We start from the raw sequence: 57,671 nt of genomic DNA, 5'->3' as shown, positions 1-57,671 counted from the left end.
AGTAGAAAAGGCGGTTAGTGCTTTGCAGCAAGGAGCTGACCCTGAGAAAGTCGTGAGGAGTTTGTCTCGAACTCTCACCCAAAAGTTATTGCACGAACCGACCGTCTCTGTTCGTGATGATGCTGCAGCCGGGAAAGCTGAAACGGCACAGTTGTTATTGAATTTATTTAAACTTGATGAAGAGTAGCGCTGCTACACTTCTCGTACTTTATTTTTAGTGAAACATATATATGAAAGAGTCTTTGCTACTCCGTCTTGAAGAAATTACGGAGCGATATGAAGAGTTGGGCGCGTTGTTGAGCGACCCAGAAGTGATTTCTGATCAAGATAAATTCCGTGCCTACTCCAAAGAATATTCAGAAATCGAGCCTGTCGTGCAGTGTTTTGCTCGCTTTAACCAAGCGAAAGATGACATTGAAGAGGCGAAATTGTTGATGGAAGACGGTGATGCCGAGATGCGAGAAATGGCGCAAGAAGAGTTAGGCGAAGCTGAGAAAAATATGGAGGTCTTATCGGATGAGTTACAAATGCTCTTGTTGCCGAAAGACCCGAATGATGGCAATAACGTGTTTTTGGAAATTCGTGCCGGTACAGGCGGTGACGAAGCTGCGATTTTCTCAGGTGACTTGTTTCGCATGTACTCTCGTTATGCGGAGCAAAAGCGTTGGAAGATTGAAGTTGTAAGTGAAAGCCTTGGTGAACATGGTGGTTACAAAGAAATCATTACGCGTGTGATTGGTGATGGTGTCTATGGCGCGTTGAAGTTTGAATCCGGTGCGCACCGTGTGCAGCGCGTTCCTGAAACTGAATCGCAAGGTCGTATTCATACGTCAGCATGTACGGTTGCGGTTATGCCTGAAATCGAATCTGTTGATGATGTTGAGATTAATAAGGCTGATCTTCGAATTGATACTTTCCGTGCATCGGGTGCGGGTGGTCAGCACGTCAACAAAACTGACTCTGCAATTCGTATTACTCACTTGCCAACAGGCGTAGTTGTTGAGTGTCAGGACGAACGTTCCCAGCACAAAAACAAAGCTAAGGCGATGACCTTGCTTGCGTCTAAGTTATTGAGTGCAGAACAAGAGGCGGCTGCAGCTGAGCAATCGTCTCAGCGCAAGAGTTTGGTAGGCAGTGGAGATCGTTCAGAGCGAATCCGAACATATAACTATCCGCAAGGGCGTGTCACGGATCATCGCATCAATCTTACCTTGTATAAGCTTGCTGAGGTGATGGAAGGTGATCTCGGGACTGTGATCGATCCTTTGTTGCATGAGCATCAAGCCGAGCTTCTTGCGAGCATGAATGACGCATAAATGAGTGCTCAGATAACAATAGAGCAGGCACTCGCAATGAGTGCCGATATTCAAAGCGAAACACCTGAACTTGATGTCCAATTGTTGTTAGCGCATGTCTTGCAGGTAGAGCCAAGTTATTTTCGTACTTGGCCCGAAAAGTCCCTCAGCGTAGAGCAATCTCAAACCTACCGTCATTTATTGCAAGAGCGTCTTAAGGGGCGGCCTGTCGCACACCTGACGGGTAGTCGAGGTTTCTGGACGCTCGATCTTATTGTTAATGAAAGTACTCTCATTCCTCGTCCTGATACCGAATGCTTGGTTGAAGCGGCGTTAGACTTATTTGCTGATGTTGAGGCAGCGAGTGTACTTGATCTAGGGACGGGTACGGGCGCCATAGCACTAGCTCTAGCAAGTGAACAGCGAAATTGGACTGTGCTAGGTTCAGATCTACAGTCGGATGCGGTTCTTTTAGCGCGCTCAAATGCAGCTAAAAACCAAATTCGAAACGTCGATTTTGTTCAAGGCTCATGGTTTGACCCGATCGATAAAGATGCTCAGTTTGATTTGATCGTGAGCAATCCACCTTATATCGACGAGAATGACGTCCATTTGTCTCAAGGTGATGTGCGATACGAACCCTTGTCAGCGCTTGTTGCGGCAGAGCATGGTTTGTCTGATATAAAGCTTATTTCGAAATTAGCAAGATCTCACCTTAAGAACGGTGCGTGGCTGATACTTGAGCATGGTTATGATCAGGGAGATGATGTTCGACGTATTTTGAGTCAGTTTGATTACGAGAGTATCGAAACTCGGCAGGATTACGGTAGCAACGACCGGTTCACGATCGGACGATTCTATGGATAAGGCTTCTATGGATAATAAAATGAATGATGAGGCTTTGTTGCGGTATAGCCGACAGTTAATGCTACCGGGATTTGATGTGGCAGGGCAGTTAGCTTTAAGCAATGCGCGTATCTTGATTATTGGGGCTGGTGGCTTGGGGTCTCCTGCGGCGTTGTACCTGGCTGCCGCTGGCGCGGGGCGACTTACCATTGTGGATGACGATATCGTTGAATTGAGTAACTTGCAGCGTCAGATTGCGCATGGTGAGTCTGCCATAGGGCAGTCAAAAGTTGTGTCTGCGAAAGATAGTCTCAAGGCATTGAATAAGCATTGCGAGGTTATTGCATTAGAACAAAGGTTTGTAGAGTCTGATTGGGCGGAAAAGCTTTCTGAGTTTGATGTGGTGTTAGATTGTAGTGATAACTTTGAGACGCGCTTTTCAGTAAACCGCCTTTGCGTGAAATCGAAGGTTCCGCTAGTTTCAGGTGCTGCAATTCGTATGGAAGGGCAGTTGGCGATATATGATTCTAGAGAGGATGATTCGCCTTGTTATCGATGCTTATATGATGAGCAAGGTAACGAAAACCTTAACTGTTCAACCAATGGTGTGATGGCGCCGCTAGTTGGGGTGATTGGCTCAATGCAGGCTTTGGAGGCTATAAAGCTGGTGTCTGGATATGGTGAGCGCAGTGCCGGGAAATTGTTGATCTATGATGCTCTGTCTTTAGACTGGCGTACCTTGAAATTGCGCAAGGATCCTGAGTGCCCCGAGTGTGCGTAGTTGCGATTGAATAACAAAAAAGCCGGAGATTAAATGCTCCGGCTTTTTTGTTATGGGGTGATGCTAGTTACTTAATCATGAAAATTATTCGCGACGTAATCTGCTAGACGAGATCGTTCAACGCTTGTGAGTGTGATGTGAGCGTAGTGCTCCCAATTTCTCATGCGGTCGATCGCGTAACTAAATCCGCTTGTATTGGCGCTGAGGTAAGGTGTGTCGATCTGCTTGAGGTTGCCGATCGCGACAACTTTAGTTCCTGGGCCTGCGCGTGAGATGAGGCCAAGCATTTGCGCCGCGGTCAGGTTTTGGGCTTCATCAATTAGGAAGAACTTTCCTGAGAAGCTTCTACCTCGCATGAAGCTTGAGCTTTTTATTTTGACGCGATTCTTAAGAAACTCGAGCCCTGATTTTCGCTCAAACTCATTGCCTTCTGGGTTCGCCGCTAAGGTTTCGAGTGCGTCCGTAATTGCACCCATCCAAGGTTCGATTTTGGCTTCTTCTTCGCCTGGTAAAAAGCCTATATCTTCTCCCATCGGAACGGTTGCGCGAGTGACAATGATCTCATCGTAGAATTTATCTTCGTACACAAGTTGTAGCGCTGCAGCGAGGGTTAACAAGGTTTTACCCGTACCTGCATCGCCAGCTATCGTTACAAAATCAATTTCGGGGTCGGTAAGAATAGAAAGCGCGTAGTTTTGCTCCTGGTTACGCGCTTGAATACCCCAGCAATGATAATGTTGCTCGAAATCAGGGAGTATTTCGATCATAGCTTCTTTGCCATTGGTGGCGCGAAGAATGCCGCGAAAGTTTTGTTGGTTATTTGAGTTTGAGTAAATGTGCGTGTTGATCGGCCAATTTCCGACCCAAGGCGCTGTTATGTAATAGATAATGATGGTGCCGACATCTTGAGAGTCCTCGCGTTCGGTTCGGATTTCAACACCTTCAGCTTCCCACATCTCTTCAGTGATTTCTATTTGGCCGGAGAATAGAGATTCATCACCAATGCTTGCTACTTGGTCGTTACGATAATCTTCTGAGATGATTCCACGGACGACAGCTTTGATGCGCATGTTGATGTCTTTCGTGACAAGAACGACGCTTGTATCGGTATTCTCAAAGTCGTCGCGTAACTGTTTAGCGACATCAATGATTTCGTTATCAGCAACCGTTTGTCTATCTTTTTCGAAGGTTTGGAATATAAGCTTCCCGCCTCCGTCTAGGGCAATCCCCTCAGGGAGCTGGTCTATATCTGCTTGTGAAAGGAGTTCGTCGAGATAGCGGTGTGCTTGTCGCGCATTTCTGGCGGTATCTCGTTGGCCACGTTTGTGGCTATCAAGTTCTTCTAAGACGCGAAGAGGGATAAAAACAGTTTGTTCTTCGAATTTAAATATTGATTCAGGCTCGTGGAGCAGAACATTGGTATCAAGTACATAAATTTTACTATCGGTTTTTTTGTTACTTATAACCATCTTGAATTCCTTCGAAGTGAATGTGCATTTAGGTTTCGCGGCCCTCCGAGTTGTTTGCGCGCATCATTAACTTAGTTGAGTTGTTCGACAATAACTTTGAGTAAATCGTAAGTCGTAATGATGCCGCTTACGTCATCACCATGTTTTACAAATACTCTATGAAGGTGTTCGTTCATCATGAGTTTTGATACTTCTGTAATGGGAGTATCTTCAGGTACGGACACTAAGATAGGGGTCATGATGTCGTTAACTTCGACAGGCATATTGGCAAGGCCTTCGAAAATCATCATTCTTAAACGGCGAGCTTCTTGCTGCTCTTCTTCGCTCATTTCAGCTTCGTAGGGAGAGCTCGAGCCATCGAAATGGAATTCTGCAATATCTTTGAGCGTTGCAATGCCGATGATTTTGCCTTCATCGTTCGCAACAGGGCTACCAATAATATCGTTATCGCTTAGGAATTTCTTGAACCGTTCCATTGTCCAAGACTGCGGTACTGACTTTACGTTGGGAGTCATGATGTCTTTTGCGGTGAGCGATTTTACTGACATTATTCTTTTCGCCTTTATACGGTATTTCTTATGACTCAGAGAAAGTGCCTTCCACTGGCACTCATTATCTTACTCTGGGAGCATGACGTTCAGTTCAAGAACCGAACAGTCATCATTTTTATCAAGTTGGACCTGTACTTGGTCTTGATTGATAGATACGTACTTGCGAATAACCTCAAGAATTTCTTTTTGAAGCATTGGCAGGTAATCGGGCTGCTCGCGCTGCCCACGTTCATGAGCAACAATTATTTGTAAGCGTTCCTTCGCGATAGATGCGGTGTTCTTCTTGGTGCTTTTAAAATAATCTAAAAAACTCATGCTGTTGCAGCCCCCTTAAACATACGCTTAAAGAAACCTTTCTTTTCATTCGTGATAAAACGCTGTGGCTTTTCGGCGCCAAGTAAGCGTTCTACAGCATCATCGTAGGCCTGTCCTGCATCAGTTGATTGATCATGGATAACAGGAACGCCTGAATTTGAAGAAGAAAGAACGGATTGTGATTCAGGAATAACGCCAAGAAGTTTGATGGCTAGAATCTCTTTAACGTCATCTACGCTCAGCATTTCACCTTTCTCAACACGGCTAGGGTTGTAGCGGGTTAGAAGAAGGTGCTCTTTTACCGACTCGCCATTTTCAGCGCGGCGAGACTTGCTTTGTAAGATACCTAAAATTCGATCTGAGTCGCGAACCGAAGATACTTCCGGGTTCGTTACGACAATGGCTTCATCTGCGAAATAGAGAGCCATTTGAGCGCCGTGCTCAATGCCTGCAGGCGAATCACAAATGATGAAATCGAAGCGCTCAGAAAGTTCATTAAGAACTTTTTCTACGCCATCTTGAGTGAGTGCATCTTTATCGCGAGTTTGAGAAGCGGGGAGAATGTAAAGATTCTCATTATGCTTATCTTTGATAAGAGCCTGGTTTAGCGTCGCTTCGCCGTTGATTACGTTTACGAAGTCATACACTACACGACGTTCACAGTTCATGATTAGATCTAGGTTACGAAGACCTACATCGAAATCGATAACGACGGTTTTGTGTCCCTTCAGGGCAAGACCTGTGGAAATGGACGCGCTGCTAGTTGTTTTACCTACGCCGCCTTTACCTGAAGTGATAACAATTATTTTTGCCAATGTTCTATTCCCATGTTGCTATGTTGTTTGAAGTTGGGCTTAAGCCTCTTTACTTCTTGCGCTCTTATTCGGCGCTTAATGGGCTCTTTAGAGCTCTAGTTTTTTAAAATTCAGAGTTTGCTCGTCCAAATATACTTGGCAGGGCTTGCCTATGGTTGAGCTTGGAATGTCTTCGCTTATTTTGTATTGCCCTGCGACGGAGACAAGTTCTGCTGCCATGCTTTGGCAGAAGATGCGTGCTTTGGTATTGCCTTTAACCCCAGCTAGCGCGCGTCCGCGCAATGTACCGTAAACATGAATGTTTCCGTCGGCTAGTATTTCTGCGCCGGCACTTACAGAGGCTAGAATGATCAAGTCACCATCTGCTGCGTAAACTTGTTGTCCTGATCGAATAGGATGATGGACAATTTTACTAATCTGTGTTTCAGTTTTGATTTCGACCTTTGCAGGCTCATCTGCTTTGGGTTCCTGCGGCGCAGGTTCGCTAGCTGCTGGAGTGTCTGTATCGATCGCTGCGTTACGTTCTTTTTGTTTGGCTAATATTCCTAAGCCATGATTGCGCGCGACGTCTTGAAGTGATGCGCTGGCGCCTCTTACAGCGATTGCCTTCACTTGGTGTGCTTGGCATATCTCGATGAGACGCTCAAAGTCGAGGCTTGGTTCTTCATACTTCTCTAGGCCAATCACGACAGGAAGGTTTTCAAAAAAACTAGGGGCTTGAGCGACTTTCGCTGCGAGTTCTTCGCTGAATTGCTTTGGTTCAAAGCTGGTGAGCTCTAAGGCAGTCATTGGAGCTAAGGATGCTTTAAGTTTGATGCTTGGCTGAACAGGCGGGTTTTCTGCTGACTTGTGTGCTTCTGGAGCGATGGTTGTGCCTGTGTCCGAACTCATGATTACCCTAATTTTCTATTTTGTTTTTTTGTTTGCAGAGCATGTACTAAATAGTTACTTATTTTGGGTCTGTTTCGCAATAGTCAACAAACAGATTCTGACAGCCCTCTAATGCTTTCGATCATACCATAGAGCCTGAAGCTCATGCTTATGTTAAAAGCTGATTTTTTAGTAATGTGTTGAATTAATTATCGAGGATTTCCACTGACCTCTCAGCTTCGATTTAATAGGTTGTGAGAGATCAGAGCGATGGTCTGGTTTTATTGCTCGGTTTCTGGTTTTGTTTTCGGTAGAACAAGGTTGAGAAGAATGCCCGAGATGGCTGCTAATCCTATCCCTTGAACGACGAAGCCTTCACCGCCAAAGTTCATTCCGCCAATTCCAAATACTAAGGGGATTGAGATAATTGCTAGGTTGCGAGGGTCGTGTAAATCAGCATTTGAACGGGCTATTGTTCCTATGCCAATTGTTGCAATGGCACCAAATAGTAGAACCATAATGCCGCCCATCACAGGGGTTGGAATCGTGGCAAGAAAGCCGCCGAGCTTGCCGCAAAAAGATAAGATAATTGCGAACACTGCGGCCCAGGTCATGTAGATTGGGTTAAATGCTTTGGTTAGTGCGACGGCGCCGCTCACTTCTGAGTACGTAGTATTTGGCGGTCCACCAACCACTGCGGCTGCGGTTGTCGCTACACCATCGCCAAGTAAGGTTTTATGAAGTCCAGGTTTTTTTAGGAAGTCTTTTTTAGTAACGCTGCTAATTGCCATCATATCTCCGATGTGTTCAACCGCAGGTGCAATGGCGACGGGCAACATAAATAGAATTGCGCTGGCATTGAATTCGGGGAGCGTAAAACTTGGAATCGTAAACCAAGCCGCGTTGCTGATTGGGTCAAAACTAACAATTCCACAGAGCAGGGCGACGACATAGCCGACAGAGACTCCAAGAAGTATAGGGATTAAGCGAATAATGCCGCTGCCTAGAAGAGATGCAATGGCAGTAACAAGCAATGCGCTCATTGAGATAAGAATGGCAGTGCTCTGGTTGACTAGCTCTGCTGAACCGTCACCCGTTTTACCTAGTGCCATATTCACAGCGACTGGCGCAAGGCTTAAGCCAATTACAACGATAACCGGGCCGACAACAATCGGCGGCAAGACGCGTTCGATGATCTCGGTTCCGCGCCAAGCAACAATGCCCGAGAGCAAAATATATACGCAACCTGCGGCCATTAGTCCGCCCATCGTTGAGGCTATGCCCCATGTCTGGATGCCATAAATAATAGGGGCGATAAAGGCAAAGCTGGAAGCGAGGAAAATCGGAATGCTGCGCTTAGTTATAAGTTGAAAGATGAGCGTGCCAACACCCGCAGTAAATAGAGCAACGTTACTATCTAACCCTGTAAGTAAGGGGACAAGAACGAGGGCGCCGAAGGCGACGAACAGCATTTGTGCGCCAATTAGCGCTGTCTTTGGGCTGAATGCATTTTCATCTGACATCGTGAATCTTCCTTTTCGCTATGTTTAGGGTGAGTTGTTGCTACTGGGTCCCGAAGATCTTGTCTCCTGCATCGCCAAGCCCGGGTAATATATATCCTTTGTCGTTTAGCTTTTCGTCGACAGCGGCGGTATAAATTTCCATGTCGGGGTGCGCAGCTAAAACTTTTTCAATGCCCTCGGGTGCGGCAACTAAAAACAAGCCAATGATTTTTTTACAGCCTGCTTTTTTAAGAAGGTCAATTGTCGCAATCAGAGTTCCGCCAGTTGCAAGCATTGGGTCTATGATCATCGCTGTTCGATCTTCAATGTCTTTGACGAGCTTTTCAAAATAAGTAACCGGCTCGAGTGTTTCCTCATTTCGATATAGCCCAACGACGCTGACCTTAGCGTTAGGCATTAATTCAAAAACACCATCAAGCATACCAATACCTGCACGTAGGATTGGAACGACAGTGACTTTCTTTCCTTCGATTTGCTCAACGGTTGTCATGCCCGACCAGCATTCAATTTGTTTCGGTTCGAGAGGGAATGATTTGGTTGCTTCGTAGGTGAGGAGGGTTGTGATTTCTTTACTGAGTGCGCGAAAGCTTTTAGTGGAGATGTCTTTTTCGCGAAGTAAGCCTAACTTGTGACGAACGAGTGGGTGTTTGATTTCGATGACGTTCATGCATCTTCCTTTGATTAATACGTAAAAAAAGGCGCTTAAAACATTAAGAAAAGGGCACATTACTGATTAGCTCTATGCAGTTGTGTGCACGCTCCATATAATGAACAACAGCTTCACAATCATAGTCAAATTTTTCCTTAAGGGAACTCTAAAAGGGAACTCTAAGTTTTATGAGTCAAGACACGCCTAGTTTCGAAGATGGTGTCGAGCAGATTTCGCTTCGAGAATATACCGAAAAAGCCTATCTCGATTATTCAATGTACGTCATTCTTGATCGTGCGTTGCCGCACGTCGGGGACGGTTTAAAGCCTGTTCAACGCAGAATTGTTTATGCCATGTCGGAACTTGGCTTAAAAGCATCGGCGAAGTATAAGAAGTCCGCGAGAACGGTGGGTGATGTTCTGGGTAAGTTTCATCCGCATGGCGATAGCGCGTGTTATGAAGCGATGGTGTTGATGGCGCAACCGTTTAGTTATCGTTATCCATTGATTGATGGGCAAGGTAACTGGGGTTCGGCTGACGATCCTAAGTCATTCGCGGCAATGCGATATACCGAATCAAGATTAGCGCCTTATGCAGATGTGCTTCTTGCCGAGTTGGGTCAAGGTACTGTTGATTGGATGCCTAACTTTGATGGCACGATTGATGAACCAAAAACCTTACCCGCTAGATTGCCGAATTTATTGCTTAACGGCACAACGGGTATTGCGGTCGGTATGGCCACTGATATTCCTCCTCATAACCTTCGAGAAGTCGCGAGTGCATGTATTCATTTGCTGGATGAACCTAAGGCTCAAACTCAAGATCTAATGACGCATGTTCGCGGGCCTGATTATCCAACGGGTGCTGAGATCGTCACTCCGCCGGCAGATATTCAGAAGATTTATGAAACAGGCCGAGGCTCGATCAAGATGCGAGCTGTCTATAACACTGAAAGTGGCGATGTCGTGATCACCGAATTGCCTCATCAGACTTCTGGAGCCAAAGTGCTTGAGCAGATTGCGTCTCAAATGCAGGCCAAGAAGCTACCGATGGTTGCGGACTTGAGAGATGAGTCCGATCACGAGAACCCAACGCGTCTTGTGATTGTTCCCCGCTCAAATCGTATTGATATCGATTCATTGATGGCGCACTTGTTTGCGACGACTGATTTAGAAAAAAGCTATCGCGTTAATCTTAATATGATTGGTATTGATGGTCGTCCTGCAGTGAAAGACTTGCGTACGATCATTAGTGAATGGTTGAGTTACCGTACTGATACCGTTACACGCAGGCTGCAATATCGCTTAGATAAAGTTGAGCGTCGCTTACACTTATTGGAAGGCTTATTGGTCGCCTTTCTTAATATTGATGAAGTCATTCATATTATTCGTACTGAAGATGAACCTAAAGCCGTCTTAATGGCGCGGTTTGGTTTAACTGAAGTGCAAGCTGATTACATTCTCGATACCAAGTTGAGACAGTTAGCACGTCTTGAAGAGATGAAAATCAAGGCGGAGCAAGAAGAGCTCGAAAAAGAGCGTGCTTACTTGCAAAAAGTACTTGGCTCAAAAGCGCAGATGAAAAAGCTCATCAAGAAAGAGCTGCTCGCTGACGCTGAAAAATATGGTGACGATAGACGCTCTCCGTTGGTTGTTCGTGGTGATGCAAAAGCCTATTCCGAAACTGATTTAGTCAGTTCTGAGCCAGTGACCGTCGTGTTATCTGAAAAAGGCTGGGTACGCGCTGCGAAAGGGCATGACATTGATCCAAAAGGCTTGAACTACAAAGCTGGCGATAGTTTTAGTTTGTCGGCAAAAGGTCGTAGTCAACAAGGTGTCATCTTCTTAGATTCTACTGGTAGGGCGTATACGGTAGCAGCACATACTCTGCCGTCTGCTCGAGGCCAAGGTGAACCCTTAACCGGTAAAATAAACCCACCATCTGGTGCAGAGTTTAGAGCGGTGCTAATGGGTAAAGAGGGGCAAAAATTGCTCATGATGAGCGATGCCGGTTATGGCTTTGTTTCAAGCATTGATCAACTTCAAAGTAAGAATAAAGCGGGCAAAGCTGCGATCACATTGCCTAAGAATGCTGAAGTGATGCATCCGATGGTCATCGATGATGTAGAGAGTCAGTTGCTTGCTGCAGTGACTAATGAAGGCCGAATGCTGGTGTTCCCTGTGAAAGACCTTCCTGAATTGGCGAAAGGTAAGGGTAATAAGATTATCAGCATTCCTTCAGCGCGAGCTCAGAGTAAAGATGAGCTGATGACCAATGTTGCGATTTTCTCAGAAGCCGATTTTGTGGTCATTCACTCTGGTAAACGCCACTTGAAGCTTAAATACAGTGATTTGCAGCACTATGTTGGTGAACGCGGACGAAGAGGGCAAAAACTGCCAAGAGGATTGCAGCGTGTAGACCGTATTGAAATTATTAAAACGGGTAAGGCTGACGCTGAGCCAGAAGCAGAGCAGCAAGCAGAATAGTCACTAGAATAAAAGCCGTTGTTACAACGGCTTTTTGTTATCCAAGAATTCATTTTAATCAGAAAGAGATTAGCTTTGAGCGAAATTATATTAATTAACGTGTCTGGTATTGATAAGCCTGGTTTGACCTCAGAAATGACCGCAATCATGGCGCAATACGATATCCGTATTTTGGATATTGGTCAGGCCGTTATTCATGAGCATTTGACCTGGGGGATTTTGGTCGAGGTTCCTGGTGATAAAGAATCAAGTAGTGTGCTGAAGGACTTGTTGTTCCGTATGCACGAACTCGAGCAAGATGTGAGTTTCAAGCCTGTTAGCAAGGAAGAATACGCCCTGTGGGTGGAAGGCAAAGGTAAGGCTAGATACATCGTTACACTCTTATCACGATCTATCTCTGCGGAACAGATTTCTCATGTGTCTGCGATCACCGCTCGTCACGGTTTGAATATCGACAACATTACGCGATTGTCTGGTCGTCCCGCCGTTGAGCAGAGCATTGAACAAACTAAGGCATGCATTGAGTTTTCAGTGCGTGGCACGCCGCCTAACTTAGATGATTTGCGACAAGACTTCCTTGCTATCGGCAACGAGTTAGGTGTGGACATTGCGTTCCAAGAAGATTCAATCTTCCGTAGAAATCGTCGTTTAGTTGTCTTCGATATGGACTCGACTTTGATTCAAGCTGAAGTAATTGATGAGCTTGCGATCGAAGCGGGTGTTGGAGATCAAGTGGCTGAAATTACAGAATTTGCGATGCAGGGTAAACTTGATTTTAAAGAGAGCTTTGCTCGTCGAGTGGGTTTGCTTGAGGGTTTGAGCGAAGAAGTTCTCGAGAAAATCGCTGCACGTTTAAAATTGACCGAAGGTGCTGAAAAGCTAATTTCAACGCTTCGCAGTCTTGGATATAAAACCGCTATTTTGTCGGGCGGATTTACTTACTTTGCTAAAGGGCTTCAAGAAAAGCTTGGAATAGATTACGTCTATGCCAACAATCTTGAGATTGAAGATGGAAAAGTAACAGGCCGTGTCACGGGCAATGTGGTTGACGGTCAACGTAAAGCCGATTTGCTGGATGAGTTAGCTGAGAAAGAGGGTATTGGTCGTGCTCAGGTTATTGCGGTGGGAGATGGCGCAAATGATCTAGCAATGTTGAGTCGAGCCGGCTTAGGTGTTGCGTTTCATGCCAAACCTTTGGTGAAAGAGAGTGCCAAACACTCCATTTCAAATTTGGGCCTAGATGCCATTCTTTATTTGATTGGCTTCCGCGATCGCGAATCAGAAGCATAAAAGGATCGGGTCAGTTCTGTAGTCGCTGACCCTTATTTACTTATCCATTCGCGGCTTTTTTTCCAGCCTGTTTTAGTAGGGTGCAGTGCTTTTTACTTAGATCTAAAAAGCGAGGCGTTGGGCCCACATCTTGATACAAAGGGTCTCCTTGCTCGTCAATAGCGGCGACTTCTGTGCCTGCAATGTAAGGCATGGCGGTCTCTAGCTCTTGCAATGCAGAGGAGATGAGTTCGCAAAGAATTTCGTTTTTATTGCGTTTAGGGTACATCTCGGCGAGCGCTTCAATTTTAGCGGCATCTTCGATTGGAATACGGAACGAATATTCGTTCTCGGTCATGATTGCTTTTGCTTGTTTTTCCCATTGCGCTGTTAGTTCTTTAATTCTCATAATTGTATACACCTAATCGTTTTTCTAAAGACCCTGTCTCCGCAAGCAAGGTCTATTTTGTTCGTCATTACAATATTGAGTTTAGAACTCTGTAAGAGATTGCATGTCGTTGCTTTGTATGAAATTGTAAATATATTGGATAAATCCGTTGTAGAAACGAAGTTTCGTTGTTCTGTTCAGGAAGGGAGAATAGCTTGTCCGAATTACATCCGTTGTTACGTGAAAATGTTCGTTTGCTTGGTACGTTGCTAGGAGAGAATGTCAAAGAGCAGCATGGAGATGACTTATTCGAATTAGTGGAGAAGGTTCGCCGAGCCGCAAAGCTAGATCGAGATGTTGCAGCGGGAGATGCAAGCCCAGAGCTCGTGAGTTTGCTCTCTAATCTTAAAGATGAAGAACTTGTTCCTTTATCGCGTGCATTCAACCAGTTTTTAAACCTTTCTAATATTGCTGAGCAATATCACGGCGTTCGACGAAGTGATGAGCAAGCAATAGATGCCTCAGTGTTATTTGAAGAGCTATTTGACCATCTCGATGCGCATAACGTGCAGAAAGAGAGACTTGCCAGCCTGCTTGAGAGCTTATCAATTGAGTTTGTTCTGACGGCACATCCTACTGAAGTAGCGCGACGAACGCTGATCATGAAGTACGATGCTATTACCTCCGTGCTTCACAGCAAAGATCGCAGTGATCTCAATGAGAGAGAGCAGCAGCAAATTGATGATCGGCTTAATACCCTTGTTTGTGAGGCGTGGCATACGAACGAAATTCGTGAACAAAGACCAAGCTCGGTTGATGAAGCCCGTTGGGGTTTTGCTGTTGTCGAAAACAGTCTTTGGCAGGCTCTTCCCGAATTTCTTCGAGACTTTGATATGGCTTTATATGAGCGTTATCAAATACGTTTGCCTCTATCATCTAGGCCTATTCGGTTTGCTTCTTGGATGGGAGGCGATCGCGATGGAAACCCCAATGTCACTTCTACTGTAACAAAAGAAGTATTGGCTCTGAGTCGTTGGATGGCAGCGGATTTATATTTGAGGGACTTGGCTTCGTTGATGACGCATTTGTCGATGTGGGAAGCGAGCGCGGAGCTTGTCGAATTAGCAGAGCAGCTAGATTCAGGTTCGGGTCGCAATCAAAGCGAGCCTTATCGGATTGTGTTGTCTTCGTTGAGAAAACGCTTATCTAACACTCGTGATTGGGCGGCAGAGGTCGCGCGTGGTGATGTTTCAAATTTCTCCCAAGATCAACTTCTCTTGTCGACAAGTGAATTACTCGAGCCTTTATTGATTTGTTATCGATCATTGCATGAAAAAGGAATAGCGCGTGTGGCAGACGGTGCCTTACTTGATGTGATTCGCCGTGTTCAATGCTTCGGTTTAGAGCTGCTGAAATTAGACGTAAGACAAGACTCTGAGCGCCATGCTGATGCGATAAACGAGATCACGGAATTTTTGGGTATCGGCACCTATAACGATTGGAAAGAGGAAGAGAGACAAGCATTCTTGTTGAAAGAGTTGCAGGGCAAACGCCCTCTGATTGCAAAGGGCATGACTTGGAGCGAAGAGACTCAAGAGGTCTTCGATACTTGTGCAGTGATTGCTGGTGAGTCAGAGGAAGCGTTTGGGTCCTATGTAATCTCTATGGCATCTAAGCCTTCTGACATATTGGCCGTTATCTTATTGTTGCGCGAGCAAGGCATGAACCGAAAGATGCGTATTGTTCCTTTGTTCGAAACCTTGGATGACTTGAATAGCGCGTCAGAAAGCATTGATAGATTGTTGAGTGTGCCTTGGTATGCAGATTACTGTGATGGCTATCAGCAGGTGATGATTGGTTACTCTGATTCGGCTAAAGATGCAGGTCAATTAGCCGCGGGTTGGGCGCAATATCGAGCGCAAGAATCCTTAGTAAAAGTGGCAGCGAAACACGGCGTGAAGTTGAGCCTGTTCCACGGTAGGGGTGGAACGGTAGGTCGCGGTGGAGGTCCTGCTAACAAGGCGATTCTGTCTCAGCCTCCGGGATCTGTTGATGGGCGATTTAGGATTACAGAGCAGGGCGAGATGATTCGATTTAAATTTGGATCGCCCTCTCTTGCAAGTAAGAGTCTAGGGATATACGCGAGCGCTGTGATTGAAGCGAGCTTGTTGCCACCTCCTGAGCCCAAGCCGCAATGGCGCGAAGCCTTAGATGCTTTGACGGCCGTGTCTGTGAATTCGTATAGAGACGTGGTGCGCAATGAGCCTAATTTTGTTGAGTACTTTAGGAGTGTGACGCCTGAACAAGAGTTAGGAAAATTAGCACTTGGCAGCCGCCCTGCGCGAAGAAAAAGTGGAGGTGGCGTTGAAACATTGCGCGCCATCCCTTGGATATTTGCTTGGATGCAAATTCGCTTAATGTTGCCGGCATGGCTTGGTAGTGATGATGCCTTTGAACAGGCGTTAAATAATGACCAAGATGCACTGATGAAAGAGATGTCTGAGCAGTGGCCATTTTTCAGGGCGCAAGTGGATATGCTAGAGATGGTCTTGATTAAGGCTGATCCGCGTATCGCGCGATACTATGAGCAAATGCTCGTGGACGAGGACTTAAAGCCATTAGGAAAACGTTTAAGAGGTCGCTTCCGTAAAATGGTGAAGTTGGTTAATCAGCTCAAGGGGCAAAAAGATCTACTTGAAGATAGTCCCGAATTTGGTGAGTCGCTGCGTGTACGTGCAACCTACACAAATCCTCTTCATTATCTTCAAGCGGAATTATTGCACCGAAGTCGCGGTCAGTCTCATGCTTCTGAAGCGGAGGCACAACGAGTTGAGTCGGCCTTAAAAGTAACGATGGCGGGTATCGCGGCGGGGATCCGAAATACTGGGTAGGACATACAACGTTACATATTGCTACCTTGTGTAACCCGCATTTGTGACGCGGTACAAGTGCTCAATATCAGCTTCGCTAAGCTTGATCTATAAGCCTCAAATTGAGGCTTCAGATTTTTAGAGTAGTTTAGTTAGAGAGAAGTACCGTGCCACTTGCCAGTCGTTTAAGTAAATACATCGATGAAAATGCGATCCAGTGTCAACTTGTTCATCATGCCCGAGCAAGGGATTTGTCCCATGCTGTTTTGTTGGCAGGAGCTGTTGCAGAATGCACGGTTAGAACTCAGTTAATACTCGATCGAGATGGGCCTGCGGTTTTAATTATTCCTTTTCAAAGCCGACCTGATGTTGATGCAGTAAATCGTTTCTCAGGTCGACAATTTCAGATTATTGATGATGAGCAGGCTGGGAAATTGTTTGCTGACTGCGATCATGGGCATTTGCCACTTCTCGCGCAGTCTTATGGTTTAACGGTCTACGTTGATCACTCAGTATTCGAACTTGATGCTATTTTTGCTTCGAGCGGTTGTGCAAACACCTTGTTAAACTTGCCTCGCTTATCGATTCGAGCGGCATTTCACCAATGCAATAAAGGCGACTTTTCTGAAAGTCTAAGCGCGCCAGAGATAGTAGTTCATATCGAGAAAGGCTACTCGCTTGATGATGTGGCTAAAAAGCTAACAACACTTTATCGTCTGCCTCCGATGCCTGAAACCGCTGTGCGCGTCATGCATATTACGTCTGATCCTAATTCTAGTGTTCAGGAATTGGCCCAGCTTGTGGAGCAAGATCCAAGTTTATCTGCGCAAATTATGCGTTATGCAAGATCGGCATTGTTCAATTACCGTGGTAATTTGACTGATGTGAAAGAGGCGATCAATGCTGTCTTAGGTTTTGAACGCGTCGCTAAACTTTCCCTTGGCATTGCATCCGCTCGTGCTTTTACCTTACCTCTTGATGGTCCATTAGGGCTCAATGCATTATGGCGTCATGCTTTGCATTCTGCTGTGTTAACTCAAGCGCTCTCTGTCATGGTCAACCCTGATTTGGGTGTAGACGAGCACGAGGCATACTTGTCTGGTTTACTCCACAATTTTGGTCTACTGCTCATCGGGCAGCTCTTCCCGCCTGAGTATCGCATGCTCAATAAGCTTCGTGTCGCTGAGCCAGAGAGAACCATGCGTGATATTGAACAGCAAGTATTTGGAATGGGCGCAGCTCAAGAGTTTATCTCATTGGGGCATGGCTCCCTTGGTGCTATTTTATTGAAGCTTTGGGGCTTGCCAGAGTCCTGTATTAAAGTTGCTGCTATGCATCAATCTCCAAGTTACGAGGGTGAGCATCAGGAACTAGTGTCGCTAGTTCAGTTATCTAATTATCTGCTTTCTCTTCATGGTGTTGGTGATGAACCATGCTCGATAGATTTTGAAGGATGTTGCAGTGCTTTGGGTATCGACCCGGAACAAGCGCTTATCTTAGCCGATACAACGGTCGCGCAATGTGAATCTCTTGATGGTTTAGTGAACGAATTAGTCGCCTAAATCAGATTATTTTCAGGGTGAATACCTTTTATTCTCAGTGGCTTGGGGCACAAGACTTTGCCCCGCAATCTGATTGCCCTATAATGGCCGCCTTTCAGTGGTATCAATCGTAAAAATATAACAGGTTGAGTGCGGTTCACTCATGATTTAGCTAGCCGTGAGCTAGTGCCTGTATCTATACCCAAACCGTTTTTTCTATATTGTTGGAGTAATCTATGAAGGTTATTTTGCTCGGCGCACCAGGTGCCGGTAAAGGAACTCAAGCTCAATTCATTACTGAGAAGTATGACGTGCCTCAGATCTCAACGGGCGATATGCTTCGTGCAGCTGTTAAAGCGGGCACTCCACTAGGCTTGAAAGTGAAAGAAGTCATGGCGTCTGGTGGTCTAGTTTCTGATGAGACAATTATTGCTTTGATTGAAGAGCGTATCAAAGAAGACGATTGTGCAAATGGTTTCTTGTTCGATGGTTTCCCACGCACAATTCCTCAAGCAGAAGCGCTTAAAAAGCAGGGTATTGATATCGATGCCGTTGTTGAAATTGATGTAGCTGATGAAGAGATTGTTAGTCGTTTGAGCGGTCGTCGCGTTCACGAGGCGAGTGGTCGTGTCTATCACGTTAAGTACAATCCGCCTGCAACTGAAGGTAAGGATGACATTACTGGTGATGCGCTTGTTCAGCGTGAAGATGACAAAGAGGAGACTGTACGTAAGCGTCTAGATGTTTATCACTCACAAACAGCTCCACTTGTTGAGTACTACTCTGCGTGGGCTGAGTCAGGTGAAGCAGCTGCGCCAAATTACGTTCGTGTAGATGGCGTTGGTGAGATGTCTAAGATCCGTGATCAGATTGTTGCTGGGTTAGACGCATAAGCGAATAATCTTTGAAAGAAAGGCAGCTCCTTGAGCTGCCTTTTTTATTGCTTGGCGTTTATCATATGTTTTTAAATTTTTGTTTGGCAGGTAAGAATGACAGCAATCCTAGCTGTAGATACATCTTCTAAATTGTGTTCAGTGACTTTGTTACTGAAAGGTGAGTGCGGTACTGAGCTTTTTTCTAAAACGCTAGAAGCCGCAAGAAGTCATGTGCAGCATGTTCTTCCTATGGTGAAGGTGCTTTTGGAGGAGGCGGGGCTTAAGTTGGAGGATGTCGATGCACTTGCGTTTGGCCAAGGCCCCGGTTCGTTTACCGGGCTTCGTATTGCTACAGGTTTTGTTCAAGGTATTGCATTCGGTAAGGATATTCCTGTTGTAGGCGTCTCTAACTTGAGGGCGCTTGCGCATCATGTTTTGCAGAATGAGTCTGAGCAGAACGAGTGCTTCGTTTTAATTGACGCCAGAATGGATGAAATTTATTGGTCTGTTTATGAGCGAGATATCGAAGGGTTCCCCAAAGAGCAGTTGCCTGAATCTGTCGACAAGCCAGAACGTGTCGCGGATGCGTTGAAAGATCATACAAACATGCCTGTTTTTGGCAGCGGTCTAGCTTATAAGGATCGAATTTCTTTGATCAGTAATTGGTCTGAATGTGAGGCTGTGCTCGAGCATCCAAGTCGTGCTATCGCAGAGTTGGCCTTGATTGATTTTGAACAAGGCAAAGCTGTGTCGGCCGAGCAAGCAGCGCCCGTTTATATCCGTGATCAAGTTGCTTGGAAGAAACTTCCTGGAAGAGAATAAATAAAAAGGACGAATAATGGGCTGGTTAGAAGCCTTTGTGCTTGCTCTGATTCAAGGGCTCACTGAATTTTTGCCGATTTCAAGCTCGGCGCATTTGATCCTCCCGTCTCAATTACTGGGTTGGGAAGACCAAGGGCTAGCATTTGATGTCGCGGTGCATGTTGGCAGCTTGCTTGCCATTGTTGGATATTTTCGTAAAGAGCTTATCGAGCTTGCTCAAGCTTGGTTATCTTCGATTTTTCGTCCCGGTTCGGAGTTTTCTGCTTTAGCTGAAACAAAGCAGCAAGCGCGCTTGGCCTGGTTGATTATTCTTGCAACGATACCTGCCGGGCTTGCGGGTGTTCTTCTCAACGACTTCGTGTCTGAGCATCTTCGTTCTACACTTGTTATTGCTAGTACCACTATATTCTTTGGCATCTTATTGTGGGTTTCTGATCATCGCGGTGCAAGACGTTTGTCTGTGACTGATGTAAACGTCAAAACGGCATTGCTTATTGGGTGTTCGCAAGCCCTTGCATTGATTCCTGGTACTTCGCGATCTGGTATTACAATGACTGCAGCGCTATTGCTAGGCTTAACGCGTGATGCTGCTGCTCGTTTTTCATTCTTGCTCTCTGTCCCATTGATTGCTGCAGCTGGATTGCTGAAGACTAAAGAGTTGTTAGAAACAGGGCATGATGCCCAATTGCAGTTGATTGCTTTTGCAACCTTTGTTTCTTTTATAAGTGCTTATCTGTGTATTCATTTCTTCTTAAAGTTGCTAGAGAAGATAGGGTTTTTGCCTTTTGTTATCTATCGTCTGGCCTTGGGATTTGTTCTTTTTGTACTAGTATTTGTCGCCTAGTGTGTTTTTGCATTACACTTCAGCAACCTCAATAAATATGTGATATTCGATGCAAGTCGGCAACCCTTCAATTAATCTTACGTCGCTGCAGCCTGGTGCCACTGAAAAGAGGCAAGACCAAAAGCAAGCCCAACAGGTGTTAGAAGCGCCTATGGCCGATGCGCGCGTCGTCGCATCCCCAGAAGTATTGCGTGAAGCCGAGTTGAGACAAGTAGAGCGTTTAGAGCAGTTGCAACGAAGCGAAAATCTCACAGGGCGTAACAAACAAGCGCTACAGGAATACTTCGCAACAGAGCAGGCCGGACAGTCATATCAGGGCGGCGAATTGCTCGGTATTGATATCTACGTTTAATTTGTATGCTGTCTACAAACTCTTCTGTGCCAGCCTTAGCGGTTGGAGTTTCTGATCACACTTCTCCGTTTGCAGACTCTGCTCAGTCTTTTTCTCAATCCCATCAATTGGAACTTTTCATAGGCCCTTTGTTAGATCAGGCAAAATACGTTCTTTATTTTGATGAGAATGGCCCGAAGCTATATCAAACGGGAAAAGGCGCTCCCGGTCCGATTTCAGCTTCTTTTTTAAGTGGTAAGAATGCGCATCGTATGCGCCACGGCGGAGGAAAGGGGCAGTTAGTGGCAAAAGCTGTTGGCCTAAACAAGGGCGTCTATCCACATGTGTTAGATGCAACAGCAGGTTTGGGGCGAGATGCGTTTGTTTTAGCTACCTTAGGGTGCAAGGTCGATATGTACGAACGAGTGCCTGTTGTTGAGTTTCTGTTGCAGCACGCTTTAGAAGAAGCGCAGTCGTTTAATGATATGGAGATTGCAAAGATTGCTCAGCGTATGACGCTTCAATACGGTGATGCGATCACTAAGCTAGAGAGCTCTTCTGAGCCAGTTGCTGACGTTATTTATCTTGATCCGATGTATCCAACCCAAGAGAAGTCGGCAGCTGTTAAAAAGGAAATGCGAGCCTTTCATGATTTAGTGGGCGAGAACTTAGATGATCATCGTTTGTTGTCCGCGGCATTAGACAATGCGCGATATCGTGTCGTTGTGAAACGCCCTAGGAAAGGTAAAGAAATTGCCGGGCAAAAACCTTCTTTGAAACTAGAAGGGAAAAGCTCTCGCTACGATATATATACGATCAAAAGCTTATCCGAGTTGTAAGGGGCAAGGGCTAAGGGCTGTTAGCCCCTAGATGCCTGAGTCTAGCGACCAGATGTAACCTGCAGAATGGCTTGTCTAAGATTGCCATTTAATACAAACGTAGAGTCTTCCGCGGCTTTGTTTATCAACTCGCTGTAATTTAGTTTGCCTGTTTCGTTCTCTTCCAGAATGCCTTTCTCTTTCAATATAGAAATGAAGTTTCTGAATAAGGTTTTATCGAAGAACTCAGGAGCGTTCAGGCCAAATAGGATAGACATTCTTTCTGCCATTAGCGTACTAAGCTTCTCGAGCTCTTCAGCGTTCATTGAGCCACTTTCTTTGCGTGTCAGAATAGCAATCACAATATAGTAGCGTTCAAGGGTCGGCATGATGAAGCTCGCTAGAGTCGTTAGTTTTACGAACTCGTTACTGCCGGTATTTGGCCTGTGAACTTCATCGTCCTTAAGTGTTAATAAACCCTTCTCTGCTAGGAGTTTCAACCAAGCTTCAAATTCTTTGTCGACTTCAGCGCTTTCCCACTGAATAAATAATTCAGCACGGATATAAGAGTAAACGGAACGGAAGATCCGATGTACTTCGGCTCTGCTCATTGCAGGGTTGTTTTGCGTAATGCAGGCGATTAACGCCGGAATAGCAAAGAGATGTAGTGTGTTATTGCGGTTATAGGTGAGCAAAACGGCGTTGCGATCATTCAATGAAATGATGTCGCCTAGTTCATTGCTTTGACGGCTTAGTAAGCCCATATCTTCTGTGTATTCGATCCATTCTTCTCCAGTACCTTCGGGGAAGGTAATATATGGAGAGTATGTTTGCTCTTTAAGTAGTGCTGCGAAAAATGAAGTTAAGTCTGCTAGTTTGTTGGCGTCCATGGCTTGTCGCTGTGTCGATAGCAATACTGTGGCTGTCAACGTGACCGGGTTAACCGCGGCTGATGCGTTGATGCGTGTTGCGATTTCTTTTGATAGGCCACCTACGACATCGTTAAACCAATCAGGTTTTTGATCGTTAATATTCTCAATGCTCTTAATATCATCTTTCCAAGATGACTGATTTTGATCTAGGTAGTTCTCTAAAATAATTGGCTCGCCAAAATTCAGAGCAACTTTACCGAATGATTTTCGTAAGTTCTTGAGAGATTTAAATAGACCGAATACAGATTCTTTTTGCTTTTCCTTGCCACGAAGTTCGCCCATATACGTACTGCCTTCGAGTACTTTCTCGTAGCCAAAATAAACGGGAATGAAAGCAATGGGTTTTTGCTGGTCTTTCAAGTAGCTAGCAACCGTCATAGCGACCATGCCAGCTTTAGGCTGCAGCGTTCGTCCAGTTCGGCTTCGACCACCTTCTACGAAATACTCTATTGAGTAGCCGCGTTTGAACATAATATGTATGTACTCGGCAAATACTGCTGCATAGAGCTTATTGCCTTTAAAGCTTCTGCGCATAAAGAACGCGCCGCCGCGACGAAGGATGCTGCCAACAACAGGAAGGTTTAGATTGATACCCGCAGCAATGTGGGGAACCATAATACCTTCTCGGAACAACAAAGAAGAAAGAAGTAGGTAGTCAATGTGGCTTCGATGGCAGGGTACATAGACAACGGCATGGTCTTTAGTGACTTCTTTTACTGCTTCGACATTTGAGGCGTAAATACCGTTATAGATTTTGTTCCATAAGCGATTAAGAACTCGTTCTAGAAAGTGGATAGTAGAAATCTGCAAGCTCGCGGCAATTTCATCACCATATTTTAAAGCTTGTTGTTTGAGTTCTTGTTTTGGTTTGCCTGATGCTTCGGACTCTTTTGCTATCGCATCGCGAACGGTCGGAGTGTCCACGATTGTTTGAACGAGCGTTTGGCGGTGACTAAGGTTAGGCCCAATAACCGTTTGACGAACGCGTCTGAAATGCACACGTAATATACGTGCGGCCATGCGCTGAGTTCGTTTTGCATCTTTCTCACTGTCGCCATTAAGCTCTTGCAATGAGATAGGTTTGCTAAATTGCACGTAAGTGCGGCGACCATGAAGAAGAATGATAAACAACTGACGAAGAGGGCTCGCAACGGACCAGTTGTCAGTCAAAAGCAATTGAAGCCACGAGCGCTCACGTGTTGGCGCACGGCCCCAGAAAATTGATACAGGTACAATTTGAACGTCGCTATCATCATCGTCTGCAACGTGCTGTGCTAATTGTTTTAGGCGGCCTGTTACGGTTGGACGTTGTTTGCGTTTGAAAAGTCGGCCCAAAGGCTCGTAAAGAAAGAAGAATGAGCGACGCACGTCTGAGTTGCCGAGTGCGAGCTTAGTTTGTGATGAGGGAAGCTTTTGTCTAATCGTTGATTCTTCGAGTACTAGGCGTCCCGAAAATGTGCGGTATTGCAGAACATAAATGACTGGCTTATCTGGGTCTAGTTCTAACTCATCGGCCTCTGCGCCTTTGATATCAACGCGTACCCACAAAAAAAGAATTTTTCTGAAAAACGTAAAGAGAAGGGTAGAAAGTTTGAAAAAACGACTCATACGGATCTTCATCCATTAAAAAAGTAGCGCATAGTGTAAGGCTTGGTTTTGTCTGGCGTAAAGCTTAAATGTTAGTGAATTACTTTGAATAAATATTACAAACATGACCATGTAGAAATGTTGGCAGTGATAGCTTGAAGTGCCCTTCGTCGACTCTATATCCTTGCGTGTGGCTCATAGAATCGTTCAGAGCCTTCTTTCATAATTAATGATCCAGTTAGAGACGAATAACAACATGATTACGGTTGATAAACTCACTAAGCAATTTGGTGATTTTTTTGCGGTAAATGGACTGACATTTACCGTTGAACCAGGTGAAATACTCGGTTTTCTTGGCCCTAATGGCGCAGGTAAATCGACAACGATGAAAATGCTGACGGGGTTTTTACAACCCAGCTCAGGCTCTGTATCGGTAATGGGGTTTGATGTGTTGAAGACGCCCGTCGAGGCCAAGCGTTTGATTGGCTATCTCCCTGAGGGTGCGCCGGCTTATGCTGATATGACTGTTCTTGATTCCTTGAGATTTGTCGGGAAAGTTAGAGGTTTTTCTGGGTCTGATCTCAATACGCGTATTCAAGAAACTGTTGATAAAGTCGCTCTGAATAGTGTGCTGAATAAACGTGTTGAAACTCTTTCCAAAGGTTTTCAACGTCGCTTAGGTTTGGCGCAAGCGATTCTTCATGATCCTCAGGTTTTGATTTTAGATGAGCCTACAGATGGTCTTGATCCGAACCAAAAGCATCAAGTGCGAGAGCTCATACAGAACTTATCTAAAGATAAAATTGTCATCGTTTCCACGCATATTCTTGAAGAGGTGAGCGCGGTTTGTACGCGTGCAATGATTCTCTCTGATGGGGCAATTAAGTTTGATGGCAGGCCTGAGGACTTGGCGGCCAAATCGGTTTATCACAATAGTATTCATGTGCACGTTGCTGAAAGACATTCGGAACTTAAAGCTAAGTTGATTCAATTGCCTCGCGTTTCAAAGGTGAACGAACTTTCTGAAGGTGCGTTACAGGTGCTGTCTGAAAATAAAGATTCAATATTGTCGGACGTGAATGCCGTCTTGCATAGCGGTTCTTACCAGATCGATGAGCTGCATGTTGAGCAAGGCAAGCTAGATGATGTGTTTCGTGCAATGACTTCAAAGGAGGTGAACTCATGAACGCCTTAAAAGTAGTGTTAGGGCGTGAATTGTCGAGTTATTTTGCAACGCCGGTAGCCTACATATTTCTCGTTATCTTTTTAATGTTGTCGGGTGTATTTACTTTTTACATTGGTCAATTCTTTGAGCGCGGCCAGGCAGACTTGGTCGCTTTCTTTAACTTTGTGCCTTGGTTGTATTTGGTTCTTATTCCCGCTGTCACCATGCGCTTATGGTCTGAAGAACGACGTAGCGGAACAATTGAATTGTTGATGACCTTGCCGCTTGCTACGTGGCAAGTTGTTCTAGGTAAATTTCTCGCAGCTTGGCTGTTTGTTGGTCTAGCACTGGTGCTAACTTTTCCTCTTTGGATTACGGTTAACTATCTTGGGAGCCCAGATAATGGTGTCATTCTTGGTGCCTATATTGGTGCTTGGCTTATGTCGGGTGGCTTTTTAGCTGTGGGCTCATGTCTTTCAGCGCTTAGCAAGAATCAAATTGTCGCCTTTATTCTCACACTTGTAGTGAGCTTTGTTCTCGTTGTGACTGGATTTCCAATCGTGCAAGACGCTTTTTCAGGTTGGGCACCGTTATGGCTAATTGATGCGGTGGCGAACTTGAGCTTTCTAACCCACTTTACCGCGATCTCTCGTGGCGTAATTGACGTCAGAGATCTTGTGTATTTTGCTGCCATGATAGGTATATGGCTATACGCAACATCACTCGTTGTTGACTTGAAGAAAGCAGATTAAGGAGGCCGCCATGAATAGTTCAATTATTTTAAAACTCGTTTCTGCGTTCGTAGCGCTCTTCTTAATCATTCTTTTGTCTTCTAATTTGCTCAGTGGTGTGCGACTTGATTTGTCAGAGGGAGGTTTGTATTCCTTATCTGACGGCACAGAGTCAATACTCGAAAACCTAGAGTCTGATGTGACGATCGATTACTACTTTTCTGAGCAAGCTACATCTCAATTACCAGCGCTAAGAACCTATGCTAAGCGTGTTGAAGAGTTGTTGACTGAATACGAGTCAAAGAGCAACGGAAAGCTAAGTATTAACAAGATTGATCTCGCGCCATTTTCCGAACAAGAGGATGAGGCGGCTTTAGCCGGTTTGCAAAGCGTTCCGGGTGGCGCACGTGGCGATGAAATTTACTTTGGCTTAGTCGCTAAAAACGCCGCGGGTCGAGAAGAAGTGGTTCCGTTTATCCAACCTGATAAAGAGGCATTCCTTGAGTACGACCTAACGCGTCTAATTTCCGCTTTATCACGCGAAACTTTACCCAAGATCGGCATTTATTCGGGGGCTGATATTCGTGGTGGGTTTGATGTAATGTCCCGTCAACAAACGCCTGAGTGGGCTGCATTGCAGTTCATCAATGATAATTTCGATCTGGAGTGGATTGAGGATGATGCCGACGCGATCGAAGGTGTTGATATGCTGCTGCTTATCGCTCCCCAAGATTTATCCCAACGCTTGCAGCTAGCGATTGATCAATATGCTTTGTCTGGTGGTAAGGTGATGGTTTTTGTTGACCCTTACATTGAAACAATGGCGATGATGAACGGAATGGCAACTGTTCAGAGCTCCAATATTTCAGCCTTGTTCGAGTCATGGGGCGTTGCATTTGATGAATCACAATTTATCACTGATTTCGAAAACTCAATGGTCGTGTCGCTAGGGCAAGGTGGCCAGCCAACTCGACATTTAGGGCTTTTGAGCCTTGGTCCTAATGCACTATCGCAAGATGATGTTGTTATGTTTGGGCTGGAAAGTATTAATCTTTCTTCAGTCGGTGCGATGAGTGCGGCGGAAGGTGCGAGTACGGTGTTTACTCCTGTTATTCAAAGTTCTGCACAAAGTGCTTTGGCAGATGTGAATGTGTTGACGACCTTGAATGATCCTTCGACCTTGATGAATGACTTTGTTCCGACTGAACAGCGCTATACCATCGCAGCAAGAGTAGGTGGTCCTGCAGAATCTGCATTTCCTGATGGGATTACTGTTTCTGAAGAGTTGGCCGATGGAGAGGGTAGCGTAGACCTTAAGTTAGAGCCATCTGTACTGAGTTCTGAAAATGTCAATATCATGATTGTCGCAGATAGTGATGTGCTCAGTGATCGCTTATGGGTGCAAGTGCAGAATTTCTTTGGACAACAAATTATTAGCCCTTGGGCTGACAATGGTAGCTTGCTGTTGAATTCAGTCGAGAACTTGTCGGGCCAGTCAGAGCTGATTTCTATTCGGGGTCAAGGTCGATATAGCCGTCCGTTTGAGCGCGTTGAGGCCTTGCAACGAGATGCTGAAGAGCGATTCTTGGCGCAACAAGAAGCCTTAGAGGCGCAATTAATTGCTACGGAAGAGCAAATGTTTGAGCTTGAGCAAATGCGTGATGGCGGTGACGTGGTGTCTCTGACAGAAGAGCAGAATAAAGCTTTACTTCGCTTCCAAGAAGAGAAGTTAAAAATTCGCAAGCAGCTGCGAGACGTTCAACATCAGCTAGATCAAGATATTGATGCGCTAGGTACAAAATTGAAGTTAATTAACATCTTCTTAGTACCTGTATTGATCTGCTTTTTTGCTTTAATGCTAGGCTTTCGTCAGCGTCGAATTGCAAATGCTTAAGGATTAATGTGGCGAATATACTAGTTCTAGATTCTGGGGTAGGAGGGCTGTCGATATGCCAAGCTCTTCTGTCTCAACTAGAGGGTGTTCAGATTAGATATGTCGCTGATGACGCCTGCTTTCCCTATGGGGTTAAAGGCGAGGCCTTTTTAATTGAGCGTTTGTCGCAGTTAATAAAGTTCAGTGAGCAACGTTTCGAATTTGATTTGATCGTTATTGCCTGTAACACCGCAAGCACGCTGGTGCTTCCAGCTTTACGGTCTTTGGTTAAAATTCCTGTGATCGGTGTCGTGCCAGCCATTAAGCCGGCGTCGGCCCTAACTCAAACAAAAAAAATTGCATTACTCGCAACGCCAGGCACTGTTTCCCGTCCTTACACTCAACAGTTAATAGATGACTTTGCGAGCGATTGTGAAGTTGTCCGTGTCGGTTCCAGAGTTCTTGTGGATCAGGCAGAGCGCTTGTTGAACGGATTGGTCTTGGATATCGATGCAATAGAACGAGAGTTAAAAGAAATCATTGCGGATGATCAGGTTGATACTGTAGTTCTGGGTTGTACGCACTTTCCTTTATTAAAGGATGTGATAGCCCGGTTTTTGCCAGGAAAGGGCTTTGTCGATTCAGCGCAAGCAATTGCGCGTAGGGCTGAGTCTTTGTTGGTTGATTTGCCACATAAGGCATCAAATGACGATAAGCACTTTGTTATGTTCACGGGTGCAGTACCAGAAAATAAGGTGTTTGAATCTTCCTTAAAGAGACTCGGAATGAGCCATGCTGTTTTGAGTAAGTTTGATATTTAGAGCGGGACATCGAAAACAAAAAGCGGCTATTGAGCCGCTTTTTTGTTTGTAAGGTGAATGCTTAAAGCTCTAGGCAATTTTCGCGTGAGGGCTCTCGAGTCGACTAAGTATCACTTCAGCAGGTTCTGCTCTTCCGAAATAGAAACCTTGAAGTTCTTGGCAACCTAAATCTTTCAAATATTGAAGTTGTACTTCGGTTTCTACGCCTTCAGCGACGATATTGAGCTTCAAGCCGTGAGCCATATTGATGATGGCGTTAACAATACAGGCATCGCCCATTGTCTCTTCAATGTCTTTTACAAAGCTTTGATCAACCTTAAGTGTGTGGATTGGCAACTTACGCAAGTAATTGAGGGATGAATATCCAGTGCCAAAGTCATCGATCGCAATGGTTACTCCGTGCTCAGATAAGCGATTGAGCTTTTTGGTCATCTGATCAAGGTCATTCATGATCGCGTTTTCGGTAATCTCAACTTCTAGGTTTGTTGCAGGGAAGTTGTTTCTTTCAAGTGTCTCGAGCAAATGATCTACAAATCGCGGGTGCTCGACCTGCAAGGGTGAGAAGTTAACCGAAAGGCGAATGTTTGGGTGTCCGTTATTGATCCAGCCTTGTACTTCTTGGCATGCAGAATTTAATACCCACTCACTAATGTCCGTGAGTAGCTTTGTTTCTTCTGCCAAAGGCAAGAACTCACCCGGGAATACCAAACCGCGAGTAGGGTGTTGCCAGCGCACTAGCGCTTCTACACCAATAACATCGTTCGTTTTTGCATTAATCTGTGGTTGGTAGAATACCTTGAATTCGTTGTTTTCTAATGCTCTGCGAATCTCTCGTTCGAGCTTAATGCGGTTTGAATCAGCTACTTCCATTGAAGGGCTAAAGAACTGGTAACCGTCTTTCCCGCGCGATTTCACGTGGTACATCGCTACATCGGCATTTTGAATCAATTGATCTACTGTGTCGCCAGCTGTCGGGAACATAGAAATGCCGATACTAACGCCAACGAATACTTCGTGTTCGCCCAGAATAAATGGTTCTTTAAGGGTGTTAATGACTTTCTTAGCGATAATGCGAGCATCTTCAGCGCTATTAATATTTGGTAGTAATAGCGTAAATTCGTCTCCGCCAAACCGTGAAAGGGTGTCGCATTTACGAATAACGTTATCCAGTCGCATTGCTACGGCTTGCAGTAGACGGTCACCCATTGCATGGCCGAGCGAGTCATTAATCACTTTGAATCGATCAAGATCGAGGAACATGACCGCTACTTGGTTGTCATTGCGTTTGGCTTGCGCCATGGCAAGGTTGAGTCGATCTTTAAATAGTGAGCGATTTGGTAAGCGTGTTAGCAGGTCATGATATGCCTGAAAGTTAATAAATTCTTCGGCTTCTTTTCTTTCTGTTATGTCGCGCGCCGTGCCATAAGTGCCGACAACCTGCAGAGACTCTTCGCCATTGATTTTCACTTTTCTCTCAATAGGGAAGAAGGTAATTTCAAAGTGACGTGAAGCGTGCTCGTTCTTTTTCACTTTCAGGCGAAGTTCAGAACTCCAAGCGCCATCTCTTTTTTTGCCGTGTTCCGTGAAGATGTAGTTGGCTCGGTCGATATCTTCGGCTTCAATAATAGTTTCGTAGCTTTTGCCCAATAAATCCTGTTTGCTGTAGCCAAGCAGTGTTTCAACTTTGCGGTTAAGGAAGGTGAAACGACCTTGGCGATCAAGCATAAATACAACGTCAGGTGAGCTATTGACGATGTAACGATGCAATTCTTCTGACTTTTGCAAGCGTGCCTGCATTTGGTGGTGAGCTTTCTCAAGCATAACTTTTTGCAGGCAATTTCGTGTTGTATTGATCAGTTCTGCAGAATCGTAAGGCTTGCGGAGGTAGTCATATGCGCCGCGGCGGAGGGCTTTACTGACGGCTGTGAATGACGATTCGCCACTAACGACGATAATGGCTGGATCCATGTTGTTTTCAGCAACAAAATCCATGACCTGATGACCGTCAATGTCGGGCATGTTTAAGTCGAGCAACACTAAGTCGAAGCTATCTTGTTTCAAGGCTTCGCATGCATTTAAGCCGCCCAAGGCTGTCGTGACATCAAAGCCTTGTGCAACGAGGAGTGCCTCCAAGCTTGTTAGCAGACGATACTCATCATCTACTACAAGTATTTTTGCCTGTTCAATATCCAGGTTTGCCACCTGTTTCGACTTTATGATTTTCATTCTAGTTGTTAACCGCTCGCACTATAGTAGTTTGTAAAGTGGAACTATCCAGTTCTACCGCTTCCTATTTAAGCGGTTTGAATTTATTTATTGCTCTGGTAGCAATATTTGAAACTGGGTGCCCTTGCCATCACTTCTACATGTGATTGTTCCTCGCGCTTCCGTTACGAGGTTTTTCGTAATGCTCAACCCTAAACCTGAGTGGCCTGCTCCTTTGGTAGTCGAAACTGGCGTAAATAAGTTCTTTTGTATTTCTTCTGGAATACCTGGACCATTGTCAGTGATTTTTATTTCACAAAAGCTATGGCCGTTGACGTTGATGCTGCTTTTTGTGGCAATACTGATTTTACCACCCTCAGGCATTGCTTCGACGGCATTCTTCATAAGGTTAGTTAATATTTGCCGCAGACTGCCAGGGCTGATGTCGACTGGGCGTAGGCTACTATCTGGCAGGTATTCGCTGTCGATACTCTTGGCCAAGAATAGTGAACTTTTGTACAGGGTTAGAAGGTTTTTGATTTCTAAGTTGATGTCAGCGTCGCCTTCATCGTGCGTAATATCTTGCTGCAGATCCCTTAATCGAAAGATTATCTGGCTTGCGCGCTCTAGCTCTTCTTTAAGAACTTGTAGTTCTTCTTGTACTTCGTCTTCTTCGCTGAGTTTCAGGGAAAGGCTGCTCAAATAGTTATTGATGATGCTAAGAGGGTTGTTCGCCTCATGTGCAATCTCGCGAACCTTTGCGTTTAATGAGTTGATTTCAGAATCAGTGTTTTCTGCGCAGTGGGCTTGTTCTATATCTATGCATTGGCGCTTAAATTGGCTGATCAGAATGCTTAAGAAATTAGGATGAAGTCTTTCCTTATTTGAATGCAATGTTGTAGCGATGACTGCGATGATGCGCTCCCCATCGAGTAGAGGAAGACAGAGCATGTGCTGTGCATCGAGCAACCGGAGAATTTGTTGGTTAGCAACAAAGGCAGAGTCATCATCGATTGAGCTGAGCACTTCATTTCTCAGTGCAGATTTCGCCGCAAGACTACTGCCCTCATTTAGAGGGAAACAAAGTGGTGCTTCGTAGCTGTCTTCGATAAGAACAAGTTCGTTGTCTTCGTTCCAAAATAGTGCCGTTTGGCGAGTGCCAAGCAGTAGTGACAGAGAGTGCTGAATTTGGGTTGCGAGTTCTATTTTTGTCTTGGCTTTTGAAACAAGATCCCGAGAAATGTTTTGAAGATTTTGGTCTCTAATGGCTCGTGCTAGAGATATATGTGCTTCTTGATCATCTTGTTTGTCGAGTTGCACGCCCATGCTCTCAGCTACTTGGATAACTTCTTCATCTATTTTTCGACAGATTTCAGAGATGAGGGATGGGTTGAGTTCAAATAAGCTGTTCGTCGTTTCAACACTCTGCTGCATGCTCTGTTGCGCATCATTGCTAAGAGCGCTTGCAGCATACAATATTTTGACCAAATGCTGAGCGCCCAGAATGTCGACTGTGTTTGCGTGATGATAACGAATCGCATCGATTGCATAAGGGCTTAGCCCCCATTCGTTTGCGAGTTGTGCACCAAGTTCTGCGTGATCAATACCGAATGTACCCAACTCATGCTTTAAGCGTTTATCTTCGTCGGGCTGCTCTTCTCTCAGAGTTAAATATTCTTTGTTGAAGTTTCTTGAGAGTACGAGTTCTCCAATGTTGTGTAATAAGCCGGTCAAGTAGGCTTCTTCTGGTTTAGGGTAGCTTGTGAGTATGGCGAGAGATTTGGCGAGTAATGCGCAGCTCAAAGACCGTCGCCAGAACTCTTTTAAAAACTCATGATTTCCGTGGCTTAAACCTGAAAAAAACTGGTGGATAGACGCCGTGATTACAATCGTTCGAATGGTGTCGATGCCAAGTACTAGCAAAGCACGATCTAAAGAACGAATAGGGGTGCCGCGGTTATACAAAGTTGAATTGGCCATTGCCACAACGCGTGCAGAGATGCTCGCATCACGTGCGATGATTTCTGCAAGCGACTGAAAACTTGAATCATGGTTTTGGCAGCTATCCAATACGTCAGCCAAGATGCTAGGCAGAGTAGGTAGTTTGCTGACTTCAAGTTCTTTTAAAATGTTTTGTGAATTGACTGGCATGTTCGCAAAAAAATAGGATTTATAGCTTTTTTTTAAGCTTAGACAATATTCTTTAAAAATTAAAAGTTTGCGCGTTCTTTTTTATGTGATGCTTGAATTTTCTGGTCGTATTGTGAGCAAAGCTCGCGCGTTTTGTGGCTTGTCAATCCTTTTTATGATTCCGCAAACCCTTTAGAATTACTGAAATACAACGATAAAAGCACAACCGATAGGCCATATTGCCTAGTTCGCGTTTGAGCTTGAAACAACGAAAAGCGAGCCCGATGAACGTCATTAACTTGAATAAGTCAAAGTCTCAAAAACCAATGCCTCGTGTTCTCGCGATTACCGGCGGTAAAGGAGGTGTTGGTAAAACAAGCGTTTCTGTAAATTTAGCCATCGCGCTCGCGAAGAATGGCTCGAAAGTATGCTTGTTTGACGCAGACACTGGGCTAGCCAATATCAACGTGATGTTGGGTCTCCATCCTGCTTATACGCTTGAGCATTTGTTTACCGGCGAAAAAGAGATTCAAGATATTGTTCTTGAAGGTCCCGAGGGTATTCATATCATTCCTGGTGCCTCAGGCTTCGCTCAATGTGTTGAGCTAGATCTGCAACAGCAATCTCGTCTTGTTGATTCAATTAGCACCCTAGAACCTAATTACGATTATCTGCTGGTTGATACGGCAGCGGGTATTTCTCCCACAGTGCTGCATTTTGTTGCAGCATCGCAGGTTGCAGCAGTCGTTATTACTCCAGAGCCTACTTCGTTAACGGACGCGTTCTCTTTGCTCAAAGTGTTGCGTCGTCGTGGATACCGTCGCAAAGTCGAAGTCATCGTAAATATGGCAACGAATGCGCGACAAGCTGAAAAAGTGTATCGACGTTTCGAGGCTGCGGTTAAGAAGTATTTGGGTTTACGTACAGAGCAGCTAGGGGCTTTGTGGATGGACGAAAGCATGCGTAGTGCGGTCGCGTTGCAGCGTCCTGTCGCGCTCTTCCAGAAAGAAGACCCATCAGCACGCGGTTTTTATCGCTTGGCGGAACGCGTTGATGACTTATTTAACGCCCCCAAAGTACCGAAACTCGCATTTAGTAGTTATTGGAAAAAGCTTGTAGATCGTTCTCAAGAGCTTGCTAGAAAGAAAGTCGAAGAAGCTGCACAAACCAATACGTATACTGCGCATCCAGAGCCTCCTGTTTCTAGTCCTGACGTTTCTCGTCCTGATGGTATGCGTGTCCGAGAAGACAAGCCTGCCATGGTTGTGGATTTGAATTCTGGCTCCTACAAAGAGTCATTGAGCCAAGTTCAAGAACAGATCAAAAAACAAAAACAGACAATCGCTGCAGAAGCCGCTGAGCCTGACAGTCAGGAATTACTCTCTGATCAGTCTGAAAATGCGTGGGTTGATCTGCGTATTCGCATGAACCGTTTCTTTACCGATCCAAATACAACGCCTGAGCAAGTCACGACACTTATTTCTAGTTGTATTTATGCCTACGGAGATCGGTTAGGTGATTCTGCAATCGATCTATTGCATGGCTTGTTAAGCACGTTAACGCCTAGCTCTATCAATGAAGAGCATCGTCTTTTGTTGCTCGCAGAATATGAGCGTCTTGAATTGGCGAAGCCAACCGGCATGCCAGCGCCATCAGCCAGTTCAGTAGAGGCTTTGGATCGTGAGGAAATTCGTGTTGATGAACCTTCCGAGCAGAGTGTTTACGATGAGAAAGGTTTTGGTTCTCAGAGTAAGTTGGCTGAGCAAATTCGTAGCTCATCTAATACCGTCCCTCTTGAAACGTTACTCGAGTCTATAAAATACGCCTCATTGGTTGACTCGCCTCAGGACTGAGCGTAGCTTTTTGATGCTGAAATTATCTAGGCATCATTTGTAGCAAAAGCTGCGACTTAGTCCGTGCTAAGTTCTTATAAATGTTGCCCAGCTGCCTAACAAAAATAAGAGGAAGCGCCATGACAGAGCAACATATTTATCCTGTTTCTCCTGAACTTGAAGAATTTTCAACGCTTAACAAAGACCAATATTTAGAGCTATATAAGGCATCTATTGATGACCCAGAGAGTTTCTGGGCAGAGCAAGCCAAAAGAATCGATTGGTTTAAGCCGTTTACCAAAGTCAAAGACGTATCTTATGCATCGAAAGATTTGCATATTCGTTGGTTTGAAGACGGTATCTTGAACGCGTCCTACAATTGTTTAGACCGTCACTTGGCTGATAAGGGCGATCAAACTGCGATTATCTATGAAGGTGATGATCCTTCCCAATCTGAACATATCTCATACAAACAGCTGCATGAGAGAGTATGTCGTCTTGCGAACGGCCTGAAAGAATTAGGTGTAGAGAAAGGGGATATCGTCACCTTATATATGCCGATGGTTCCAGAAACAGGCATCGCTATGCTGGCCTGTGCGCGCATCGGTGCCGTGCATTCCGTTGTTTTTGGGGGGTTTTCCCCGGAAGCTCTCGCAGCCAGAATTGAAGATGGTCAGTCTAAATGGTTGATTACGGCTGATGAGGGTATTCGTGGCGGGAAGTCTATTCCATTAAAGAATAACGTGGATGAGGCTTTTGAAGTAGGGAATATCGGGCATGTGAAGAATGTCGTTATGCTTCAGCGTACCGGTGGCGATGTGTCATTTGTTGAAGGTCGTGATGTATGGATGCATGAGTTGATGGAGCGTCAGGGTGCTTATTGTGACGCTGAACCGATGAGCGCTGAAGATCCCTTGTTTATGCTGTATACCTCTGGTTCAACTGGCAAGCCTAAGGGCGTTTTGCATACTACTGGTGGTTATCTTACTTACGCATCCTTTACGCATGAGAAAGTATTTGATTATCGCGAGGGCGAAGTTTTCTGGTGTACCGCGGATTTCGGATGGATTACTGGGCATAGCTATATTTTGTACGGTCCATTGTGTAATGGTGCGACAACAGTGTTGTTTGAAGGCGTGCCAAATTATCCTGATGCTTCTAGGTTCTGGCAGGTTGTTGAAAAACATCAGGTGAACGTATTTTATACCGCGCCGACCGCAATTCGTGCGTTGATGGCTGCTGGTGATGATAAAGTTCAATCCTACAACCGAGATAGCATTCGTCTTTTAGGCTCGGTGGGCGAGCCAATTAATCCAGAAGCTTGGGAATGGTACTACGAAGTAGTCGGAGAAAAACGTTGTCCTATTGTTGATACGTGGTGGCAAACGGAAACCGGCGGCGTATTGATCTCCGCTATTCCGGGAGCGACGACTTTGAAGCCAGGCTCAGCAACGCGTCCATTGTTTGGTGTGAAACCTGCGATTGTCGATAACGAAGGCAATATTCTAGAAGGCGAATGTGAAGGGAATTTAGTCTTAATGGATAGTTGGCCTGGTCAAATGCGCACCGTCTACGGTGATCATGAGCGCTTTATTCAAACCTATTTTTCGACGTATGAAGGAATGTATTTTACGGGTGATGGAGCTAGACGTGATGCAGATGGGTACTACTGGATTACTGGTCGAGTCGATGATGTATTGAATGTCTCTGGACACCGCATGGGAACAGCCGAGATAGAGAGCGCGCTTGTTGCTCATAGCGCTGTTGCTGAAGCGGCGGTTGTTGGTTTTCCGCATGACATCAAGGGGCAGGGCATCTACGTCTATGTTTCGATGATGGCAGATGCTGATTTGTCTGATCGTACTGCACTTGTGAGTGAGCTCAAAGATTGGGTGCGTAAAGAGATCGGCCCTGTCGCAACACCAGATTTGATCCAGATCTCAGGAGGTCTTCCTAAAACGCGTTCAGGTAAAATTATGCGTCGTATTCTGAGAAAAATTGCAGCGAATGAGTATGACAGTCTTGGTGATACGTCTACGTTGGCAGACCCAAGCGTTGTCGATGTCTTGATCGACGAACGCCTGAATCGTTAGACCATACTACTTATCGAAGTTTGAAAGAGAGAGCCATGCGCTCTCTTTTTTATTTAGTAATTTCTGAAATTGGGTGATGGCATCATCTTGTGACGTTTGATGCTTGCTTACCATAATCAAGTTTGAACCTTTTTTCTTTACACGCTCTGTGTAGAAAGATCTAAAGTTGGCGATAGTGATTGCTTCGATCGCATTGATCATTTGTTCTTTGCTATCAAACTTGGCAACTTTCTTGTCTATCTCGCTCCAGTATCGATTGCTTCGCTGTCCAATATTGGTCTCTTTTTCTTCTAAGCGGGAGATCACTGCTTTTTTATAACGAGCGAATTCTTCTTCTGAAAGCGAATTAATACGGTCAACTTGAGCGTCCAGAAATGTTCGTGTTTCATTAAATAACTGGTCTGTACTGGCACTTGGCGATTGAACAATGAACGCTATTCCCGGAACTTCGAGCAATGGGTAGGGTGTTGCGAACACGATATAGCCAAGCTGTTTCTCGGTTCTAAGCTGAGCATAATAGTCATTGCCGATTGCCTGGCTCATTAGTGAATACAATGCGCGTTCAGAATAACTTTTAGTTTCGCCTTGCATGTAAAACACCATGCTCGAATCTGGGTGGTCAATATCTAGCGCTTTAGCCCAGTCTTCTTCACCTTCTAAATTAAGAACACTTGCGCGCTCCACACTCTGAATCTTAGCGGGCTCGAGAATATGTTTTTCAACAAGTTTTGCCATCTTTTCGGTTTTATCTTGTTCGACATTGCCGTTGCTAAGTACTGCGGTATCTACGGTCGAGAAAAACAGATTTTTAAATTCTCGCAGCTGCTCGATAGAGATCTTTTCAAGTGCCACAAGCTTTTCTTCTGAGTTCCAAGACGGGCTAAGTATGTCATCTTGAATCGCTGTGATGGCTTGCTGGAATGGCTTTCTTTCTTTTTCGTTTTCAAGAGATCTTTTCAGTCGCTCTTTGATGTTTTCAAAGCGCTCATCTCTTAGTTCGCTGTGTTTGATTTTCTTCAAGATCGTTTCAAGAAGTACATCTTGCTTATCGTTGTATCCCGCTATTTTGAGCGTAACACCTCTAAGGTGCTTGTATAGGTCGTAGCTCAAGCCAGCAAGATAAGCGGGGTAAGAAAATTCAACGAGGTTATCGGTTAGCATCGAAACGAGTAACTGCGTCATAACCAAGTGTTCGACAGTATCGACGGCATGAGGAGAGCGAATGCTGACAAAGAATGTTGATTTTGGTGTTCCGAATTCTGTGTCAGTCGCGTGCCATAATTCCATACCTTTAGGCGCCGAGAGCAACACAGGAATAGGGTTGTTTTCTGCTTTGCTGAGCTCGGTGTTGCTCGGAATGAAGTTGTTTGGCTCAGGCAAGGCTAAGTCTTTGCTAGCTTCCGCCTTTTTAAGTTGATTTACCAAGCTCACAGATAGGCTTTTAACCGAGTAGGGAGCCTTAAACCATTGTGTTTCTTGATCGGTTTCTAGATCTTTTGCTTTTACGCTAACTAAAAGATTGTCGGGTGTAAGCAGGTGTAGGTAATCGCTAATTAATTCCTTATCAAACTTGTTTAGCTTGTAGGGCGCGCTGAGAATATCCTGTGCCGAGAACTCATGCAGTGCTGAGGACAAGCTTCTGACGTAGGACAGCGCTGGGACTTTTTCTTGGAACTTGAATGCAATTTCTGATAGTTGTTTTTGTTCAGTGAAATACATTTCATTGAGGTCGTTTTGTTTTAGCAGGTTGATGTAGGCAAATACGGCATTGATGACTTCATCTTGTTGCTTTAGGCCTGTCTCGGTAAGGCTCATAGAGATGATAAACATCCCTTGATTATCTGTGTCGAACTGAGGGCCAGCAGATAGCGTATCAACAAGCTGCTTCTTTTTAAGAGAGGAAAGCAGGCTGCCTTTTCCTTCATGCCCTATAAGGTTGGCAATATATCCAAGAGGTTGCGTATTGATGTAAGGACGAGACGTCGGAACAGGGAAGCTTAATGAAATACTTCGTGTGTCTTTGATACTTTTGACTTGAATTTTTGCTGGTAAAAAACCACCGCTAAAAAATGGTGTCGTGGTTTTATGTTCAGGTAAATTTTTGTTCGCGATGCTTGAGAATTTCTCTTCCACCCAGCTGGATAGTGTTTCAAGGTCTTCTTTGCCAAGTACAGTGAGCTTCATTCGATTTGCTGTGTACTGCATGTCGTAAAACTCTAAGAGCGCTTCACGCAGAGTAATGTCAGGCTGATCAACTAAGGTTTCTAAGTTACCAACTGCAAATTTTTTGTAGGGATGATCGGGATTTAATATGGCTTTGAAACTTTCTAAGTAGCGACGACCGTCATCTTGGATTTTTGAACTGTATTCTGAGTGCACTGCATTGACTTCTCGTTGCACATAATCTGCGTTAAACAATGGTGCAGTGAATTGTTGAGAGAAACGATCGAGTGCTGGCTCTAGGTATTCGGCGGACACATCAAAGAAGTAATTAGTGTGTTCAAGTGATGTGTAGGCATTATGACCGCCCCCATGCTCGCTAATAAACTTTTGATATGCGTCAGGCTCTGGATATTTATGGGTCCCGAGAAAGAGCATGTGCTCAAGAAAATGCGCCAATCCTGGAAATTCGATTGGGTCGTGTGAACTTCCCACTTTAATATCGAGAGAAGCAGCGCCTTTGTCCGCTTCTTTGTCAGAAATGATTAGAACGTCGAGTTTGTTCTCGAGAGTGAACGATGCATATTCACGTTTGTCGTTAGGACTCTTTTCAATATCGAAGTTAAGTTCAATTGCTGATGAAGTTGCGCTGAGCGCGAGTAAAAATAGTGTGCCAAAGGCGAGAAGCGTACGGTATATCACCGAGTGGGTCTCCTTGAAACTGGAATAAAGCCGAGCGTAGCTTAGCAACTGCTTGTTATCGGAAAAGTGATCCGGTTGTGATTACTATAGTTTGATCGTGCGTTTAACAAAATTTGAATTATAAAAAATTGGAGTTGTTGCTCTATGAGGACGTGACTTATATTGATTGCATTAGGAATCATTGAGCGCATTTTTGTTCCTCAAATTTTAATAAATCTAAGAATTAGCTCAGCATACGTGTTGAGATCACTGCCTAAGGATAAAACGATGAGTTATTTCATTACCGGTGGAACCGGCTTTATTGGACGCTTTCTTGTAGAAAAGTTATTAGCACGTGGCGAGACCATATACCTCTTAATGCAAGAGTCGAGCATGCATAAATACGATGCATTGCTTGAGCGTATTGGTGCAACATCAAAGCAGGTTGTTGCTGTGAAAGGCACACTGACCAAGAAAAATCTTGGTATTGCCAAAGCAGATATGGATGAGCTTAAAGGTAAGGTTGACCATTTCTATCATCTTGCAGCGATCTATGATTTATATGCTTCTGAAGAAGTGCAGCAAACAGTGAATATTGATGGCACGCGTAACGCGATTGCTGCTGCAAAAGCAATGAAAGCAGGGTGCTTCCATCACGTAAGCTCTATCGCGGCAGCCGGTTTGTATCGCGGTGTGTTCCGTGAAGATATGTTTAAAGAAGCGCAAAAGCTTAATAACCCTTACTTGCGCACTAAACATGATTCAGAAGCAATTGTGCGTGAAGAGTGCAAAGTGCCATGGCGTGTATACCGCCCAGGTATGGTTGTTGGTCATTCTAAGACGGGTGAGATTGATAAGATCGACGGCCCTTACTACTTCTTTAAAATGCTTCAAAAAGTTCGTCGTGCAATACCTCAGTGGATGCCAACGATTGGTGTTGAAGGCGGCAGAATGAATATCGTGCCGGTTGATTTTGTCGTTGATGCTTTAGAGTACATTTCGCATGTTGAAGGTGAAGATGGCGGGTGTTTCCATCTAACAGATCCTGATCCATATAAGTTGGGTGAAGTTTTGAACATCTTTGCGAAGGCAGGTCATGCGCCAACGATGGCGATGCGTATTGATGCGCAAATGTTCAACTTTATCCCTTCAATGCTTCGTAACGGCGTTAAGAACTTGCCGCCAGTTAAACGTTTAACCTCGGCGTTCTTAAACGACTTTGGTGTTCCAGAGTCAGCGATGGAGTTCATCAACTATCCAACCAAATTTGATTCGCGTGAAACAGAGCGAGTGCTCCGTGACTCTGGTATCGAATGTCCAGATCTTAAGTCTTATTCCGCACCGATTTGGGATTTCTGGGAGCGTAATCTTGATCCTGACTTATATAAAGATCGCACTTTACGTGGCACGGTTGAGGGTAAGGTATGTGTCATTACCGGTGCGACTTCAGGCATTGGTTTAGCAACGGCAAAAGTCTTAGCGGAAGCAGGTGCGATTACCTGTATCGCAGCGCGTACACTCGACAAGCTTGAAGAAGTTAAATACGAGCTTGAGCAAAACGGCGGTACTGTTTACGCGTACCAATGTGATTTTTCGAATATGGAAGACTGTGATCGTTTTGTTGCTGAAGTTGAGAAGGATCACGGCGCGGTTGATTTCTTAATCAATAATGCCGGTCGCTCGATTCGTCGTTCTATAAACCTTTCGTTTGATCGTTTCCACGATTTCGAGAGAACGATGCAGCTTAATTACTTCGGCTCGCTTCGCTTGATACTTGGTTTCGCTCCGAAGATGCTTGAGCAGGGACGAGGTCATATTGTAAATATCTCATCTATCGGTGTTTTGACAAATGCTCCGCGTTTCTCTTCGTATGTAGCCTCGAAGGCAGCATTGGATGCGTTCTCGCGATGTGCTGCGGCAGAATTCTCAGATAGTAATGTGAGTTTTACGACCATCAACATGCCGTTGGTAAAAACGCCAATGATCGGTCCAACTAAGATCTACGACTCGGTGCCAACGCTAACGCCAGAAGATGCAGCAGATTTAATTGCGAAAGCAATCGTTCATCGTCCGAAGCGTATCGCGACGCGACTAGGTATTTTTGCACAAGTCTTACATGCTCTCGTACCAAAAGCGGGTGAGATTATTATGAATACGGGTTACAAAATGTTCCCAGATTCTGCAGCGGCGCAAGGTAAAGACCAGAAAGCTGATAAGCCAAAAGTCTCGACGGAGCAAATGGCCTTTGCTGCGATCATGCGAGGAATTCATTGGTAGCATCCAGCGTATAAGAAAAAAGCCCCTGCCTTGGTAGGGGCTTTTTCGTTTCTGAAAAATAAGCGCTATCTCTTATTGGACAACCAGCCTAGTCGTTGTACCATAAGTTGACTTTGTACATCGCTTGAGGCGTAAAGCGTCTCTGACAAATATCAAAAACGCAATCAACATTTGGAGATAATAAATGAGCGTATTAGTAGGCAAGCAAGCCCCTGACTTTACTGTTCCAGCAGTTCTTGGCGACGGTTCTATCGTAGACGAGTTCACCCTATCTGAAGCTATCAAAGGCAAGTACGGTCTTGTTTTCTTCTACCCGCTAGACTTCACGTTTGTTTGTCCATCAGAGTTGATCGCTCTTGATCACCGTATGGCTGACTTCAAAGAGCGTGGCGTTGAAGTGATCGGTGTTTCTATCGACTCTCACTTTACGCACAACGCATGGCGTAATACTCCAGTTAATGATGGTGGTATCGGCCAAGTAGGTTACACATTAGCTGCAGATATGGCGCACGACATCTGTAAAGCATACGACGTTGAGTCAGAAGGCGGCGTTGCTTTCCGTGGTGCTTTCTTGATTGACAAAGAAGGTTTGGTTCGCTCGCAGATCGTTAACGATCTACCACTAGGTCGTAACATGGACGAGCTAATCCGTTTGGTTGACGCTCTTCAGTTCCACGAAGAGCACGGTGAAGTTTGCCCAGCTGGTTGGAACAAAGGTGACAAAGGTATGGATGCTTCTCCTGATGGCGTTGCAGCTTACCTTTCTGAGAACTCAGACACTTTGTAATTCCTGTTTAAATATGGGAATAAAAAAGCCGAGCATTGCTCGGCTTTTTTGTGCGTCGAAGACTCTTAAATACCGATCTTTTGATCAAGTGGCCAACCGCCAAGTTTTGACCATTTATTGATGATGGTACAAAACAGCTCAGCTGTTTTCTCTGTGTCGTATTTTGCAGAGTGTGCTTCGTGTCCATCAAACGCGATTCCGGCGGCAGAGCATGCTTTAGCTAGAACTGTTTGCCCAAAGGCCAAGGCCGAAAGAGTGTTGGTATCGAAGCTTGAGAAAGGGTGGAACGGGTTGCGTTTGATACCTGTGCGTTCTGCAGCAGCAAATACAAAATTGTGATCAAACGACGAATTATGGCCAACTAAAATAGCACGCGTACACCCGGTATTTTTTACAGCACGACGTATTGGTGTAAAAATTTTGTCGAGTGCGAGCTTTTCAGGTTGTGCGTTTCTGTATGGTGAGTAGGGATCAATGCCTGTGAATTCGAGCGCAGACTTTTCAAGGTTGGCGCCTTTAAAAGGCTCAACATTACAATGAACGGTCTCCTTGCAGTACAGTTGTCCGTCACTGTTCATGTCTAGTATCACAGCGGCTATTTCAAGTAGAGCATCAGTTTGAGAGTTAAAGCCGGCTGTTTCGACGTCGACAACAACTGGTAAGAACCCGCGGAATCTCGCTGAAATGGAATGAGAATTGCTATCTTGATCGTTATTATGTTCTTGCATTGTGGAATTAGATCCTGACACGCTTTGCCCTTACTACTGTCACTCGCGCAAACGAGTATAACAGAGCTTATTTGAGATTTGGGATCTCCACGGCAAAGAATTGCCTATTACGGCGTAAACGCGCCCAATAACAGATGAATTAGATGTTTAAATATTTATCAATACTCTTAGGTTTAATGCTTTCCTCGGCAACTTACGCCGAACAAGAATTGCGTTACCTTGCTCCTATGGAGCGCAGTGCTTGGTATATCTCCACCAGTATTTTTGAATGCAGCGTGATTCATGATATTCCCCGTTATGGCCAAGGTATTTTCTATCATGAGGCCGGTGAAGATCTGTATTTCTATTCGCAAACCAATTCCAATCCAATGAAGCCAGGCAAGGCTGCTTTGGTCGTAGAAGCTTCAGACTGGAGGCCGGGGCAGGCGATTCGCGACTTAGGCTATGTTGACGTTGTGCAAGGCGATAAGCCTTTAAAAGTAGAAAGTCGTCGTTCACACGATCTAATGAAAGGTCTGTTAGAAGGAATGATGCCTACGTTCACGCGTCAGTCGTGGTATAGCGATGCCTCAGTGCGTTTATCCCTAAGTAGTATCGGCTTTGCCAATGTTTATGAAGCTTATTTAGACTGCATATCATCTTTGCTGCCGGTTAACTTCCGACAAGTCGAGAGAACTCGTGTGCACTTTGAATCAGACAAAGCGATTCTTCTGAAAGAAGATAAAGCGCGTTTAGATATGGTGGTTCTTTATGTTCGCGCCGACAGCAACGTCACTGCGGTCTATGTGGATGGCCACACCGATTCAACGGGGCGTAGGATTTATAATCGTCGATTATCGAAAATGCGTGCCGAAGCGGTGACAGCTTATCTGACAAAAAGCGGCATCAATTCAGAGATGATACAGACTCGCTATCATGGCGAACGCTATCCCGTCGCAGGTAATAAAAACTCAAAAAATAAAGCGAAAAACCGCCGAAGTACCGTTCGTTTAGTGCGCGGAGAGCAGCTTTCTTTGCCTTCAAAAGAAAATCCTGAGGGTGAGCTGAATTAAGTTGTTGTTTTTGGTTGTTTTTCCATCACTCCTTTCTGTAGAATACGCACCCCTTTTTTAATATAAGCAAAATCTATAACAGGTTTTGGGAGCCTTTATGTCGAGTATAAATAAGGTCGTGTTAGCGTATTCTGGCGGCCTAGATACTTCTGTAATCGTAAAATGGTTACAAGAAGAATATAACTGCGAAGTAGTCACTTATACTGCAGACTTGGGACAAGGTGAAGAAGTCGAGCCAGCGCGCGCAAAAGCTGAAGCGCTAGGTGTTAAAGAAATCTACATCGAAGATGTCCGTGAAGAGTTTGTACGTGATTTCGTATACCCAATGTTCCGCGCGAACACCATCTATGAAGGTGAATACCTTCTAGGCACTTCTATTGCTCGGCCCCTTATCGCAAAACGGCTCATTGAAATTGCGAATGAAACAGGTGCAGACGCGATCTCTCACGGTGCGACCGGTAAAGGCAACGACCAAATTCGTTTTGAATTAGGTGCATATGCACTTAAGCCTGGTGTGCAAGTGATTGCGCCTTGGCGTGAATGGGATCTTAACTCCCGTGAAAGCCTTCTTGCTTACTGTGAAAAACACGGTATTGAGATCGAAACGAAGAAAGGTAAATCACCATACTCAATGGATGCGAACCTCCTTCACATCTCATACGAAGGTGACATTCTTGAAGATCCTTGGGCAGAAGCAGAAGAAGATATGTGGCGTTGGTCTGTATCTCCTGAAAATGCACCCGATAAAGCAACCTATATCGACCTAACTTACGAGAAGGGTGATATTACTGAGGTTGACGGGAAAGCGATGACTCCTGCAGAAGTGCTAGCGCACTTGAATGAAGTGGGTGGCGCAAACGGCATTGGTCGTTTAGACATCGTAGAAAACCGTTATGTTGGTATGAAGTCACGTGGTTGTTATGAGACACCTGGTGGCACCATCATGCTTAAAGCACACCGTGCGATCGAATCAATCACGCTAGACAAAGAAGCTGCGCACCTTAAAGACAGTGTGATGCCTAAGTATGCAGAGCTTGTATACAACGGATACTGGTGGTCACCAGAGCGTAAAGCGCTTCAAGCATTGATCGACGAGACACAAACTTACGTGAACGGTGTTGTGCGTTTGAAACTTTACAAAGGCAACGTCATCGTTGTTGGTCGTAAGTCAGAAGATACCTTGTTCGACGAAAGCATCGCGACATTTGAAGATGATGCTGGTGCATACGATCAGAAAGATGCAGATGGCTTTATCAAGCTAAATGCGCTTCGTTTGCGTATCGCCGCAGGCAAAGGTCGTGATTTGTCGTAAGTGATCTAAATGTCTGTCTTGAAAGTTAGAAGCTAAGACAGACTTTGAAAATAAAGAGCCCAGTCCCGAAAGGAACTGGGCTTTTTTCATTAGCTGATCAAGATGAGTTAGGAAATTAAACAAAATATGAGCGAATACAAAATTATCACGCAAGAGAGAGAGCATGGCTATGTGATACAAGGTAGCGATGTTTGTTTTGAGATTGCTATTGCATCAGAGGCGGGCGTAAGAAAAGTCTCTTCGGTATCTGCGTATGTAAATGCTGAGGACGATGATGCTGTCGACATTAACCGAGACGATGCGCTTAAGGTTGCTCAATTCGTGAAACAAATAGATCCAGATTTAATCCTGGGCGAATTAGTTCGCGGTGGATGGGATCAGCCAGAAAACGAACATTCAGAATTAGGCTGGTGGCAAACGGCTTAAGGGAGGCTCTGAGTTAATTCTGGGTGTTTGGAGTTGGGCAGAAACGGTCTGTCTCTGCACCGTCATTCCGTACACAGAAGCGTGCACTAAAGTTTTTCTGGGATAAAGTCAGGCTAATTCTTTTTTCCTGTCGGTGGCAACCCACAGCGCCTTAAGACCTTTGTTTCGCCAAAGGTCTTAAGATGGCACATGCCAGCCTCTCTTGCTTCTCAATTCACCTTCATCTAAAGGCGACCCGGTAACTCAGGGCATCTTCTCTTGCTCTGCGGGCAATTCACCTTAATCGCTTGCGTGCTCAACGGGATTTAAGTTTCGTTCCAATCCGTCATTGCCGCGCAGGCGGCAATCGATTGTTTAAAGTGCAGTGCACGGAATTAGACAAGAGCAGACCTTGGCGGCTCTCTGAACACAATGCCCGCTTCGAGAGGTTAGCGGACGTTAAGTCAGGAAAGAAATCTTGGTTTACGGGCATTCACTTTCCTGAGAAAGCAAACATTTTGACTTTGGTTTAGCTGTATATCGACAGATACTGGTTCTTGGTTGAGCGATTGGCAGACATTCACTTATTAAACAAAACGGAGAAAGATTGAGTCGGTAACATTCGGTTGAATCTGGAGGTCATTTTACCGGTGAGAGCGGGCGTCGTCGCGACCACCTCACACCATTACAACTGATTTGACTCCGACCAGATTCGAAGCTGATCCAAAATATCCAGTGCTGAGCGACCAAACTCGGTCAGTTCATAAGTTACGGCTATGGGGCGATCACTAATCACCGTTCGAACGACCATGTCCCGAGCCTCTAATTCCTTAAGCCTTTGATCAATCATTTTCTTACTTGCACCGCCTAACATTCGAGTTAGGTCATTAAATCGTACCGGCCCATCTTTGAGGTGATAGACAATTGATCCGGTCCATTTCCCGCCAATGAAGCGCATGCCTTTTTCTATCGCACAAGGCTCGACACACGCATCATAAACTTTTTTTCGACCATAACTATCTGTTTCTACGCGGCTTTTCATGTTTCTTTACTCATTTTAAGTAGGTTACTAAAAGTATACTAATTGATATGGGGAGGTAGGTAAAAATAATATACCTAAAGTGATTAATTAACCACTATTACTTATCCAACAGTCCATACACAGCGAGGAAAGAAGCCATGAGTAATATCTTGATTATCAATGCACACCATAAATATCCATTCTCAGAAGGTCGATTAAATGGCGCTCTGGTCCAAATGGCAGATGAACTATTAAAAGCAAAAGGGCATGAAGCACGAATTGTAAACATCGATGAAGAGTGGAATGTTGAAACTGAGCTTGAAAACCATCAATGGGCTGACACGATAATTCTTCAATCACCCGTGAACTGGATGGGCGTACCTTGGACCTTTAAGAAATATATGGATGAAGTCTATACCGCAGGCATGGGAGGACAATTATGCAACGGTGACGGTCGTCATGAGGATGCTCCCAAGAAAAACTATGGTGCGGGCGGTACGCTCACGGGTAAAAATTATATGTTGTCTCTGACCTTTAACGCACCAAAAGAGTCATTTGATGACGAAAATGAATATCTATTCCAAGGCAAAAGCGTCGATGACTTGTTTTTCCCGATGCATATGAACTTCCGCTTCTTTGGTATGAAAGCGCTTCCCACTTTTGCGAGTTTCGATGTGATGAAAAATGCGGAAGCTGAGAGTGACTTCAAGCGTTTCTCTACGCACATTGAAGAGAATTTTTAATCCAATCGGGAGTAATTCCTTATGAATACGCGAAATAAAAAGGCCATTCTGGGATTGGTTCTATTTTCGTCCGTCTCAGTTTCGGGTGCTCAGTAGGTTCCTTTAGCGCACGTCTCTTCACCCGAGTACTACCATGTGCTGTTGGAAAACGAACACGTACTTGTGCTTAAAAGGGTGCTACAGCCAGGAGAGTCTGATATGCCTCATCGTCATCACAACGAGACGGTTTACTTTCACAAAGGTGGCCAGCTGACAATTACCGAAGAAAACGGAGAGTCCTTTGTCGCAAATGTTCCTGATGGGCACGTGATGTGGCACGAAGCATGGGCACATCGAGTTAGCAATACGGGTGATACTGAAGTAGTCGCAATTATCGTTGAATCAAAGGTAAGCCGCCATGAGCAATAGCAAACAGATTATGATCGATATCTTATCTGATGCTGTATGTCCTTGGTGTGTTATAGGGTATTACAGAATTCAGGCCGCAATCAAAGACCTGGGTATCGAAGACCAAGTCTCCATACGGTGGCATCCATTCGAACTGAATCCCTCTATTGCGGAAGAAGGTGAGAATCTCAGAGAGCATCTTGTAGCTAAATATGGAACGACGATTAACGGAAGTATTGAGGCACGTAAGCGTTTGACGGCTTTGGGCCAAGAGGTGGGCTTTCAATTCAACTACTTCGATGATATGCGCATGTTTAACACTCGCAAGGCGCATTTGCTGTTGAGGTGGGCAGAAGAGAAAAGCAAGCAAACTCAATTAGCCGAATCATTTTTCAGAGCCTATTTTTCGGACCACAAAGATATCTCAAGTAAGGAGGTTTTGCTGCAAATAGTCGCTAGTTTAGGCCTAGATAAAAGCGAAGCCGAAGACGTCTTAGATAATCCTACTTTTCAAACTGAGTTGGTCGAGATTGAGAGAAAGTGGCTGTCTGGAGGTTTTCACGGAGTGCCGGTAGTGATTATTAACGGTGAAGAAGTTCTACAAGGTGCTCAAGAAACCGAAACCTACCGCGAAGCTTTAACTACAGCATCCTAAAGACAGAACTACATAGAACAGAGGAATTTTTATGTTTACATACTATGAAACCAATACTGCGCCAGAAGAGTCGAAATCGTTAATGGAAGCTTCGTTGAAAGGTTTTGGCATGATACCTAATTTGCACAAGATATTGGCAGAAGCACCTGCTACTTATGAGGCTTACAATACTGTATTTAACCTATTCATGAAAAACACAACCCTGTCGCCGATTGAGCAGCAGGTAGTTTTTATGACTGCGAACTTCGAAAATAACTGCCACTACTGCGTGCCGGGCCATACCTGGATGATGCATTCCGCGAAAATGCCTGAGGAAGTTATCGAAGCATTACGTGAGGGTACTGAGATACCTGACGCTAAGCTTCAAGCTTTGCACGACTATGCTAAAGCACTACTAGATAAGCGTGGTCACATTGGAGATGAAAAGCTACAAGACTTTATTGAAGCGGGTTATACAAAGCGCCAGGCATTGGAAGTATTAACTGGTTTATCGGCAAAGTTGATCTCCAATTTTACCAACGCATTGGCACACACTGAGCCAGATGATGCGTTTAAGAAATATGCTTGGATACATCCTTCACAGCGATAAGATATATATAATCAATAAAGGGGAATTCAGACTTCCTATGAACTACTCCTTTATTGATTAATAACATCTAAGGTGCCTTGAATGGTTTGCCGCAATGTTGGCATGTAGCGCCAATTTTGGTTTCCTTTTCGCTATGAACAGCTTCACGAATATGATCAGCTGTTCTGCGCGAAAGTCCTAGTTGCTTTCTCAATGCCTCAATGTCTTCCTCTTCCTGTTGACAGATTATGCCATCTTCCAGTGCTTTTCTAAACTCTCTTTGGAGGCTGGAACGGCGGCGATGAATTTGCTCATTCAAGCCGCTTGCGATAATGCCTGCGGGTAAGGCTGCCATGCCGATACCAATCACGGTGATAAGTGCTCCGAAGATTTTGCCTGCAACCGTGATTGGAGTGACATCGCCATAACCCACTGTAGTAAGTGTGGCCACGGCCCACCACATGGCTTGGGGTATTGAACCAAACGCATTGGGTTGTACAGTGTGTTCTGCTAACCATGCACCACTTGCAGCAAAGATAAGCATAAGCATGAGAATGAAAAATCCAGCAAAGAAAGCTCCCGCCTCTTCTTCAAATACTGCGAGCAACATTCCCAGAGCAGGTGAGTAACGTGTGAGCTTCAAAAGACGAAGCATACGGAAGGTACGTAGAATGCGTAGATCGATTGGAATGAACAGATAGAGCAACGCAGGTAAGATAGCAAGCAAGTCAATAATCGCAATCGGCGATCGCATCCATGATATACGAGAAGGTGAATCTTGATTTTCAGGTACGATCCATAAGCGCAACAGGTACTCTAAAATAAAGATGCATAAGGAAATGCCTTCAAATACATTAAAGGCTCCTTCCCAGCTTTGGTAGATGGAATCAACCGTTTCCAAAATAACGGCGCCGACATTGAGTATGATCAGCACAACGAGGGCAACTTCCAGAAGTTTGGGCCCCCAAGCCTCTCTATCAGGCCGTTCCAACCACCAATAGATCTTTGCCCGAAGTTTATTTTTAGATACTAAAATATCACTCATGGCGGAAAGTCATCCACGCGCGCGTTACGGGAATAACTATTTGTGATAGTAATGCAGTCCCCCATATCAGGTTGGCGACAATTGAGGGTACGTGAGGGACAATAAAGAAACATCCTACAGCAACAATAATTCCAAATAATCGGACATCCCAACGACCATGGTCTGATGCGACACGATGCTCGATGATGTTCTTTAGTACCCACAACATGGCAATATATCCCGCTAGCCCGAAGCACCCAATAGCCGCATATTTGGTTGGGTAGGGTTCCCAGAAACCAACTTTTACTTCGGCAGCGAGTGCTACGCCAACCATTACCCCGCAAATCATGAGTGTTAAATGCGCAAGCCACCATTTGACTAATGTCGAAAGCTTATCGTCCTTGGTCTTTCCGTTGCCGACAAAATCAAAATAGATCCAGCACATGATGAACATGGATATTCCGCCAATAACGAAATTGACAAGCACGTCGGAGGAAACTTTATAGATACCTTTTTCGGAAAGTGTAATAACTAACTTAAAAAAGCCTTCGCCGAGAATGATAAGTGTGAGTAGAGAGAAGCGTTCCGCCATATGACCGAGTCGAGGAGCAAAACGTTCATGGCGTAGTACAGAGACTTTCGGAATCATGTAAAGCGTTTGCGTGGCAACCAGAGCCGCCGCAAAGGCCCAGAAAGCATAGGGTTTTGGCAGAAATGCCGTAATGGCAAATATAATGGCGAAACTTGATAAGTTTCGGATCTGCTCATTGCACATCGAGTGTGTTTCTGAATTGTTTCGCCGAGCTCTTACATATAGCATGGCGAGCATTGCTCGATTCGCGGCAAATCCCAGTGCAAAGAAAGCCCATCCTTTCCCTTCAATTGCGGGTATCGCTGCGGCCATAAACATCAATGTACAGATCATTACTGACATAATGATACGATGCCAAATATCCGTGCTGACATAAATAGAGTTGAAAATACTGAGCTCACCCCAGGCATACCACAATGCAATGAAGATTCCACAAAACACCAAGAAGCCATCTATGTTCAAATGGTGTGATAAGTAATTTCCGAGAAGAAAGATTGTGACCACATGAATCAAGTCATAGAACAGCTCTACCCAATGTACGTGGTCATGAGCATGATCTAAATCATGATGGTGTTGGGGCTTTCGCCACATTGGGTGATCTTGTAATGCCATAGGAAAATTGCTCTCTAATACGCAACATGTAGGGGCCTAGGATGACGCAAATCAGGCAGCCACATGTTGTTTTCTAAGTCTTTGTGTGTGGCAATAAGGTGTTAGTTATCGTAAGAAAAGGTTCCGCGAATCGGATAGTTATTGCTACGAATCCACTCTAGGCCCGAAATAAGATTATCTAAATCAGGACGTACAAAAGGATTATTCGATATGTCCACTACTTGAAGCGTTCCATGTTCATTAATGACATAGAGCCCCGGTTCAGCAAACGGGTGATCCGTTTCCTGATCTGAGCGGGGATGTGAGATGTAAAGCCCCAGAGATTTCATTTCTTCTAAAGATAAGCCGTAGAACATCGGGAAATCTACATCCAGCCTACTCGTGTGCTCCTTTAACTGCGCTTTGCTATCACCTGATACAGCGACCAGATCGATATTTATTGCTTCTAAGCGTGGCTTATATACCGTCAATTGATTGAGGAAACGTGTACACAATGGGCAGTGTCTACCTCTGTACACGACAAGCATTTGCCAGTCTTTTCCTTCTAAAGGTTTGCTTAGGTCCCGTGTTGTGCCTTCGAGAGTTGATTTGGTGATCGATGGAAAAGTTGCTCCAGCTTCAAACTTGTATGTGCTCATGAATTTGGCCTCCAATAATGATGACTAGTGAAAACTATTATTGGTGGCTTCGACAGAAAAACAATTAGTTACTTTTTGGTGACCTAGCACGCAATGACCAATTTTATCGGGAGCAGACACTAACTAACTTATTGCGAATCCATTTATGTAGCTGGTCTTGATTACTACGCTGGTGCCAGGCCGCAATGACATCAAACCCTGGAATTGTCCTATCAAGCTCAATTACTTTTAGGTCGTTATCAGGTAGTAGTCGAGATGGAATAAAGCCGCACAAATCACTCTCAGCTATACAGGCTTTTGCGGCGGTAAACGTAGGTACAGACAATACAACGTTTCGCGGATGCCCCTGTTGTTCAAACCAATCATTTGCTGCACCTACAAAGTCACCGCGTGAAGGCGAGACAACTAGCTGGGGGATTTTTGCAATGTCAGAAATAGCCATTTTCTTACTTACCATCGCATTATTCTTTGAAGCCACGCAGGTGTAGCTTTCAGGATACAAATTAAGCGTTGGTAGGTTTGATGGTACGAAGGAAGGGTTGCTAATGACTAAGTCTACTTCTCCGGTTAATAAGGCATTGGTGATCTGATCGATCTCAAGTTTCCTGACTGATAGCTTTACACCTGGCGCCTCTAGGCGAATTATTCTTAATAGCTGAGGCAATATCACTTTCTGTTCAAGGTCCGTTGAACTCAAAGTGAAAGTTCGTGTAACAGTTTTAGGCTCGAAAGTTTCAGGTTCTAATAACGCTTCAATTGACTCAATAATGTGTTCCACTTTTAACTGGAGTGATTCTGCAAATGGCGTGGGGATCACGCCGTTACTGGTTCGCACAAATAAACGATCATCTAGCGTATCGCGTAACTTACGGAGTTGATCACTCACGGCTTGTTGCGTGACTCCCAGCTGGTCAGCCACGCGAGACAAATTTCTTTCTTGTAACAGAGCTCTTAATACTTGCAGTTGTCGGATATCGATTCTGTTTAAAGGTTTCACTTGTATCACTCATCGGAAGGTCTTGTTTCTAATTGTATCTGTAGATCCTTAAACTCGCATCATCTATTTCTTGTTTGAGGTTCAAACCATGCATGCTGAATACCGAGTGAACTATGCGACACCTGGAATTGATCACGTATATGATCAAACACACCTTGGACCCGGTAGTGAACAGTTAATTGATTCTATCGATCGCAGGGTGGTAAGCGTAAAAGATGGGCGTCTGGAAAACGAAACTTACTCATTAGACAAAAACGGTTTCGAGTTAACGAATCTTGAGCTTGGATTCTCTGACTATGAGAATGATGAGGCTATACAAAGTGTCTTATATCCAAAGGTTGCAGAGTGGTTGCGATCAAGACATGGCGCCAACGTTGTAAAAGTGTTCGATCATACTTACCGCTCTATGAATAGAAATGATCTAAGCGTTCATAATCGTGCACCGGTAAAGACAGTCCATAACGATTACACGTCAAAATCTGCTGATTATCGACGCTTAGAAGAAACCAAGTTAGATCTTGGGTTAAGGTCCAAGCGCTACAAATTCATTAATTTGTGGATTCCCGTTCATCACAAAGTTGAAGAATCTCCGCTCGCTATGGTGGATATGCGCACTGTTGGTCGAGAAGACTATCACCCATTGAAACTAGTCTACCCGGATAGAACGGGTGAGCTGGCGGCGATTTCTTATAACCCGAAGCATCAATGGATTTATTTTTCAGATATGGAGCCAGGAGAAGCACTTCTGCTTAAGGTGTTTGATAGTCAAATGCCGTCAGATCTAAATGGTGTTCCTCACTCCGCGGCCGACGAGGTAGTACAAAAGGAATATAGAAACGCACGCAACAGCATTGAATTACGAACAATCGCCTTCTTTGAGGATTAGTAAGCATGTCGTTATTGGAATCTCGTAACCCCCTTAACCAAGAGGTTATAGGACACGTCAGTATTACATCGAATACCGAGCTACATGAAAAGGTATCACTTAGTAGAGCCGCTCAAAGAAGTTGGGCAGGTAAAACTTTAAAGGAGAGAGCTGAGGCAGTTACAGGCGCTTATGCAAAGTTAAGTCCTTATTTGGAGCAGTTATCACAACTCATTAGTTTGGAAATGGGAAAAGATGCTCGTCGTGCAGGATTTGAGGTAAGAGGCGTGCTTCATAACGCGGAATATTTTATCAATAGTGCACTGGATGCATTTAGACCGGAATCATTAGGAGGAAGAAGCCAGATTCAATACCAACCATTAGGAGTGGTTGCAGTAATTTCTCCTTGGAATTACCCGCTGGCGATGGCTAATAACTTGATTATCCCCTCATTGGTTGCCGGTAATAGTGTGATACTCAAACCTTCTGAACATACCCCTTTGGTAGCGGACTTGTTTGTTAAAGCGCTCCAGGAAAGCTTGCCTGAGAACCTAGTACAAATTGTTCATGGTGCTGGTGAAGTGGGTAGAGCACTCGTTAAAGCGGAGATAAATATGGTCGCTTTTACCGGGTCGCTCGAGGCTGGTCGAAACATAATGGCTGGTGCTGCGCTAGATCTGAAAAGGCTTGTAATGGAGCTTGGTGGTAATGATCCAATGATTGTTATGCGCAATGCTGATCTTAAAGCTGCTGCTAGGTTCGCTGTCGCAAGCTCATTCGAAAATGCTGGGCAGATGTGCACCTCTACGGAGCGGGTTTATGTTGATGCAAGTATTGCTAAAGCATTTGAACATGAGGTTGTTGCGGTTGCCAGTCAATATCAAACAGGTCCGTGGAATCAGCCTGGTGTAAATATTGGCCCCATTGCAACCCCTCATCAACATCAAAAAATTGTAGATCAGTTAATTGATGCTGAGGCGAACGGCGCTAGGTTTTTGCTTGGATATGCTCGACAGAAAGCGCCTTATATCAAAGCAACAGTTGTCTCAAACCTTAGTAAAGAAATGCGCCTGGAGAATGAAGAAACCTTTGGTCCAGTAGTCGCCATTGCAGAGTTTGATTCAATTGATGAAGCGGTTAAGCGAGCAAACGACTCGGTATATGGATTAGGAGCCGTCGTGTTTGGCGGTGCAAATGCCAGAGAGGTCGCAGAGAGGCTTGAGGCAGGCATGGTATCCGTTAACCAAGGTGTCGGTGGAATGGGAGACTCACCGTGGGTGGGTGCGAAACAAAGTGGCTTCGGTTTTCACGGCTCAAAAGCTGGGAATCGTCAGTTTACTCAAGTTCGAGTAATGAGCTACTAAAAAATCAGATTGGTAAAGACTGAAGTTCGGAGAATTGCGAATGAGTACAGAAATGAATAGTGACTTTTACGTGGTGGCGCGTGAAGCGGGTGCAGAAAACCCTTCATTACCAACTTGGGCTAACCGTAAATCAAATCCAATTAATTTGGATACCTTATTTGAGATTTACAAGGTGAAGCGTAAAGACATACCAGAGGTTCCAGGCGCGTTTCAGCTGCTGAATGTTTTTACTGAGAAAGAGTGTAAGCGATTTATCGAGATTACCGAGACGCTAGGCTATTTAAAAGATGCGGCGGTGTCTCTACCTAGAGAAATCAGACATAACGATAATCTTACTTGGGTGACTGATGAGGCTACCGATCAGCTTATCTGGGAACGCGTGAAGCACTTAACCAACAATAATCCAGAGATGTTTGATAACCAAGAGGCTGTTGGGATTAATGCACGATTTCGCTTTTACCGCTATAGCGAGGGCGACTTTTTTAAGAATCATATCGATGGAGCGTGGCCTGACTCACGAGTGGTCAATGAAGAGCTTATTCATAACGCTTATCCAGATCGATATAGTCAGATGACATTTCTCATCTTACTTAACGAAGACTTTGAAGGTGGCGCAACAAGGTTTTTGGTGAACTTAGAAGATTCAACGCAGCCAGCACGAGGAAATGCATCGGTTAAGGAAGTTGATATCCGCACACCTATTGGTGGTGTCCTTTGTTTTCCACACGGGCATCATCCTTTGCATTGTTTACACAGTTCTCAGCCCATCTCTAAAGGAACCAAATATATTATTCGGACCGATTTACTGTTCACCGTATAGCGCGCTGCTTGTGCGAAAAACTTTCGTACTTATTGGTGCTGACATTGAGCACACCAAAACTAAAATCTGCCATCCAAAAACGAACGGGATATGTGAAAGGTTCCATAAAACGATCTTGTTGAAGCTCAATCAACCTACTTGGAGACGTATATTCTATGGTTCGATTGAGGAATTGCAGCATGATCTGGGTGAATGGCTAGTTTACAACAAAGACGAATTCATCAAGGTAAAAAGTGTTGTGGGAGAGCGTGAATGAAAACTTTACTTGATGGTAAATGGATCTAAAGGAAAAATTCTTAAATTGAGTCTGACTTGACAGCTACTATTCGTAAAATCGGATTTTATCAGCTCAAGTTGGAATAACGGCAATTAGTCCATGTTGACCGAGTATTTATCTATTTACTTTCGAGCCTATTTGAACGATAACTTTTATAAATAAATGTCTGCTTTTCGAACAAAGTGAATACTCAGAATTCGATTCTGATGTCCGAACTTAAGGTCCGGTATTGTCTATTTGTGAGGTTTACTTGTAGACAATAGCAGCCGTTGGGATGCCGTATTTTGGTCAAGCCTTAAGGCGTACTTCTACAAAAAAGCAGACATTAGAATTCGTTGTTTTTAGGAAGTAAAATTTAGCTTTAATTCAAATCTCTACACGAAACTGAATTCACTAGAGAGTTCTCTAGATATCTAGTGCTAATTCCGAATGTGACCCAAGCATTTAAAGAATTTGGACATTTCCAATTATGCGATTTTTTATAAGACTAAGAACTGGATACTTATGGGGCAAAGCGGTTTACTTCGCATCGGAAGGTATTTATTCGAAGAGTTATGACTTTTTAATCAGATTAGATGATCTAGAAGTTTCGACTCGAGTACATTGGTCGCTTTTGCAATCGCATGTTTGTATGAGGCTTGGAAAAAACGCTGAAGCCACCAAATCTCTCAGAAAAGCATTATCGGGTTTAAAAGTGTCGAAGAGATTCAATTCTGATGAAAAGGCTTACCTAACTAAGTATGCTAGAGCTATTGCAATAGAGCTCGGGCAAGGTTTTGATGAAATCGTGCCAGACTATAACCTAGCAAAGGTCGATGACCGCTGGATAAGTCTTTTTCCAATTGGAGCCTATAAATCCATTTAATTTATGGATGTTAGAAAAAAGGAATTCATTTTTAACTTATCCGACACTTAACGGATTTCAGTCATCTCACGAGTCTTAGCTTTCATAACGACCGCTTTTCATTCCTAGCAGAAA

Annotated in this window: 50 protein-coding genes and 1 pseudogene (1 of these 51 running past the window's edge); 33 read left to right on the top strand and 18 right to left on the bottom strand. The window is 44.7% G+C overall.

Annotated elements, in window-relative coordinates; genetic code table 11:
* The 4 genes in view from hemA to moeB are tightly spaced (at most 43 nt apart) and all read left to right on the top strand, a layout consistent with a single transcriptional unit that may run on beyond the window.
* On the top strand, positions 1-187 hold the final stretch of the coding sequence (hemA, locus tag A3762_RS12590; protein ID WP_068755850.1) for a glutamyl-tRNA reductase. 1,073 nt of this gene lie to the left of the window's left edge; only the last 187 of its 1,260 coding nucleotides appear in the window; the start codon falls outside the window, past its left edge; it ends in the stop codon at positions 185-187.
* A gap of 43 nt (positions 188-230) precedes the next feature.
* Positions 231-1,316, top strand: coding sequence for a peptide chain release factor 1 (prfA, locus tag A3762_RS12585; protein WP_068755847.1), 1,086 nt, complete (start codon positions 231-233; stop codon positions 1,314-1,316).
* Positions 1,317-2,162, top strand: a complete 846-nt coding sequence (prmC, locus tag A3762_RS12580) for a peptide chain release factor N(5)-glutamine methyltransferase (RefSeq protein ID WP_068481950.1) — start codon at positions 1,317-1,319, stop codon at positions 2,160-2,162.
* On the top strand, positions 2,155-2,922 hold the full coding sequence (gene moeB / locus A3762_RS12575) for a molybdopterin-synthase adenylyltransferase MoeB (RefSeq protein WP_231876498.1): 768 nt from the start codon (positions 2,155-2,157) through the stop codon (positions 2,920-2,922). The genes prmC and moeB overlap by 8 nt, the downstream gene beginning before the upstream one ends.
* Positions 2,923-2,993: 71 nt before the next feature.
* On the opposite strand, the gene A3762_RS12570 is transcribed toward moeB, so the two are convergent.
* From A3762_RS12570 to upp, 7 genes are all read right to left on the bottom strand, one after another.
* Complete coding sequence (locus A3762_RS12570) at positions 2,994-4,391, bottom strand: PhoH family protein (RefSeq protein ID WP_068755845.1); 1,398 nt, start codon at positions 4,389-4,391, stop codon at positions 2,994-2,996.
* 71 nt (positions 4,392-4,462) lie between these two features.
* Complete coding sequence (locus A3762_RS12565) at positions 4,463-4,939, bottom strand: HPP family protein (RefSeq protein ID WP_068474368.1); 477 nt, start codon at positions 4,937-4,939, stop codon at positions 4,463-4,465.
* A gap of 69 nt (positions 4,940-5,008) precedes the next feature.
* Positions 5,009-5,257, bottom strand: a complete 249-nt coding sequence (gene minE / locus A3762_RS12560) for a cell division topological specificity factor MinE (protein ID WP_068481957.1) — start codon at positions 5,255-5,257, stop codon at positions 5,009-5,011.
* On the bottom strand, positions 5,254-6,072 hold the full coding sequence (minD, locus tag A3762_RS12555; RefSeq protein ID WP_068481961.1) for a septum site-determining protein MinD: 819 nt from the start codon (positions 6,070-6,072) through the stop codon (positions 5,254-5,256). The genes minE and minD overlap by 4 nt, the downstream gene beginning before the upstream one ends.
* 87 nt (positions 6,073-6,159) lie before the next feature.
* Positions 6,160-6,963 carry a septum site-determining protein MinC gene (gene minC / locus A3762_RS12550; RefSeq protein ID WP_082869091.1) on the bottom strand — a complete coding sequence of 268 codons (804 nt, stop codon included), beginning with the start codon at positions 6,961-6,963 and terminating at the stop codon, positions 6,160-6,162.
* 260 nt (positions 6,964-7,223) lie between these two features.
* Positions 7,224-8,465, bottom strand: a complete 1,242-nt coding sequence (locus A3762_RS12545; protein WP_068755843.1) for a uracil-xanthine permease family protein — start codon at positions 8,463-8,465, stop codon at positions 7,224-7,226.
* 40 nt (positions 8,466-8,505) lie between these two features.
* Complete coding sequence (upp, locus tag A3762_RS12540; protein ID WP_068755841.1) at positions 8,506-9,132, bottom strand: uracil phosphoribosyltransferase; 627 nt, start codon at positions 9,130-9,132, stop codon at positions 8,506-8,508.
* 170 nt (positions 9,133-9,302) lie between these two features.
* Between upp and parC the strand changes: the two genes are divergently transcribed.
* Together parC and serB are read left to right on the top strand one after the other, a co-directional pair.
* A complete protein-coding gene (gene parC, locus A3762_RS12535; protein WP_068481972.1) occupies positions 9,303-11,600 on the top strand; it encodes a DNA topoisomerase IV subunit A in 2,298 nt (765 codons plus the stop codon).
* A 75-nt stretch (positions 11,601-11,675) separates the two neighbouring features.
* Positions 11,676-12,890 (top strand): phosphoserine phosphatase SerB, encoded by a 1,215-nt coding sequence (gene serB, locus A3762_RS12530; RefSeq protein WP_068482079.1) that lies wholly within the window; start codon positions 11,676-11,678, stop codon positions 12,888-12,890.
* Positions 12,891-12,930: 40 nt separating this feature from the next.
* On the opposite strand, the gene A3762_RS12525 is transcribed toward serB, so the two are convergent.
* A complete protein-coding gene (locus A3762_RS12525) occupies positions 12,931-13,278 on the bottom strand; it encodes a type 1 pili tip component (RefSeq protein WP_068481974.1) in 348 nt (115 codons plus the stop codon).
* Between the two features lie 194 nt (positions 13,279-13,472).
* Between A3762_RS12525 and ppc the strand changes: the two genes are divergently transcribed.
* From ppc to A3762_RS12490, 7 genes are all read left to right on the top strand, one after another.
* Positions 13,473-16,148: a phosphoenolpyruvate carboxylase gene (gene ppc / locus A3762_RS12520; RefSeq protein WP_082869110.1), complete on the top strand. Its 2,676-nt coding sequence runs from the start codon at positions 13,473-13,475 to the stop codon at positions 16,146-16,148.
* A 146-nt stretch (positions 16,149-16,294) separates the two neighbouring features.
* Positions 16,295-17,689, top strand: a complete 1,395-nt coding sequence (locus tag A3762_RS12515; RefSeq protein ID WP_068755839.1) for an aminoacyl-tRNA deacylase and HDOD domain-containing protein — start codon at positions 16,295-16,297, stop codon at positions 17,687-17,689.
* 215 nt (positions 17,690-17,904) lie between these two features.
* Positions 17,905-18,561 carry an adenylate kinase gene (gene adk, locus A3762_RS12510; protein ID WP_068755837.1) on the top strand — a complete coding sequence of 219 codons (657 nt, stop codon included), beginning with the start codon at positions 17,905-17,907 and terminating at the stop codon, positions 18,559-18,561.
* Positions 18,562-18,657: 96 nt separating this feature from the next.
* Positions 18,658-19,365: a tRNA (adenosine(37)-N6)-threonylcarbamoyltransferase complex dimerization subunit type 1 TsaB gene (gene tsaB, locus A3762_RS12505; protein WP_068755835.1), complete on the top strand. Its 708-nt coding sequence runs from the start codon at positions 18,658-18,660 to the stop codon at positions 19,363-19,365.
* Positions 19,366-19,381: 16 nt separating this feature from the next.
* The gene (locus A3762_RS12500) at positions 19,382-20,209 is read left to right on the top strand and encodes an undecaprenyl-diphosphate phosphatase (RefSeq protein WP_068755833.1); all 828 of its coding nucleotides are present in this window, start codon (positions 19,382-19,384) and stop codon (positions 20,207-20,209) included.
* Between the two features lie 49 nt (positions 20,210-20,258).
* Positions 20,259-20,561, top strand: coding sequence for a hypothetical protein (locus A3762_RS12495; RefSeq protein ID WP_068755831.1), 303 nt, complete (start codon positions 20,259-20,261; stop codon positions 20,559-20,561).
* Positions 20,562-20,566: 5 nt separating this feature from the next.
* Positions 20,567-21,379, top strand: a complete 813-nt coding sequence (locus tag A3762_RS12490) for a class I SAM-dependent methyltransferase (RefSeq protein WP_068755830.1) — start codon at positions 20,567-20,569, stop codon at positions 21,377-21,379.
* A gap of 41 nt (positions 21,380-21,420) precedes the next feature.
* Here the strand turns inward: A3762_RS12490 and plsB are convergent, their stop codons facing one another.
* Positions 21,421-23,898, bottom strand: coding sequence for a glycerol-3-phosphate 1-O-acyltransferase PlsB (plsB, locus tag A3762_RS12485; protein WP_068755878.1), 2,478 nt, complete (start codon positions 23,896-23,898; stop codon positions 21,421-21,423).
* 235 nt (positions 23,899-24,133) lie between these two features.
* Between plsB and A3762_RS12480 the strand changes: the two genes are divergently transcribed.
* Genes A3762_RS12480 through murI form a run of 4 tightly spaced genes read left to right on the top strand, consistent with a single transcriptional unit; the run spans position 24,134 to position 28,467 of the window.
* On the top strand, positions 24,134-25,063 hold the full coding sequence (locus A3762_RS12480; protein WP_068755876.1) for an ABC transporter ATP-binding protein: 930 nt from the start codon (positions 24,134-24,136) through the stop codon (positions 25,061-25,063).
* A complete protein-coding gene (locus A3762_RS12475) occupies positions 25,060-25,794 on the top strand; it encodes an ABC transporter permease subunit (protein WP_068481997.1) in 735 nt (244 codons plus the stop codon). Before A3762_RS12480 ends, A3762_RS12475 begins: the two co-directional genes overlap by 4 nt.
* A 10-nt stretch (positions 25,795-25,804) precedes the next feature.
* The gene (locus A3762_RS12470) at positions 25,805-27,667 is read left to right on the top strand and encodes a Gldg family protein (RefSeq protein WP_068755829.1); all 1,863 of its coding nucleotides are present in this window, start codon (positions 25,805-25,807) and stop codon (positions 27,665-27,667) included.
* An 8-nt stretch (positions 27,668-27,675) separates the two neighbouring features.
* Positions 27,676-28,467, top strand: a complete 792-nt coding sequence (gene murI / locus A3762_RS12465) for a glutamate racemase (RefSeq protein WP_082869109.1) — start codon at positions 27,676-27,678, stop codon at positions 28,465-28,467.
* A 69-nt stretch (positions 28,468-28,536) separates the two neighbouring features.
* Here the strand turns inward: murI and A3762_RS12460 are convergent, their stop codons facing one another.
* Together A3762_RS12460 and A3762_RS12455 are read right to left on the bottom strand one after the other, a co-directional pair.
* A complete protein-coding gene (locus A3762_RS12460) occupies positions 28,537-30,669 on the bottom strand; it encodes a bifunctional diguanylate cyclase/phosphodiesterase (protein ID WP_231878804.1) in 2,133 nt (710 codons plus the stop codon).
* A 111-nt stretch (positions 30,670-30,780) separates the two neighbouring features.
* The gene (locus tag A3762_RS12455; RefSeq protein WP_068755825.1) at positions 30,781-32,823 is read right to left on the bottom strand and encodes an HDOD domain-containing protein; all 2,043 of its coding nucleotides are present in this window, start codon (positions 32,821-32,823) and stop codon (positions 30,781-30,783) included.
* Positions 32,824-33,086: 263 nt separating this feature from the next.
* Between A3762_RS12455 and A3762_RS12450 the strand changes: the two genes are divergently transcribed.
* Entirely contained in the window at positions 33,087-34,655 is a 1,569-nt protein-coding gene (locus A3762_RS12450; RefSeq protein ID WP_068755823.1) for a P-loop NTPase, read from the top strand.
* A 119-nt stretch (positions 34,656-34,774) separates the two neighbouring features.
* Positions 34,775-36,727, top strand: a complete 1,953-nt coding sequence (gene acs / locus A3762_RS12445; RefSeq protein ID WP_068755821.1) for an acetate--CoA ligase — start codon at positions 34,775-34,777, stop codon at positions 36,725-36,727.
* 6 nt (positions 36,728-36,733) lie between these two features.
* On the opposite strand, the gene A3762_RS12440 is transcribed toward acs, so the two are convergent.
* On the bottom strand, positions 36,734-39,589 hold the full coding sequence (locus A3762_RS12440; RefSeq protein ID WP_068755819.1) for an insulinase family protein: 2,856 nt from the start codon (positions 39,587-39,589) through the stop codon (positions 36,734-36,736).
* 267 nt (positions 39,590-39,856) lie between these two features.
* Between A3762_RS12440 and A3762_RS12435 the strand changes: the two genes are divergently transcribed.
* Positions 39,857-41,845 (top strand): SDR family oxidoreductase, encoded by a 1,989-nt coding sequence (locus A3762_RS12435; protein ID WP_068755874.1) that lies wholly within the window; start codon positions 39,857-39,859, stop codon positions 41,843-41,845.
* A 184-nt stretch (positions 41,846-42,029) separates the two neighbouring features.
* Entirely contained in the window at positions 42,030-42,632 is a 603-nt protein-coding gene (locus tag A3762_RS12430; protein ID WP_068479869.1) for a peroxiredoxin, read from the top strand.
* 65 nt (positions 42,633-42,697) lie between these two features.
* Here the strand turns inward: A3762_RS12430 and rnt are convergent, their stop codons facing one another.
* Positions 42,698-43,360, bottom strand: coding sequence for a ribonuclease T (rnt, locus tag A3762_RS12425; RefSeq protein ID WP_068482021.1), 663 nt, complete (start codon positions 43,358-43,360; stop codon positions 42,698-42,700).
* A gap of 143 nt (positions 43,361-43,503) precedes the next feature.
* On the opposite strand from rnt, the gene A3762_RS12420 reads away from it, so the two are divergent.
* The 3 genes from A3762_RS12420 to A3762_RS12410 all read left to right on the top strand — a co-directional run bounded on the left by A3762_RS12420 (position 43,504) and on the right by A3762_RS12410 (position 46,150).
* Entirely contained in the window at positions 43,504-44,412 is a 909-nt protein-coding gene (locus A3762_RS12420; RefSeq protein ID WP_068482024.1) for an OmpA family protein, read from the top strand.
* 97 nt (positions 44,413-44,509) lie between these two features.
* The gene (locus A3762_RS12415; protein WP_068479331.1) at positions 44,510-45,724 is read left to right on the top strand and encodes an argininosuccinate synthase; all 1,215 of its coding nucleotides are present in this window, start codon (positions 44,510-44,512) and stop codon (positions 45,722-45,724) included.
* A gap of 126 nt (positions 45,725-45,850) precedes the next feature.
* A complete protein-coding gene (locus tag A3762_RS12410) occupies positions 45,851-46,150 on the top strand; it encodes a hypothetical protein (RefSeq protein WP_068479329.1) in 300 nt (99 codons plus the stop codon).
* Positions 46,151-46,814: 664 nt separating this feature from the next.
* Here the strand turns inward: A3762_RS12410 and A3762_RS12405 are convergent.
* The gene (locus A3762_RS12405; protein ID WP_068475944.1) at positions 46,815-47,171 is read right to left on the bottom strand and encodes a helix-turn-helix domain-containing protein; all 357 of its coding nucleotides are present in this window, start codon (positions 47,169-47,171) and stop codon (positions 46,815-46,817) included.
* A 137-nt stretch (positions 47,172-47,308) separates the two neighbouring features.
* On the opposite strand from A3762_RS12405, the gene A3762_RS12400 reads away from it, so the two are divergent.
* The 4 genes from A3762_RS12400 to A3762_RS12385 all read left to right on the top strand — a co-directional run bounded on the left by A3762_RS12400 (position 47,309) and on the right by A3762_RS12385 (position 49,524).
* Positions 47,309-47,893, top strand: a complete 585-nt coding sequence (locus A3762_RS12400; protein WP_068475945.1) for an NAD(P)H-dependent oxidoreductase — start codon at positions 47,309-47,311, stop codon at positions 47,891-47,893.
* Between the two features lie 198 nt (positions 47,894-48,091).
* The gene (locus A3762_RS26490) at positions 48,092-48,301 is read left to right on the top strand and encodes a hypothetical protein (RefSeq protein ID WP_156493432.1); all 210 of its coding nucleotides are present in this window, start codon (positions 48,092-48,094) and stop codon (positions 48,299-48,301) included.
* Positions 48,291-48,935: a DsbA family oxidoreductase gene (locus tag A3762_RS12390; protein ID WP_068475946.1), complete on the top strand. Its 645-nt coding sequence runs from the start codon at positions 48,291-48,293 to the stop codon at positions 48,933-48,935. The genes A3762_RS26490 and A3762_RS12390 overlap by 11 nt, the downstream gene beginning before the upstream one ends.
* A gap of 31 nt (positions 48,936-48,966) precedes the next feature.
* A complete protein-coding gene (locus A3762_RS12385; protein ID WP_068475947.1) occupies positions 48,967-49,524 on the top strand; it encodes a carboxymuconolactone decarboxylase family protein in 558 nt (185 codons plus the stop codon).
* Positions 49,525-49,591: 67 nt separating this feature from the next.
* Here A3762_RS12385 and A3762_RS12380 read toward each other — a convergent pair whose 3' ends face one another.
* The 4 genes from A3762_RS12380 to A3762_RS12365 form a co-directional block, all read right to left on the bottom strand.
* Positions 49,592-50,548, bottom strand: a complete 957-nt coding sequence (locus tag A3762_RS12380; RefSeq protein WP_068475948.1) for an ion transporter — start codon at positions 50,546-50,548, stop codon at positions 49,592-49,594.
* A complete protein-coding gene (locus A3762_RS12375; protein WP_068475949.1) occupies positions 50,541-51,731 on the bottom strand; it encodes a low temperature requirement protein A in 1,191 nt (396 codons plus the stop codon). Before A3762_RS12375 ends, A3762_RS12380 begins: the two co-directional genes overlap by 8 nt.
* 101 nt (positions 51,732-51,832) lie before the next feature.
* Entirely contained in the window at positions 51,833-52,369 is a 537-nt protein-coding gene (locus A3762_RS12370; RefSeq protein WP_068475950.1) for a redoxin domain-containing protein, read from the bottom strand.
* Between the two features lie 103 nt (positions 52,370-52,472).
* Positions 52,473-53,366 (bottom strand): LysR family transcriptional regulator, encoded by an 894-nt coding sequence (locus A3762_RS12365; protein ID WP_068502261.1) that lies wholly within the window; start codon positions 53,364-53,366, stop codon positions 52,473-52,475.
* Positions 53,367-53,454: 88 nt separating this feature from the next.
* Here A3762_RS12365 and A3762_RS12360 point away from each other — a divergent pair, with 88 nt between their 5' ends.
* The 5 genes and pseudogenes from A3762_RS12360 (at position 53,455) to A3762_RS28370 (ending at position 57,557) form a co-directional block, all read left to right on the top strand.
* Positions 53,455-54,252 (top strand): CmcJ/NvfI family oxidoreductase, encoded by a 798-nt coding sequence (locus A3762_RS12360; protein ID WP_068475952.1) that lies wholly within the window; start codon positions 53,455-53,457, stop codon positions 54,250-54,252.
* A gap of 5 nt (positions 54,253-54,257) precedes the next feature.
* Entirely contained in the window at positions 54,258-55,595 is a 1,338-nt protein-coding gene (locus A3762_RS12355) for an aldehyde dehydrogenase (protein WP_068475953.1), read from the top strand.
* Positions 55,596-55,635: 40 nt separating this feature from the next.
* Positions 55,636-56,415, top strand: a complete 780-nt coding sequence (locus A3762_RS12350) for a 2OG-Fe(II) oxygenase (RefSeq protein ID WP_068475954.1) — start codon at positions 55,636-55,638, stop codon at positions 56,413-56,415.
* A 40-nt stretch (positions 56,416-56,455) separates the two neighbouring features.
* Positions 56,456-56,667 (top strand): annotated as a pseudogene (locus tag A3762_RS12345) (integrase core domain-containing protein); the annotation flags it as partial.
* Positions 56,668-57,386: 719 nt separating this feature from the next.
* Entirely contained in the window at positions 57,387-57,557 is a 171-nt protein-coding gene (locus tag A3762_RS28370; protein ID WP_231878803.1) for a hypothetical protein, read from the top strand.
* Positions 57,558-57,671 lie beyond the last annotated feature (114 nt).

This window comes from Oleiphilus sp. HI0125 (assembly GCF_001635355.1).
Note: the sequence above shows the minus strand (reverse complement) of the source record. Positions and strands in the feature narration are given on the sequence as shown.

Bases quoted from the DNA above. Each gene is read 5' to 3' on its own strand.
- prfA (WP_068755847.1), top strand. From the start codon at position 231: ATGAAAGAGTCTTTGCTACTCCGTCTTGAAGAAATTACGGAGCGATAT.
- prmC (WP_068481950.1), top strand. From the start codon at position 1,317: ATGAGTGCTCAGATAACAATAGAGCAGGCACTCGCAATGAGTGCCGAT.
- moeB (WP_231876498.1), top strand. From the start codon at position 2,155: ATGGATAAGGCTTCTATGGATAATAAAATGAATGATGAGGCTTTGTTG.
- A3762_RS12570 (WP_068755845.1), bottom strand. From the start codon at position 4,391: ATGGTTATAAGTAACAAAAAAACCGATAGTAAAATTTATGTACTTGAT.
- A3762_RS12565 (WP_068474368.1), bottom strand. From the start codon at position 4,939: ATGTCAGTAAAATCGCTCACCGCAAAAGACATCATGACTCCCAACGTA.
- minE (WP_068481957.1), bottom strand. From the start codon at position 5,257: ATGAGTTTTTTAGATTATTTTAAAAGCACCAAGAAGAACACCGCATCT.
- minC (WP_082869091.1), bottom strand. From the start codon at position 6,963: ATGAGTTCGGACACAGGCACAACCATCGCTCCAGAAGCACACAAGTCA.
- A3762_RS12545 (WP_068755843.1), bottom strand. From the start codon at position 8,465: ATGTCAGATGAAAATGCATTCAGCCCAAAGACAGCGCTAATTGGCGCA.
- upp (WP_068755841.1), bottom strand. From the start codon at position 9,132: ATGAACGTCATCGAAATCAAACACCCACTCGTTCGTCACAAGTTAGGC.
- parC (WP_068481972.1), top strand. From the start codon at position 9,303: ATGAGTCAAGACACGCCTAGTTTCGAAGATGGTGTCGAGCAGATTTCG.
- A3762_RS12525 (WP_068481974.1), bottom strand. From the start codon at position 13,278: ATGAGAATTAAAGAACTAACAGCGCAATGGGAAAAACAAGCAAAAGCA.
- adk (WP_068755837.1), top strand. From the start codon at position 17,905: ATGAAGGTTATTTTGCTCGGCGCACCAGGTGCCGGTAAAGGAACTCAA.
- tsaB (WP_068755835.1), top strand. From the start codon at position 18,658: ATGACAGCAATCCTAGCTGTAGATACATCTTCTAAATTGTGTTCAGTG.
- A3762_RS12500 (WP_068755833.1), top strand. From the start codon at position 19,382: ATGGGCTGGTTAGAAGCCTTTGTGCTTGCTCTGATTCAAGGGCTCACT.
- A3762_RS12495 (WP_068755831.1), top strand. From the start codon at position 20,259: ATGCAAGTCGGCAACCCTTCAATTAATCTTACGTCGCTGCAGCCTGGT.
- A3762_RS12490 (WP_068755830.1), top strand. From the start codon at position 20,567: ATGCTGTCTACAAACTCTTCTGTGCCAGCCTTAGCGGTTGGAGTTTCT.
- plsB (WP_068755878.1), bottom strand. From the start codon at position 23,898: ATGAGTCGTTTTTTCAAACTTTCTACCCTTCTCTTTACGTTTTTCAGA.
- A3762_RS12480 (WP_068755876.1), top strand. From the start codon at position 24,134: ATGATTACGGTTGATAAACTCACTAAGCAATTTGGTGATTTTTTTGCG.
- A3762_RS12475 (WP_068481997.1), top strand. From the start codon at position 25,060: ATGAACGCCTTAAAAGTAGTGTTAGGGCGTGAATTGTCGAGTTATTTT.
- A3762_RS12470 (WP_068755829.1), top strand. From the start codon at position 25,805: ATGAATAGTTCAATTATTTTAAAACTCGTTTCTGCGTTCGTAGCGCTC.
- A3762_RS12455 (WP_068755825.1), bottom strand. From the start codon at position 32,823: ATGCCAGTCAATTCACAAAACATTTTAAAAGAACTTGAAGTCAGCAAA.
- A3762_RS12450 (WP_068755823.1), top strand. From the start codon at position 33,087: ATGAACGTCATTAACTTGAATAAGTCAAAGTCTCAAAAACCAATGCCT.
- acs (WP_068755821.1), top strand. From the start codon at position 34,775: ATGACAGAGCAACATATTTATCCTGTTTCTCCTGAACTTGAAGAATTT.
- A3762_RS12435 (WP_068755874.1), top strand. From the start codon at position 39,857: ATGAGTTATTTCATTACCGGTGGAACCGGCTTTATTGGACGCTTTCTT.
- A3762_RS12430 (WP_068479869.1), top strand. From the start codon at position 42,030: ATGAGCGTATTAGTAGGCAAGCAAGCCCCTGACTTTACTGTTCCAGCA.
- rnt (WP_068482021.1), bottom strand. From the start codon at position 43,360: ATGCAAGAACATAATAACGATCAAGATAGCAATTCTCATTCCATTTCA.
- A3762_RS12420 (WP_068482024.1), top strand. From the start codon at position 43,504: ATGTTTAAATATTTATCAATACTCTTAGGTTTAATGCTTTCCTCGGCA.
- A3762_RS12415 (WP_068479331.1), top strand. From the start codon at position 44,510: ATGTCGAGTATAAATAAGGTCGTGTTAGCGTATTCTGGCGGCCTAGAT.
- A3762_RS12410 (WP_068479329.1), top strand. From the start codon at position 45,851: ATGAGCGAATACAAAATTATCACGCAAGAGAGAGAGCATGGCTATGTG.
- A3762_RS12405 (WP_068475944.1), bottom strand. From the start codon at position 47,171: ATGAAAAGCCGCGTAGAAACAGATAGTTATGGTCGAAAAAAAGTTTAT.
- A3762_RS12400 (WP_068475945.1), top strand. From the start codon at position 47,309: ATGAGTAATATCTTGATTATCAATGCACACCATAAATATCCATTCTCA.
- A3762_RS26490 (WP_156493432.1), top strand. From the start codon at position 48,092: ATGCCTCATCGTCATCACAACGAGACGGTTTACTTTCACAAAGGTGGC.
- A3762_RS12390 (WP_068475946.1), top strand. From the start codon at position 48,291: ATGAGCAATAGCAAACAGATTATGATCGATATCTTATCTGATGCTGTA.
- A3762_RS12385 (WP_068475947.1), top strand. From the start codon at position 48,967: ATGTTTACATACTATGAAACCAATACTGCGCCAGAAGAGTCGAAATCG.
- A3762_RS12380 (WP_068475948.1), bottom strand. From the start codon at position 50,548: ATGAGTGATATTTTAGTATCTAAAAATAAACTTCGGGCAAAGATCTAT.
- A3762_RS12375 (WP_068475949.1), bottom strand. From the start codon at position 51,731: ATGGCATTACAAGATCACCCAATGTGGCGAAAGCCCCAACACCATCAT.
- A3762_RS12370 (WP_068475950.1), bottom strand. From the start codon at position 52,369: ATGAGCACATACAAGTTTGAAGCTGGAGCAACTTTTCCATCGATCACC.
- A3762_RS12360 (WP_068475952.1), top strand. From the start codon at position 53,455: ATGCATGCTGAATACCGAGTGAACTATGCGACACCTGGAATTGATCAC.
- A3762_RS12355 (WP_068475953.1), top strand. From the start codon at position 54,258: ATGTCGTTATTGGAATCTCGTAACCCCCTTAACCAAGAGGTTATAGGA.
- A3762_RS12350 (WP_068475954.1), top strand. From the start codon at position 55,636: ATGAGTACAGAAATGAATAGTGACTTTTACGTGGTGGCGCGTGAAGCG.